The sequence below is a fragment of the Geothrix paludis genome, assembly GCF_022808815.1.
GTDB lineage: Bacteria > Acidobacteriota > Holophagae > Holophagales > Holophagaceae > Geothrix > Geothrix paludis.
On record NZ_JAKZLC010000004.1, the window covers coordinates 280807 to 337831 of the forward strand.

At 69.8% G+C, this 57025-nt stretch carries 46 protein-coding genes (2 of these 46 running past the window's edge); 19 read left to right on the forward strand and 27 right to left on the reverse strand.

Annotated features, from left to right (window positions below; all coding sequences use genetic code 11):
• A protein-coding gene (locus tag MLE64_RS11760) for a type 1 periplasmic-binding domain-containing protein (RefSeq protein ID WP_243317907.1) crosses the window boundary here: on the forward strand, positions 1-488 show its 3' portion. It extends 34 nt beyond the left edge of the window; only the last 488 of its 522 coding nucleotides appear in the window; its start codon lies off the left edge, out of view; it ends in the stop codon at positions 486-488.
• Between the two features lie 62 nt (positions 489-550).
• Here MLE64_RS11760 and MLE64_RS11765 read toward each other — a convergent pair whose 3' ends face one another.
• Both MLE64_RS11765 and MLE64_RS11770 read right to left on the reverse strand, forming a co-directional pair.
• Entirely contained in the window at positions 551-1834 is a 1284-nt protein-coding gene (locus MLE64_RS11765) for a 4Fe-4S dicluster domain-containing protein (RefSeq protein WP_243317908.1), read from the reverse strand.
• A gap of 57 nt (positions 1835-1891) precedes the next feature.
• On the reverse strand, positions 1892-2527 hold the full coding sequence (locus MLE64_RS11770) for a cysteine hydrolase family protein (RefSeq protein ID WP_243317909.1): 636 nt from the start codon (positions 2525-2527) through the stop codon (positions 1892-1894).
• Positions 2528-2632: 105 nt separating this feature from the next.
• Here MLE64_RS11770 and MLE64_RS11775 point away from each other — a divergent pair, with 105 nt between their 5' ends.
• The 4 genes from MLE64_RS11775 to MLE64_RS11790 all read left to right on the forward strand — a co-directional run bounded on the left by MLE64_RS11775 (position 2633) and on the right by MLE64_RS11790 (position 10386).
• Entirely contained in the window at positions 2633-3613 is a 981-nt protein-coding gene (locus MLE64_RS11775) for a helix-turn-helix domain-containing protein (protein WP_243317910.1), read from the forward strand.
• A 48-nt stretch (positions 3614-3661) separates the two neighbouring features.
• Entirely contained in the window at positions 3662-5680 is a 2019-nt protein-coding gene (locus tag MLE64_RS11780; protein ID WP_243317911.1) for a molybdopterin oxidoreductase family protein, read from the forward strand.
• 242 nt (positions 5681-5922) lie between these two features.
• Complete coding sequence (gene gdhA / locus MLE64_RS11785; protein WP_243317912.1) at positions 5923-7272, forward strand: NADP-specific glutamate dehydrogenase; 1350 nt, start codon at positions 5923-5925, stop codon at positions 7270-7272.
• A 99-nt stretch (positions 7273-7371) separates the two neighbouring features.
• Positions 7372-10386: a PEP/pyruvate-binding domain-containing protein gene (locus MLE64_RS11790; RefSeq protein WP_243317913.1), complete on the forward strand. Its 3015-nt coding sequence runs from the start codon at positions 7372-7374 to the stop codon at positions 10384-10386.
• A gap of 21 nt (positions 10387-10407) precedes the next feature.
• Here MLE64_RS11790 and MLE64_RS11795 read toward each other — a convergent pair whose 3' ends face one another.
• Positions 10408-10941: a DUF1579 domain-containing protein gene (locus MLE64_RS11795; RefSeq protein ID WP_243317914.1), complete on the reverse strand. Its 534-nt coding sequence runs from the start codon at positions 10939-10941 to the stop codon at positions 10408-10410.
• 81 nt (positions 10942-11022) lie between these two features.
• Between MLE64_RS11795 and gmk the strand changes: the two genes are divergently transcribed.
• From gmk to MLE64_RS15830, 4 genes are all read left to right on the forward strand, one after another.
• Positions 11023-11637: a guanylate kinase gene (gmk, locus tag MLE64_RS11800; RefSeq protein ID WP_243317915.1), complete on the forward strand. Its 615-nt coding sequence runs from the start codon at positions 11023-11025 to the stop codon at positions 11635-11637.
• Between the two features lie 65 nt (positions 11638-11702).
• Positions 11703-13283, forward strand: a complete 1581-nt coding sequence (locus MLE64_RS11805; protein ID WP_243317916.1) for a S41 family peptidase — start codon at positions 11703-11705, stop codon at positions 13281-13283.
• Between the two features lie 12 nt (positions 13284-13295).
• Positions 13296-14453: an acyl-CoA dehydrogenase family protein gene (locus MLE64_RS11810; RefSeq protein WP_243317917.1), complete on the forward strand. Its 1158-nt coding sequence runs from the start codon at positions 13296-13298 to the stop codon at positions 14451-14453.
• Between the two features lie 111 nt (positions 14454-14564).
• Complete coding sequence (locus MLE64_RS15830; RefSeq protein WP_279343068.1) at positions 14565-16592, forward strand: dipeptidyl-peptidase 5; 2028 nt, start codon at positions 14565-14567, stop codon at positions 16590-16592.
• A 45-nt stretch (positions 16593-16637) separates the two neighbouring features.
• On the opposite strand, the gene folK is transcribed toward MLE64_RS15830, so the two are convergent.
• The 9 genes from folK to MLE64_RS11865 all read right to left on the reverse strand — a co-directional run bounded on the left by folK (position 16638) and on the right by MLE64_RS11865 (position 27073).
• Entirely contained in the window at positions 16638-17114 is a 477-nt protein-coding gene (gene folK, locus MLE64_RS11825) for a 2-amino-4-hydroxy-6-hydroxymethyldihydropteridine diphosphokinase (protein ID WP_243317918.1), read from the reverse strand.
• A 76-nt stretch (positions 17115-17190) separates the two neighbouring features.
• A complete protein-coding gene (gene queF / locus MLE64_RS11830) occupies positions 17191-17604 on the reverse strand; it encodes a preQ(1) synthase (protein WP_243317919.1) in 414 nt (137 codons plus the stop codon).
• Positions 17605-17679: 75 nt separating this feature from the next.
• Positions 17680-19197 (reverse strand): B12-binding domain-containing radical SAM protein, encoded by a 1518-nt coding sequence (locus MLE64_RS11835; protein ID WP_243317920.1) that lies wholly within the window; start codon positions 19195-19197, stop codon positions 17680-17682.
• A gap of 55 nt (positions 19198-19252) precedes the next feature.
• A complete protein-coding gene (queC, locus tag MLE64_RS11840; RefSeq protein ID WP_243317921.1) occupies positions 19253-19963 on the reverse strand; it encodes a 7-cyano-7-deazaguanine synthase QueC in 711 nt (236 codons plus the stop codon).
• Positions 19956-20675 carry a lysophospholipid acyltransferase family protein gene (locus MLE64_RS11845; protein ID WP_243317922.1) on the reverse strand — a complete coding sequence of 240 codons (720 nt, stop codon included), beginning with the start codon at positions 20673-20675 and terminating at the stop codon, positions 19956-19958. Before MLE64_RS11845 ends, queC begins: the two co-directional genes overlap by 8 nt.
• Positions 20672-21496: an Hsp33 family molecular chaperone HslO gene (locus MLE64_RS11850; RefSeq protein WP_243317923.1), complete on the reverse strand. Its 825-nt coding sequence runs from the start codon at positions 21494-21496 to the stop codon at positions 20672-20674. Before MLE64_RS11850 ends, MLE64_RS11845 begins: the two co-directional genes overlap by 4 nt.
• Before the next feature lie 2 nt (positions 21497-21498).
• A complete protein-coding gene (locus MLE64_RS11855; protein ID WP_243317924.1) occupies positions 21499-23286 on the reverse strand; it encodes a M2 family metallopeptidase in 1788 nt (595 codons plus the stop codon).
• A gap of 47 nt (positions 23287-23333) precedes the next feature.
• Positions 23334-24464 carry a hybrid sensor histidine kinase/response regulator gene (locus MLE64_RS11860; protein ID WP_243317925.1) on the reverse strand — a complete coding sequence of 377 codons (1131 nt, stop codon included), beginning with the start codon at positions 24462-24464 and terminating at the stop codon, positions 23334-23336.
• Positions 24465-24478: 14 nt separating this feature from the next.
• Entirely contained in the window at positions 24479-27073 is a 2595-nt protein-coding gene (locus MLE64_RS11865) for an ATP-binding protein (RefSeq protein ID WP_243317926.1), read from the reverse strand.
• Positions 27074-27259: 186 nt separating this feature from the next.
• Between MLE64_RS11865 and modA the strand changes: the two genes are divergently transcribed.
• Genes modA through MLE64_RS11880 form a run of 3 tightly spaced genes read left to right on the forward strand, consistent with a single transcriptional unit; the run spans position 27260 to position 29819 of the window.
• The gene (gene modA / locus MLE64_RS11870; protein ID WP_243317927.1) at positions 27260-28054 is read left to right on the forward strand and encodes a molybdate ABC transporter substrate-binding protein; all 795 of its coding nucleotides are present in this window, start codon (positions 27260-27262) and stop codon (positions 28052-28054) included.
• Positions 28054-28728 (forward strand): molybdate ABC transporter permease subunit, encoded by a 675-nt coding sequence (gene modB, locus MLE64_RS11875; protein WP_243317928.1) that lies wholly within the window; start codon positions 28054-28056, stop codon positions 28726-28728. Before modA ends, modB begins: the two co-directional genes overlap by 1 nt.
• Positions 28713-29819, forward strand: a complete 1107-nt coding sequence (locus tag MLE64_RS11880) for an ABC transporter ATP-binding protein (protein ID WP_243317929.1) — start codon at positions 28713-28715, stop codon at positions 29817-29819. The genes modB and MLE64_RS11880 overlap by 16 nt, the downstream gene beginning before the upstream one ends.
• Here the strand turns inward: MLE64_RS11880 and MLE64_RS11885 are convergent, their stop codons facing one another.
• Positions 29820-30875, reverse strand: coding sequence for a S41 family peptidase (locus MLE64_RS11885; protein ID WP_243317930.1), 1056 nt, complete (start codon positions 30873-30875; stop codon positions 29820-29822).
• Positions 30876-30967: 92 nt separating this feature from the next.
• On the opposite strand from MLE64_RS11885, the gene MLE64_RS11890 reads away from it, so the two are divergent.
• Positions 30968-31408 carry an Lrp/AsnC family transcriptional regulator gene (locus MLE64_RS11890; RefSeq protein WP_243317931.1) on the forward strand — a complete coding sequence of 147 codons (441 nt, stop codon included), beginning with the start codon at positions 30968-30970 and terminating at the stop codon, positions 31406-31408.
• Between the two features lie 46 nt (positions 31409-31454).
• Here the strand turns inward: MLE64_RS11890 and gcvPB are convergent, their stop codons facing one another.
• The 5 genes from gcvPB to rpiB all read right to left on the reverse strand — a co-directional run bounded on the left by gcvPB (position 31455) and on the right by rpiB (position 38408).
• Positions 31455-32984: an aminomethyl-transferring glycine dehydrogenase subunit GcvPB gene (gcvPB, locus tag MLE64_RS11895; RefSeq protein WP_243317932.1), complete on the reverse strand. Its 1530-nt coding sequence runs from the start codon at positions 32982-32984 to the stop codon at positions 31455-31457.
• Positions 32985-32995: 11 nt separating this feature from the next.
• The gene (gcvPA, locus tag MLE64_RS11900; RefSeq protein WP_243317933.1) at positions 32996-34348 is read right to left on the reverse strand and encodes an aminomethyl-transferring glycine dehydrogenase subunit GcvPA; all 1353 of its coding nucleotides are present in this window, start codon (positions 34346-34348) and stop codon (positions 32996-32998) included.
• 111 nt (positions 34349-34459) lie between these two features.
• Complete coding sequence (locus MLE64_RS11905) at positions 34460-37261, reverse strand: patatin-like phospholipase family protein (protein WP_243317934.1); 2802 nt, start codon at positions 37259-37261, stop codon at positions 34460-34462.
• Positions 37258-37977, reverse strand: coding sequence for a ribonuclease PH (gene rph / locus MLE64_RS11910; protein WP_243317935.1), 720 nt, complete (start codon positions 37975-37977; stop codon positions 37258-37260). The genes MLE64_RS11905 and rph overlap by 4 nt, the downstream gene beginning before the upstream one ends.
• Positions 37977-38408 (reverse strand): ribose 5-phosphate isomerase B, encoded by a 432-nt coding sequence (gene rpiB, locus MLE64_RS11915; RefSeq protein WP_243317936.1) that lies wholly within the window; start codon positions 38406-38408, stop codon positions 37977-37979. Before rpiB ends, rph begins: the two co-directional genes overlap by 1 nt.
• A gap of 86 nt (positions 38409-38494) precedes the next feature.
• On the opposite strand from rpiB, the gene MLE64_RS11920 reads away from it, so the two are divergent.
• Genes MLE64_RS11920 through MLE64_RS11930 form a run of 3 tightly spaced genes read left to right on the forward strand, consistent with a single transcriptional unit; the run spans position 38495 to position 42984 of the window.
• Complete coding sequence (locus tag MLE64_RS11920) at positions 38495-41620, forward strand: DEAD/DEAH box helicase (protein WP_243317937.1); 3126 nt, start codon at positions 38495-38497, stop codon at positions 41618-41620.
• Positions 41617-42591, forward strand: coding sequence for an SWIM zinc finger family protein (locus tag MLE64_RS11925; RefSeq protein WP_243317938.1), 975 nt, complete (start codon positions 41617-41619; stop codon positions 42589-42591). Before MLE64_RS11920 ends, MLE64_RS11925 begins: the two co-directional genes overlap by 4 nt.
• An 18-nt stretch (positions 42592-42609) precedes the next feature.
• Positions 42610-42984 (forward strand): RidA family protein, encoded by a 375-nt coding sequence (locus tag MLE64_RS11930; protein ID WP_243317939.1) that lies wholly within the window; start codon positions 42610-42612, stop codon positions 42982-42984.
• Here the strand turns inward: MLE64_RS11930 and MLE64_RS11935 are convergent.
• The 5 genes from MLE64_RS11935 to MLE64_RS11955 form a co-directional block, all read right to left on the reverse strand.
• Positions 42981-43691, reverse strand: coding sequence for a LytR/AlgR family response regulator transcription factor (locus MLE64_RS11935; protein ID WP_243317940.1), 711 nt, complete (start codon positions 43689-43691; stop codon positions 42981-42983). The genes MLE64_RS11930 and MLE64_RS11935 overlap by 4 nt on opposite strands.
• The gene (locus MLE64_RS11940) at positions 43688-44833 is read right to left on the reverse strand and encodes a sensor histidine kinase (protein WP_243317941.1); all 1146 of its coding nucleotides are present in this window, start codon (positions 44831-44833) and stop codon (positions 43688-43690) included. The genes MLE64_RS11935 and MLE64_RS11940 overlap by 4 nt, the downstream gene beginning before the upstream one ends.
• Positions 44834-44857: 24 nt before the next feature.
• A complete protein-coding gene (locus tag MLE64_RS11945) occupies positions 44858-45373 on the reverse strand; it encodes a Spy/CpxP family protein refolding chaperone (protein WP_243317942.1) in 516 nt (171 codons plus the stop codon).
• A gap of 135 nt (positions 45374-45508) precedes the next feature.
• Positions 45509-46489 (reverse strand): PstS family phosphate ABC transporter substrate-binding protein, encoded by a 981-nt coding sequence (locus tag MLE64_RS11950; RefSeq protein ID WP_243317943.1) that lies wholly within the window; start codon positions 46487-46489, stop codon positions 45509-45511.
• A 148-nt stretch (positions 46490-46637) separates the two neighbouring features.
• Positions 46638-47111 carry a hypothetical protein gene (locus MLE64_RS11955; RefSeq protein WP_243317944.1) on the reverse strand — a complete coding sequence of 158 codons (474 nt, stop codon included), beginning with the start codon at positions 47109-47111 and terminating at the stop codon, positions 46638-46640.
• Here MLE64_RS11955 and MLE64_RS11960 point away from each other — a divergent pair.
• On the forward strand, positions 47110-47565 hold the full coding sequence (locus tag MLE64_RS11960; RefSeq protein ID WP_243317945.1) for an Hpt domain-containing protein: 456 nt from the start codon (positions 47110-47112) through the stop codon (positions 47563-47565). The genes MLE64_RS11955 and MLE64_RS11960 overlap by 2 nt on opposite strands.
• A 3-nt stretch (positions 47566-47568) precedes the next feature.
• Here MLE64_RS11960 and MLE64_RS15835 read toward each other — a convergent pair whose 3' ends face one another.
• The 3 genes from MLE64_RS15835 to MLE64_RS11980 form a co-directional block, all read right to left on the reverse strand.
• On the reverse strand, positions 47569-48426 hold the full coding sequence (locus MLE64_RS15835; RefSeq protein ID WP_279343070.1) for a transglycosylase SLT domain-containing protein: 858 nt from the start codon (positions 48424-48426) through the stop codon (positions 47569-47571).
• A 274-nt stretch (positions 48427-48700) separates the two neighbouring features.
• Positions 48701-52114 (reverse strand): methylmalonyl-CoA mutase family protein, encoded by a 3414-nt coding sequence (locus MLE64_RS11975; protein WP_243317946.1) that lies wholly within the window; start codon positions 52112-52114, stop codon positions 48701-48703.
• A gap of 73 nt (positions 52115-52187) precedes the next feature.
• The gene (locus MLE64_RS11980; RefSeq protein ID WP_243317947.1) at positions 52188-53729 is read right to left on the reverse strand and encodes a tetratricopeptide repeat protein; all 1542 of its coding nucleotides are present in this window, start codon (positions 53727-53729) and stop codon (positions 52188-52190) included.
• 121 nt (positions 53730-53850) lie between these two features.
• Here MLE64_RS11980 and MLE64_RS11985 point away from each other — a divergent pair, with 121 nt between their 5' ends.
• Positions 53851-55056 carry a S1C family serine protease gene (locus MLE64_RS11985; RefSeq protein ID WP_243317948.1) on the forward strand — a complete coding sequence of 402 codons (1206 nt, stop codon included), beginning with the start codon at positions 53851-53853 and terminating at the stop codon, positions 55054-55056.
• On the opposite strand, the gene MLE64_RS11990 is transcribed toward MLE64_RS11985, so the two are convergent.
• Positions 55053-56102 (reverse strand): hypothetical protein, encoded by a 1050-nt coding sequence (locus MLE64_RS11990; RefSeq protein ID WP_243317949.1) that lies wholly within the window; start codon positions 56100-56102, stop codon positions 55053-55055. The genes MLE64_RS11985 and MLE64_RS11990 overlap by 4 nt on opposite strands.
• Before the next feature lie 145 nt (positions 56103-56247).
• Between MLE64_RS11990 and MLE64_RS15840 the strand changes: the two genes are divergently transcribed.
• On the forward strand, positions 56248-57025 hold the 5' portion of the coding sequence (locus MLE64_RS15840) for a PKD domain-containing protein (RefSeq protein WP_279343071.1). 1076 nt of this gene lie beyond the right edge of the window; only the first 778 of its 1854 coding nucleotides appear in the window; it begins with the start codon at positions 56248-56250; its stop codon lies beyond the right edge, outside the window.

Sequence of the window (57025 nt, forward strand, 5' to 3'; positions counted from 1 at the left end):
CCCTCGGCTTCGTCTGCCTCGGGCTGGCCGCCTCCGAGTTCTCCCCCCTCGCCACGGTGGCCAAGAGCACCTGGGCGGACAAACATCATGTGGGCGTCATCTGCGACGCCGCATCGGACAAGAAGGAGATCCTCGCGCTGAGCGAGGCCATGGGGACCGGCACCACGATCACCGTGGTGGACACCCGGGACGTGGCCGAGGTCAGCGAGGCGGTCGCCACCCTCCGCGCGAAGCATGTGGACTACGTCGTCCTCATGCCGGCGGATCCCGTCTTCCATGACGGCGGGTTCGGCAGCACCTTCCTGATCCGGGACCTTTCCGGACTGGGGATCCCGAGCGTGGGGACCACGGCCAGGGCCGTGCGCCAGGGCGCGGCGTTCGCCATCGGGGAAGCCACGGGCGGGCAACTGCTGGTGTCCGACAAGCTCATCGGCCACATCTCCGTCCTCCTCCCGGACCGCGGTACCTACCTCGGTGGCTCGAAATGACGGAGGCTGCCGACGCCTCGAGGGAGCTGGGGGCCAGGCGCGCACCCTGCGCCTGACCCCCCTTAGCGTTCCGCCATCAGGCGGTCCAGGTAGCGGGACTTCACCTGCTTGGAGGCGAGGACCCGCTGGAGGGGCGGGAGCTTGAGCACGGCGCCGAGGATGGCGGCCACGGCACGGTGCCCGTGGCTGGACTGCCCGTCCACCAGGAGCTCCGCCAGCTGGCCGCGCTCGAGGGCCATCACCACGGTGCGATGGGCCGTGTTGGCGGGGGTCAGCACCCTCGCCGGGCGGGACTTGAGCCGGATGGCCCTCGGAGCGCAGGTCCGCACGCACACGCCGCAGCCCAGGCAGCGGTCCTCGTCCAGCCTCGCCCGCCGCGCGGCGGGACGGCGGGGATCGTGGGCCGAGACGAGGGCGAGCGCCTCCACGGGGCAGGCCCCGACGCACTTCCCGCAGCCGGTGCACCGCCCGTCATCCAGCTCCGGGAGGAAGTTCGTGGTGTGGACGGGCTTCATGAACGCGAAGCGGCGTGCCGCGACCATGGCCTCGCAGCAGCAGCCGCAGCAGTTGCAGATGAAGCTCACCTGGTCGCGCACGTTCTCCCCGAACTGCACCAGGCCCCGCTCGCGGGCCTGATCGAGCAGGTCGAGGCACTCCGCGGCCTCCACGCGCCGCGCCACCTGATGGCGTGTCAGGGAATCCGCGCAGGTGCCGAAGGTCATGCAGATCTCCATGGGCGCGTCGCAGGCCTTCCCCAGATGGGCCATCTTGTGGCGGCAGTAGCAGGTGCCGACCCCGATGGCCCCCGCGGTTCGGACCACCTCGCTGGCCCGCTCGTGGTCGAGCACCACGAGGCTGTCCTCCCGGGGCAGCGCCGTCTCGTCCACGAAGACCCGGCCCAGCTGCGTCTCCCCGCCCGTGAACAGGGCGCGGAGAAAGTCCTCCTCCACGTTGAGGTACTGGTGGAAGAGTTCCGCCAGGGCCTTCTGATCCACATCGCCCCGCACCCGCATCATCGAGAACTCGAAAAAGCCCGCCATGGGCGGCGGCATCACGTAGCGCGTCTCGCCGTCCCGGACCATGTCCAGCAGCATGGCGCGCCCGGCAAGGGCCTCCAGGATCCGGCGCGCCCTCGCCTCCGGGACCTTCCAGATCGCCGCGGCGCGACGGGCCGTGAAGGGGCGGATGGGAACCTGCGCCAGCAGACCGGCCTCCTCCTCGCTCACCAGGAGCCGGAGGATCTGGAACAGGCGCTCCGAAGGCGGCGCGCCCTGGGGGAACCGGTTCAGGCGAGCCACCAGGCGCTCGTAGGTGCCGTGGCCGGAAGGAAGGAGGGCGTGGGCCATGGGGATATCCCGGCGCCAGGATACCTCCTTCCCCCCAGCCGCACCTTCGGTTCGGGGTCACTTCGGGCGGTGGCCCCGGGCCCGCTGATTGGACTCGTAGATGGTGCCGCGGGCCGGTGCCGGGGCCTCGCCTTGGACGGTCGCCACCCAGGTGCGGGTGTCCGTGACGGCGGCGAAGCGGGACTGGAGGACGACGCAGAAGGTCCGGTGGATCGTCTCGGCGCTGGCCCGTCCCGCGGCGTTCTCGTAGGGCACCGAGCCCGAGGCGTCGGCCAGGAACTCCACCGCCAGCCCGGCGTGCATGGCGTGCTTGATGGTGGAGTCCACGCAGTTGTGCGTCATGTAGCCCACGACGGCGAGGGTGTCGATGCCCCGGGCCCCCAGCCACTCGGCGAGATCCGTCTCGGGGAAGGCGCTGGGAAGGGATTTCTCCAGGTAGTGGTCGTGCGGGCGCGAGCGCACCACCTCGTGGAGCTCCCAGGCGGGACCGCCCTTGACGAAGAGGGGCGCCCCGGCGGGCCCGTGGTTCTGGACGACGATCACCGGGATGCCCGCCTCCCGGGCGGCGTCCATGGCCGCGCCGATGTTGGCCAGGGACTCGGCGATGGGCGGGAACTCGATGGGGAGGTCGCCGGTGACGTACTCCTCCTGGACATCGATGACGATGAGGGCGCGGCGGGGGGAGGCGGGCATGGGCATCTCCTTGAAGGGGCCGGTGGAACCGGGCTGCGCTCATGCTGGGCCCCGCGACGGGAATGGGAAAGTGGCCTGAATGACAATGTTCGATAAGATCAGGCCATGGCGTCTCTCCCGCTGGACCCCTTCACCCTGGCCGTGGTGGTCTTCGACCGGATCAGTCCGTTCCACCTCTCGGTGCCCTGCTTGGTCTTCGAGGACCGGCCGGACCTCGGCGTCCCGTCCTACCGCATCCGGATCTGCGGGGTGGAGGCGGGCCCCCTCCGCACCTCGGCCGGCTTCACCCTCCAGGCCCCCCATGGCCTGCGGGGGCTGGGCGGCGCGGGCACGATCATCGTCCCCAGCTGGCGGGATCCCCAGGAGCGCCCGCCCGAAGCCCTCCTCGCCGCCCTCCGGAAGGCCCATGCCCGGGGCGCGCGGGTAGTGGGCCTCTGTCTGGGCGCCTTCGTCCTGGCCGAGGCGGGCCTCCTGGATGGGCGCCAGGCCACCACCCACTGGAACTGGGCCGAAAGGTTCGCCCGGCAATTCCCGGAGGTCCGGCTGAACCCAGGCGTGCTCTACGTCGACGAGGGGGATGTGGTGACCTCGGCGGGCACGGCCGCGGGTCTCGATTGCTGCCTCCACCTCCTCCGATCCCAGTGCGGGGCCGAGGTCGCCAATGCGGTAGCCCGGCGCATGGTCGTGCAGCCCCACCGCCACGGAGGCCAGTCGCAGTTCATCGAGCAGCCTGTCGCGCTCGGGTCGGGACGGGACTCCTTCACGGAGGCCCTGGCCTGGGCGGAGGGGCACCTGGACCACCCGCTCACCGTGGACACCCTCGCGACACGCGCGCGGATGAGCCGGCGCACCTTCACCCGGCACTTCCGGCGGAAGACCGGCACCACCGTCTGGGCCTGGCTGCTCCAGCGCCGCCTCACCTTCGCGCAGCGGCTCCTCGAGACCACCGGGCACCCGGTGGAGCATGTGGCCGCCCTGGCCGGCTTCGGCTCGGCGGTCTCCCTCCGCCTGCACTTCCGCCAGCTCCTGAAGACCTCGCCCACGGCCTACCGCCGGGCCTTCCAGGGCGACTTCCAGAGCGACTAGGAAGGAGCCGCGCCTGCGGCCATGATGGAACCCCCCGGGAGGTGTCCCATGCCCCGCACCAGCCACCGCTCCGTCTGCCCCTATGATTGCCCCGACGCCTGCGGCCTCGTGGTCGAGGTGGAGGACGGCCGCGCCGTGGCGGTGGCGGGCGATCCGGAACATCCGTTCACCCGGGGCGCCCTCTGCCCCAAGATGAACCGCTACCAGGACACGGTGCACCACCCGGAGCGCCTGACGACGCCCCTGCGCCGCACCGGCGCGAAGGGGGACGGCGCCTTCGCGCCCGTCTCCTGGGACGAGGCCATCGGGGAGATCACCGACCGCTGGCGGCGGATCATCACCGCCCACGGCGCCGAAGCCATCCTGCCCTACTCGTACGCGGGCACCATGGGCCTGGTCCAGCGCAATGCCGGGCATGCCTTCTTCCACCGGATGGGGGCCTCGAAGCTGGACCGCACCATCTGCTCGCCGGCCAAGAACGAGGGCTGGGCCCTGGTGATGGGCGGCACGCCCGCGCCGCACCCGGACGCCTGCGCCGCCAGCGACCTCATCCTGCTCTGGGGCATCAACGCCGCGGCCACCAACGTCCACGGCCTCCATGCCGTGCGCGAGGCCAAGCGGAAGGGCGCGCAGGTCTGGCTCATCGACACCTACGCCCACGCCACCGCGCCCCTCTGCGACCGCGTGGTGCTGGTGCGCCCGGGCACGGACGGCGCCTTGGCCCTGGGGATCCTCCACCTCCTGGACCGGATGAAGCTCTGCGACGAGGCCTTCCTCGCCGCCCACGTGCAGGGCGCGACCGAGCTGCGGGCGCGCATCCTGCCGGACTATCCGCCGGAGCGCGTGGAGGCGATCACCGGCGTGCCCGCGGCCACGGTCCGCGAGCTGGCGGAGGCCTACGGCCGCGCCCGCGATCCGCACTTGCGCCCGGGCAACGGGATCTCCCGCTACGGCAACGGCGCCCTGACCCTGCGCACGCTGGCCTGCCTGCCCGCCTTCGTGGGGGCCTATGCCAAGCCCGGCGGCGGCGCCTTCGCCTCAACCAGCACCGGGGGCATATTCCCCATGCGCCTCATCGAGCGCGAAGACCTGCTGCCCCGCCCCGTCCGCACCCTCAACATGAACCAGCTGGGCCGCGCCCTGAACGAGCTGCAGGACCCGCCGGTGGCCTCGCTCTATGTCTACCACTCGAACCCCGCCGTGGTGGCGCCGGACCAGAACGCCGTGCTGAAGGGCCTCGGCCGCGAGGACCTCTTCACCGTGGTGCACGAGCGATTCATGACGGACACGGCCCTGTTCGCCGACCTCGTCCTGCCCGCCACCACCTCCCTGGAACACAGCGACCTCTACCGCGCCTTCGGACACTACGCCATCCAGCGGGCGCGGCCCGTGGTGCCGCCCGTGGGGGAGAGCCGCTCGAACCTCGAGGTGTTCCAGGCCCTGGCGCACGCCATGGGCTTCACGGAGGAAGTGTTCTCGCAATCTGCGGACGACCTCATCGACGCCCTCCTGGCCGAGCCCCATCCCTGGAAGGCGGGCGTGGACGAAGGCCGGCTCGCTGAGGGCTTCGCCGTGGAGCTGGACCCTCACCAGCAGACGCTCCAGTTCGGCACGCCCAGCGGCAAGGTGGAAGTCCTCAACCCCCGCGACCCGGAACCCCTGCCCCGCTTCCTGCCGGCGCACAGCGCCGAGGACCCGCACCCGCTCCAGCTCGTCACGGCTCCGGCCGTGCAGGGGCTCAACTCCACCTTCCACGAGCGGGAGGACCTGCGGCGGCGCATGGGCCGGATGGCCCTGCGCCTGAACCCCGCCGAGGCCGCGGCCCGTGGCCTGGCGGACGGTGATTCGGTGACTGCGTTCAACGGCCTGGGCGAGGTGGCCTTCACCCTGGAGGTGACGGACAAGGTGCCCGTGGGCGTGGCGGTGGCGGAAGGGGTGTGGTGGCGCCGCCACGCTCCCGGCGACCGCACCGTGAACGCCCTGACCTCCCAGCGCCTCACGGACCGCGGCGGCGGCAGCACCTTCTACGACAACCGGGTGGACCTGCGGGCGGGTTGGCCCTTTTGACGGATCGTCAACAAAATGCCCGATGCCCCCCGCACATAGCCCTCTTTTAGTGCTTCGCATCACCTCTTGATACTCCGCCCTCCCTCGAGGCAGCCCGTGCGGCTAGAGTCATGTCGTCCTGTTTTTGCCACCGCATCGCGCCGCGGACGCCTCGGGACGGCCCCGCGGGATCTCAGCACGAATGCTTTTCCCGGCCGGAGCCCCGCTTCCGCCTCCACACCCCCTTCCTTCCCGGAGGAACCATGAGCCAGTACGTCAATGAAGTCCTTGAGGGCCTCAAGAAGAAGGCCCCCTGGGAAAGCCTGTTCATCCAGGCCGCCACCGAAATCCTCCACTCCCTGGCCCCGGTCCTCGAGAAGGAGCCCAAGTACAAGAAGAACGCCATCCTGGAGCGTCTGATCGAGCCCGAGCGCGCCATCGGCTTCCGCGTGCCCTGGGTGGACGACAAGGGCCAGATCCGCGTCAATCCAGGCTGGCGCGTGCAGTTCAGCAGCGCCATCGGGCCCTACAAGGGCGGCATCCGCTTCCATCCCAACGTCACCCTCGACACCCTGAAGTTCCTGGGCTTCGAGCAGATCTTCAAGAACAGCCTCACCGGCCTGCCCATGGGCGGTGGCAAGGGCGGCTCCAACTTCGATCCCAACGGCAAGTCCGACGCCGAGGTGATGCGCTTCTGCCAGTCCTTCATGATGGAGCTCTTCCGCCACATCGGCGCCGACACGGACGTGCCGGCCGGTGACATCGGCGTGGGCGGCCGCGAGGTGGGCTACATGTTCGGCATGTACAAGAAGCTGCGGAACGAGTTCACCGGCGTGCTCACGGGCAAGGGCCAGTACTGGGGCGGCAGCCTCATCCGTCCCGAAGCCACGGGCTACGGCGTGGTCTACTTCGCCGAAGAGGCGCTGAAGACCAAGGGCGAGTCCATCGGCGGGAAGAAGGTGGCCGTGTCCGGCTTCGGCAACGTGGCCTGGGGCGCCGTCACCAAGGCCACCCAGCTGGGCGCCAAGGTCGTCACCATCTCCGGCCCCGACGGCTACATCTTCGATCCCGACGGCATCTCCGGCGAGAAGATCGAGTACATGACCGAGATGCTGCGCATCGACCGCATGTCCGTGGCCCCCTACGCCCAGAAGTTCAAGAGCGCCCAGTTCCACGCCGGCAAGCGCCCCTGGGAGCAGAAGGTGGACGTGGCCCTGCCCTGCGCCATCCAGAACGAGCTGAATCTCGACGAGGCCAAGAACCTGATGGCCAACGGCTGCATGGCCGTCATCGAGGGCGCCAACATGCCCAGCACGCTGGACGCCGTGGAGTTCTTCCAGGCCAACACCGGCAAGATCCTCTTCTCCCCCGGCAAGGCCTCCAACGCCGGCGGCGTGGCCACTTCGGGCCTGGAGATGAGCCAGAACTCCATGCGCCTGGGCTGGACCGCTGAAGAGGTGGACGCCCGCCTGCACCAGATCATGATCAACATCCACAAGTCCTGCGCCGACGCGGCCGCCCGCTTCGGCACCCCCGGCAACTACGTGAACGGCGCCAACATCGCCGGCTTCATCAAGGTGGCCGACTCCATGCTCGACCAGGGCCTGGTGTAGCCGCTTTCTGCTTTGCAACAAGGCACAAAAAGGGGGGCCGCCCGCGGCCCCCCTTTTTGTGCCCAGGCCAGTAAACTGCGGTGGAACCGAGGCCCCCGCATGATCAGCCGCGACTTCAACGAGATCTTCCACAAGTACGCGACGGACAAGGAGATCTTCCACGAGCTCATGCCCCTGCGCACCCGGGAGATCCTCCTGGTGGCCCCGGCCTTCGACGCCTTCACGCTGGAGCAGGACGGCCTGCTGACCGAGATCCTCTTCGACGGCTACTACCAGCTCAACATGAGCAACCCGCCCCGGGTGACCAACGTGTCCACGGTGGACGAGGCCCTGGATCGCTGCGCCAGCCGCCACTTCGACATCATCATCGTCATGAGCCGCCTGGGCCAGGGCGGGCACGTGGAGCTGTCGCGGGCCCTGCGGAAGGCCGCGCCGCGGATCCCCATCTACCTGCTGCTCAACGACAACGTGGAAGTGGGCGTCATGGACCGCCGGCGCCAGGAGCTGCTGCGGCACTACGACCAGATCTTCGTGTGGAACGGGAACCCCGAGATCTTCATGGCCATGGTGAAGTTCATGGAGGACCGGGCCAACGTCCTCAACGACACCAAGGTGGGCCTCACCCGCGTGATCCTCCTGGTGGAGGACAGCATCCGCTACTACTCGCGGTACCTGCCCATCCTCTACAGCGAGATCCTCAAGCAGACCACGCGCCTGGCCAAGGAACAGAACATGGACCGCATGACGCGCACGCTGTCCATGCGCGTCCGCCCCAAGGTGATCCTGGCCACCTCGTACGAGGAGGCCATGGCCTTCTGCGACCAGTTCCAGGACTGCCTGCTCTGCGTCATCTCGGACCGCAAGTTCCCCAAGGACGGCACCCTCGACCGCGAGGCCGGCATCAAGCTCATCCGCGCCCTGAAGGAGCGAATCCCGGACCTGCCGACCCTGCTCCAGTCCTCGGATCCGCTGAAGGAATCCTGGGCCACGGCCCTGGGCAGCGGCTTCCTCAACAAGAACTCGTTCACCCTGGGCGCGGAGCTTTCGAGCTTCTTCTACGAACGCCTGGGTTTCGGCGACTTCATCTTCCGGAACCAGGCCGGCGAGGAGATCGCCCGGGCCACGGACATGGAGGACCTGCGGGAGAAGCTGCGCACCGTGCCCGCCGAGTCCCTGGTCTACCACGCCCTGCGCAACCACTTCTCCTCCTGGATCATGGCCCGCGGCGAGGTCCAGGTCGCCAAGGTCCTGGCCCGCTTCCGCATCTCGGACTACCGCGACCCCGAGGATATGCGCACCTTCCTCATCGACGTGGGCGACTACGTGCAGCGCATGCGGACCCTGGGCAAGGTGATCCCCCTCACGGAATCGACGCCCAGAGACGAGCCCAACATCCTCCGCCTGGGCTCCGGCTCCATGGGAGGCAAGGCGCGGGGCGTGGCCTTCACCCACTCCCTGCTCTCCCGGCTGGACCTGGAGAGCCTGATCCCCGGCGCGAACATCCGGATTCCGCGCTCCGCCATCATCGGCACGGAGGAGTTCACCGGTTTCATCCACCGGAACGGCCTGAGGCAGATGGTCCAGAGCGACGCCGACGACGACGCCATCAAGCGGCGCTTCCTCATGGGCTCCCTGTCGCCGGAGCTGATCGCCAAGCTGCGGCTCTTCCTCACCAAGCACGCCAAGGTGCCCCTGGCCGTGCGTTCCTCGGGCCTGCTGGAGGACAGCCTCTCCCATCCCTTCGCGGGCCTCTACAGCACCTTCTTCCTACCCAACAACGACGCCGATCCCGCCGTGCGCGAAGTCCAGCTCATGGAGGCCATCAAGCTGGTCTACGCCTCGGTCTACTCGAAGGCCTCCCGCGCCTACTTCCAGGCCATCGACTACAAGATCGAAGAAGAGCAGATGGCCATCCTCATCCAGGAGGTCTCGGGACGCCGCTTCGGCAGCCGCTTCTACCCCCACATCTCCGGCGTGGCCCAGTCCTTCAACTACTACCCCGTGGCCTACACGCTGCCGCAGGACGGCATCGCCAGCATCGCCGTGGGGCTGGGCAAGTACGTGGTGGAGGGCGAGAAGGCCTACTGCTTCGCGCCGCCCTACCCCGAGATGGACATGCTGCCCCCCAGGGAGCAGCTGCGCACCACCCAGAAGCGCTTCTACGCCCTGGACATGAGCCGAACCTCCGTGGACCTCTACGCCGGGGAGGACGCCACCCTGCTCAGCCTCGACATCCAGGAGGCGGAGGCGGATGGGGCCCTGCAGCACTGCGCCTCCGTCTGGGACTGGAACGACGACCGCATCCAGGACGGCCTCGACCGCCCGGGGCCCCGCATCGTGAACTTCCGCAACATCCTCAAGTACGACCAGTTCCCCCTGGCCCCGATCCTCCAGCGGCTGCTGGAGCTGATCCGCGGGGCCATGGAGACGCCCGTGGAGCTCGAGTTCGCCGTGAACCTCGACCCCGATCCCCACAACGGCAAGCCCACCTTCACCCTCCTCCAGATTAAGCACCAGCTCATGGAGACGGGGGACGTGAACCTGTCCCCGGCGGACCTCGACCCGGCGGACCTCTTCCTCTTCTCCGAGAAGTGTGTGGGGAACGGCATCGTGGAGGGCCTGCGGGACGTCGTGTGGGTGGACCCCGAGGGCTTCGACAAGTTCGAGACGCCCGCCCTGGCGGCGGAGATCGAGAAGCTCAACGACCGCTTCCGCGCCGAGGGCGGGAAGTACGTCCTGCTGGGGCCCGGGCGCTGGGGCAGCAACGACCGCCACCTGGGCATCCCCATCGTGTGGTCCATGATCTCCTGCGCCCAAGTGATCGTGGAGTACGCCATGGAGAACTTCCAGGCGGACGCCTCGTTGGGCTCGCACTTCTTCCACAACGTGACGTCCCTGAACATCGGCTACTTCACGGTGCCCTACCCCCGGGGCACGAGCCTCCTGGACTGGGACTGGCTGCGCCGGCAGCCGGAGGTCTGGCGCTCGGGCTGCCTGGTGCACACGCGGCTGGACGAGCCCGTCCACATCGTCATGGACGGCCGGCGCAGCGCCTCGGCCATCTTCAAGCGCGCGCCGGAGCCCGTGCCCGAGGAGCCGGAGGAGTTCCAGTAGCAACGTCGAGGAGCGTCGCGCCTACTTCGCCCGGGTGTATTCCATCTCCATGAGCTTCACGAAGGCGCCGTCCTTGCCCTTCACGAACATCGACGCGAAGCGGTGGTCGTGGTCCGGCTGGGTGTGGACCTCCTTGAAGGAGAGGGGCTTCCCCGCCTCGTCGTGGCCCTCGAAGAAGAGGGTCATCTCCCGGCAGTCGTTCGTGCAGGTCCCCTTGGACACCGCCATCCAGGTGCCGCCGTTGTCCACCCAGGCGCCCACGTGGGCCTTCTGGAGGGTGTCGTAGCCGAAGAGGCCATGCCCCTCGAAGGCCTGGCCCATCATCTCGGCGCGCATCTCGGACCTCAGCCACAGCCCACCCGACACAAGCGTGTTGGTCTCCGTCCCCTTGGACACCACGGGCGGCTTGGACGGGTCCATGTACATCTTCGCCACGGCGATCCAGGTGCCGGCCTGCTCCTTCATGGCCAGGTGATGGGCCGTGGGCTTGGGAAGGGGGCTCTCCTGGGCGGACAGGGCCAGGACACAGCCGAGGGAGAGGATCAGGGCGCGCATGGGACCTCCAGACGCCCATGCTACCCCCGCCGGAACCCGGCGCCAGCCCGGCTTCCGCTAAAGTGGGGGGAGGAGGGGCCCTTGACCCAGCATCCCGGCAACGTGTTCGTGGTCTCCGCGCCGTCGGGCGCGGGCAAGTCCACGCTGACCCAGCGGCTGGTGCAGAGCGTCCCGGACCTGATCTTCTCCATCTCCTTCACCACCCGGAAGCCCCGCCCCGGCGAGGTGGACGGGCGGGACTACTTCTTCATCGACGACGCCCGGTTCGACGCCATGGTGGCGGAAGGTGGCTTCGTGGAGTGGGTGCAGGTCTACGGCCACCGGTACGGCACGGGCCGCGCCTGGCTGGAGGACGTCCTGGGCACGGGGCGCGACGTGCTGCTCGACATCGAGACCACCGGCGCCCTGAACGTGCGCCAGGCCATGCCCGAGGCCCGGATGATCTTCATCCTGCCCCCCTCCGCCGCCTCCCTGGAGCAGCGGCTGCGCAGCCGGGGCAAGGACTCGGACGAGCAGATCCGCATCCGCCTGGAGCACGCCCGCCATGAGCTGGAACTGTACCCAGCCTACGACTACCTGATCCTCAATGACGACCTTGAACTCGCCTACCGGCAGTTCGAGGGCATCGTCCACGCCACCCGGGCCAGCCGGGAGCGAATGGCCCCCACGGCCCGGCGGATCCTCGAGGGGTTCTGATAAAACCGCGCTTCGCCCACCCTGCGGGCGGGGCGTATCCTGGAGGGACACTCCCCGGGAGCCTCATGGCCCGTTTCATCACGCGCAATTGGATGTGGATGGTGGTGGCCGCCACGGTCGCCGTGGCGGGACCCCTGCTGGCCCGGTCCGGCGCCGAAGGCGCCCGCCAGCGGGGCCTGGACACCCTCACCGAGGTCATGGACCTGGTGCAGAAGCAGAGCCCCGAGCCGCCCACCCCCCGCCAGATCACCCACGCCACCATCCAGGGCATGCTCCACACCCTGGACCCCCACTCGAACTACATGGACGAGAGCGAGTTCCGCCTGCTCCGCGAGGAACAGAAGGGCTCCTTCTTCGGCATCGGCGCCATCATCCAGCAGCACGACCAGGGCATCGCCATCATCAGCCCCATGAAGGGCGGCCCGGCCGAGCGCCTGGGCGTCCGGTCCGGCGACATCATCAAGGAGATCGACGGCACGAGCACCGAGGGCATGACCTCCAACGCCGCCCTCCAGAAGCTGCGCGGCGAGAAGGGCACCCTGGTGGAGATCGCCGTGCAGCGCTCGGGCATCGCCGACCTGCTGCGCTTCTCCATCCCCCGCGCCGAGGTCCCCACCAACAGCGTCTACTACAGCTTCATGCTGAATCCCACGACGGGCTTCATCCTCATCAAGGACTTCGGCGAAACCACCTCGGACGAGTTCGAGAAGGCCGTGGCCACCCTCAAGAAGCAGGGCATGAAGCAGCTCATCCTCGACCTCCGCGGCAATGGCGGCGGCGTCCTGGATTCGGCCATCGGGATCTGCCGCCAGCTCCTGGGCCCCGACCAGCTCATCGTGAGCCAGAAGGGCCGGGACGGCCGGGACGAGAACCAGACCCGCACCAGCAAGGGCGCCCAGCTCGACCCCTTCCCCCTGGTGGTCCTCATCAACCGCGGCTCGGCCAGCGCCAGCGAGATCGTCACCGGGGCCGTCCAGGACCACGACCGCGGGGTCGTCGTCGGCCAGACCAGCTGGGGCAAGGGCCTCGTCCAGAGCGTGCTGCCCATCAACCGCTCCCGGGGCCTGGCCCTGACCACCGCCCGCTACTACACCCCCTCGGGCCGCAGCATCCAGCGGGACTACACCCACGGCCTGGACGACTACTACAACCCCGAGGACGAGAAGGACCCCAAGCCCCAGGGTCCGGCCTTCAAGACCGACCTGGGCCGCACGGTCTACGGCGGGGGCGGTATCAATCCGGACTATCCCATGCCCCTCGTCCGCCTCGATGAGTTCATGATCAACCTCCGCTTCCGCTACTCCGCCTTCTTCCGGTATGCGGTGCAGGAGAAGGAGCGCTTCGGCATCCGGCCCGGCGAGCGCGCCGATGATGCCGTGATGGCGCGGTTCCGCGCCTGGGCCCAGGAGCAGAAGCTCACCATCAGCGACAAGGACTGGGAGACCCACCTGGAAGCCATGCGGGAGCAGCTCTCCATCGAGATGCAGAACGTCGCCTTCGGCGTGGAGGCCGGCTTCAAGCTCCAGTGCGAGAAGGATCCGGTGATCCTCAAGGGCCTGGAGGTGATGCCAGAGGCCGAGACCCTGCTCCGAAAGAAGCAGCTCCTGAGCCGCGCCCCCGCTCCCAGCACAGCCACCCTCCGCTGAATCGAGGCCCCCATGGATGTCACGCTCCCCGAGCACGTCGAAGCCCTGCGCCAGGAAGTACGCCGGTTCGCCGAAAAGGAGATCCGCCCGCACGTCATGGCCTGGGACGAGACCAAGACCTTCCCCATGGGCGTGGTGAAGCAGCTGGGCGAGATGGGCATGATGGGTGTCATCTTCCCCGAGGAGTACGGCGGCGCCGGCATGGGCTACCAGGAATACGCGGTGGTGGTGGAGGAGCTCTCCCGGGTGGACGGCTCCGTGGGCATCACCGTGGCCGCCCACAACAGCCTCTGCAGCAACCACATCTACGCCATGGGCGACGAGCGCCAGAAGCAGGCCTACCTGAAGCCCCTGGCCAGCGGCAAGGCCATCGGCGCCTGGGGCCTCACGGAGCCGGGGTCGGGCAGCGACGCGGGCTCCCTGCGCACCTCCGCGAAGAAGGAGGGCTCGCACTACGTCCTGAACGGCACCAAGACCTTCATCACCCACGGCACCGTGGGCGACATCTTCGTGGTCATGGCCCGCACCCGGCCCTCCCTTCCGGGCCGCAGCAGCGCCGACGGCATCAGCGCCTTCGTGCTCGAGAAGGGCATGAACGGCTTCCGGGCCGGCAAGCAGGAGAACAAGCTGGGCCTCCGGGCCAGCGACACCTCCGAGCTCATCCTGGAGGACGTGAAGGTGCCCGAGGCCAACCTCCTGGGCGAGGAGGGCGTGGGCTTCAAGCAGGCCATGAAGACCCTCGACGGCGGCCGCATCAGCATCGGGGCCCTGGGCCTCGGCATGGCCCAGGGCGCCTTCGAGGAGGCTCTCCGCTACAGCAAGATCCGCCACACCTTCGGCCGGCCCCTGGCGGACCACCAGGGCATCCAGTTCAAGCTGGCGGACATGGGCACGGAGATCGAGGCCTCCCGCCTGCTCATCTACCGCGCCGCGGGCCTGAAGGACCAGGGCCTTCCCTACGCCAAGGCCGCCAGCATGGCCAAGCTCTACAGCTCGGAGGTGGCCTGCCGCGTGGCGGACCAGGCTGTGCAGATCCTCGGCGGCTACGGCTACATCAAGGACTACCCGGTGGAGAAGTACTACCGGGACGTGAAGCTCTGCACCATCGGCGAAGGTACCAGCGAGATCCAGCGCACCGTCATCGCCCGCCACCTGCTCTCTGAGTACTGACATGAACAAGGGGAGACCGCCCGGCCGCTTCGCGCCCTCTGCGTCCCCCTCGTGCACCCCCACGCGGTGTCCTGACGAAGCCCGGCCACCACGTCTAATCCCGGAGTCCCCATGAAGGCTCAGATCATCCTCCTCGCCGCAGGCCTGCCCCTGCTGGCCGCCCGCCCCCTCCAGGTGGACGACCTCTTCAAGGTCAAGCGCGTCACCGATCCCCAGCTCTCCGCCACGGGCGCCCTGGCCTACCAGGTGGGCACGGCGGATGTCGCCGCCAACAAGACCACCACCCACGTCTGGTACAAGCCCGCCGGCGGCGAGGCGAAGGCCCTGGACCTGGGCGCCGGCAGCCAGACCCGCCCCCGCTTCAGCCCCGACGGCAAGAAGCTGGCCTACCAGTCCAGCGGCCAGATCTGGATCGTGGACCTCGGCACCCACGAGAAGCGCCAGCTCACGAAGTTGAGCGGCGGCGCCGAAGGCCAGGTGTGGAGCCCGGACGGCAAGTGGCTGGCCTTCCTCTCCACCACCGTGCCTTCGGGGAGCGAGGCCGAGAACGTGGCCTTCCTGAAGCGCCAGGAGGAGAGCAAGGTCAAGGCCCGCGTCATCACCCACCTCATGTACCGCCACTGGAACGAGTGGAAGGACGACCAGCAGGTGAGCCACCTCTTCGTGGTGCCCGCCGACGGCAGCGCCGCGCCCCGGGACCTCACGGCCGGCCTCGCCACGGACGTGCCCAACTTCGCCGACGTGGCGGCCGGGGACGGCTTCGACTGGGCCCCCGACAGCAAGGCCCTGGCCTTCGAGACCCACCCCGAGCAGACCAAGGCCACCAGCACCAACGGCGAGATCTACGAGGTGGCCCTCTCCGGCGGCCCCGCCAAGAAGCTCTCCGACAACCCGGCCATGGACACCACGCCCCGCTACTCGCCGGACGGCAAGGCCCTCGCCTGGCGCGCCCAGCGCCGGCCGGGCTTCGAATCCGACAAGTTCGAGCTGTGGGTGTTCGATCGCACGGCCGGAAAGGTCGTGCGCACCACCCAGGCCTTCGACCAGAGCTTCGGCGACTTCCAGTGGCAGGGCCAGGACCTGGTGGCCGTCAGCGACCAGCAGGGCCACGCGGACCTCTTCCGCTGGAACGACCAGGGCCTCCAGCGCCTCAGCAAGGGCCTGCACGTCGAGGGCTTCGCGCTGCCCCCGAGCGGCTCCGCCGTGGCGAAAGATCACGCCGTGCTGGTCTCCACCAGCCTCAGCACACCCCAGGACCTCTACACCCTGGACCTGAAGACCGGCAAGGTGGCTCGCGCCACGCACCACAATGAGGCCCTGGCCAAAGAGCTGGGCCTCAACCCCGGCGAGGACCTCTGGGTGGACACTGTGCCCGTGCAGGGTAAACCCACCAAGGCCCACGCCTTCGTCGTGAAGCCCGTGGGCTACGACCCGGCCAAGACCTACCCCGTCGCCTTCGTCATCCACGGCGGCCCCCAGGGTGCCTGGGCCGACAGCTGGCACCCCCGCTGGAACGCCCAGGCCTGGGCCGGCCGCGGCTTCATCACCGTGCTGCCCAACCCCCGCGGGTCGACGGGCTTTGGCCAGGCCTACACGGACGCCATCAGCGGCGACTGGAACGGCGCCGTCATGACCGACCTCATGAATACCCTGGACGCCGTGCTCAAGCAGTTCCCCAACGCCGATCCCAAGCGCGTGGTGGCCTGCGGCGGCAGCTACGGCGGCTACGCCACCAACTGGCTGGCCGGGCACCAGGCGGACCGCTTCGCCGCCTTCGTGACCCACGCCGGCATCTTCAACACCGAGAGCATGCAGGTGGGAAGCGAGGAACTGTGGTTCCCCCGCTGGGAGTTCAAGGGCTGGCCCTGGGAGAGCCCCGAGACCAAGGCCCGTTGGCAGTCCCAGAGCCCCAGCAGCGCCGCCGCCGCCTTCAAGAAGCCCATGCTCGTCGTCCACGGCGAGCTGGACTACCGTGTGCCCGTGGGCGAGGCCTTCCAGCTCTTCAACACCCTCCAGCTGCGCGGCGTCCCCAGCGAGCTGCTCTACTTCCCCGACGAGTTCCACTTCGTCCTCAAGCCCCAGAACAGCAAGCTCTGGTACGACACCGTCCTCGGCTGGTGCGAGCGCTGGACGAAGTAGGCTGCCTCGATCCTCTGAAAAAGCCCCCGCACTCCGGGGGTTTTTTCAGGCGCGGCCCTGAGGAATCACGCCGCCGCACGCCCCCGGGTCGGACAGCGCCCGCCAGGGCTCGAGGACGAAGGGGCGGCTGAAGGCGCGGGGGTGGGGCAGCTCCAGGGTCAGCTCGGGCCCGAGGAGGCGCAGGTCCTCCGGCGCCTCCCAGGCCCAGCGTCCCGGCGGGCCGTCCGTGGTGATGAGGTCTAGGTCCAAGGTGCGGGGCGCGTTCTTCCCTGCGCTGCGGTCGCGCCCGTTCGCCAGCTCCAGGCGCAGCAGCGACTCCAGCAGGCGCCGGGGGTCGGCCTCGTCCGTCACCAGGATCGCCACGGTGTTGAGGTAGGCGGGCCCCCGGCCCGACTCGTCCGGCGTCTCCATCACCAGGGGTGACGGAACCACGGTTCCCAGCGTCTTCAGCGCCGCCAGCCCGGCCGCCAGGTGCGCCCGGCGGTCGCCAAGGTTCGAGCCGAGGGCGATGACGGCCTTCATGGGAATCGCGAAATCACGCGAAAAGGCGCGAAAGCAAGACACACCCTTTTCGCACCATTTCGCGTCTTTCGCGGTTTCATTGCTTCTTCCCGTGCTCCGCCACCACCAGGGTGCGGATGCCGCCGCGGATGAGGAAGTCGCCCTCCACACGCATCCACTGGGGCTTCGTGGCCTTCACCAGGTCGTCCAGGATCTGGTTGGTGACGGCCTCGTGGAAGGCGCCCCGGTCGCGGAAGCTCCAGAGGTAGAGCTTGAGCGACTTCGACTCCACGCAGAGCTGGTCTGGCTGGTAGAGGATCCGCAGCTTGGCGAAGTCTGGCTGGCCCGTCAGCGGACAGAGGCAGGTGAACTCCTCCGTCTCGAAGGTGATGGTGAACGGCCGCCCCGGCCGCGGGCTGGCGAAGGTGTCCAGCTCCCCCGTGGGGCGCGTGACGACGAATTGGGGCAGCGGATCGGGGAGTGACGCCTGGGGGGTTTTACGAGTGGCCATGGTCCATCCAGCAGAAGAAGGGTGAGGCAGATGCCGAAGCCACCCATTGTCCCAAAAAACCCTGCCAACCCTCTCTCAAGAAGACATGCCATGGCCAAGGGGCACGGGCACCAGCCCCACCGGCTGGCGGGGGTGCCGGTCATAGGTCTTCGCGCCGCCGGACGCCTTGGACGTGAAGTAGCGCTTGGCGGCCCACACCCTTGGCAGGTGGCGGAGCAGATGCCAGAGACTCCACCGGTGTTCCCAGATCCGGCGGCCGAACCGGCGCTGGTAGGCCTTGCTCTTGTAGAACCGCTCGATGTGGGCGTTGTACAGGGTGTCCATCTGCTCCCGGGAATCGAAGCCTTTCGGCAGGAACACCGGATTGACGCAGTTCAGCAGCCGCCAGTCCTCGATGAACTCGCCCTCGGTGCCCGCCACGCATTCGGCCCAGAGGGGCGCGCCGTGGAGGGGGCTGAACTTGGTGAGGTTCATGTCGTCCAGGTCCAGCGACAGGATGAAATTGCTGGTGCGCTGGAAGGTCTCCGGCGTCTCCCCGGGGAGGCCGAAGATGAACAGCCCCTTGGCCCTGAGGCCCGCGCCGTGGACCTTCTCCACCGTGGCGCGCACGGCCTCCAGCGTCACGCCCGCCTTGTGCCGCGCCATCAGGCCGGGATCCGCGCTCTCCACGCCGAAGCTCACCATGACACAGCCGGCCCGCTTCAGCAGGCGGAGCAGGTCGTCCGAGGTATGCCCGGTCCGGATGATGCAGTTGAACTCCATCCCGAGGGGTTCATCGATGAGGCGCCGGCACAGCTCGGCGATGCGGCCCTGGTGGGCGGTGAAGAGGTCATCGTAGAAATTGACGTGATGGACGCCGAAATGGTCCCGCAGGTGCTTCATGTGGGCATAGATGTAGGCCGGGCTGTTGTATCGGTACTGGTGCTCGAAGACCGTCCGGTCGCAGAAGGAGCAGGTGTAGGGGCAGCCCCGCGAGGTGATCATCGAGGCGCCATGCCGCTGCCGGTAGCTGAAGAGGGGCAGGTGGTAGCCCTTGGGGAATCCGGCCAGCTTCTCGTAGGCGGGGAACGGAAGGTCATCCAGATCCATGAGCCGCGGGCGGCGCGGATTGGAGACGATGCGGGTTCCGTCGCGCCACACCAGATTGGGGATGGCGGCAGGGACCTTACCCTCCGCCAGGTCCAGGAGCGGGCCTTCGCCCTCGCCCACGCACAGGAAATCCAGCTCGGGAAAGCATTCCAGCAGCGGCGCCCCCAGGCTCGAGGCGAGCACATTGCCCACCACGATGCGGAGCTCGGGCCGGGCCGCCTTCAGCCGGGCTGCCAGGTCCACCGCATCCATGAATCCTGAGGTGGTGGCGGAGAACCCCACGAGGTCCGGCTCCGTGCCCAGGATCTCAGCCACCCGGGCCTCCAGGGAGGCTGGGGCCAGGGGGCCGAGACAATCGTAGACCGCCGTGGCGTGCCCATGTCGTTCCAGCCAGGCGGCCAGCGACAGGATGCCGAGCGGCGCCATCCGGTTGGCCAGCACCGAGAAGTCCGGCTGTCCGGGAATGAAGTTGAACCCCGAAGGGTGGACCAGGGTAACTCGCATGGACCGCCTGGAAGGAGGGGCGCTCCCGTGTCCTATATCACGGCTGGGCGTCGTTCTAGACGATACCACCGGGCCTCAGCCCTTCCGGGATGAAGGCGTACGGAATGGGATCCGCCAGCCCCGCCTCCTTGAACCCTCGCAGCCGCAGGTGGCAGGAGTCGCAGTGGCCGCAGGCCTCCGCCTCGCCCTGGTAGCAGGACCAGCTGAGGTGCAGCGGCGCGCCCAGCTCGCGGCCCTTCCGCACGATCTCCGATTTCCGGAGGTGGATGAGGGGGGCGTGGAAGGTGAGCTGGGTCTCGGGCTTGGTGCCCAGGTTGGCGGTCTGCTCGAAGCTCTTCAGGAAGGCCTCGCGGCAATCGGGGTAGCCACTGCTGTCCTCCTCCACGAAGCCCACGAAGATGGCGCTGGCGCGAAGCACCTCCGCCCAGCTCACGCAGGTGGCCAGCAGGTGGGCGTTGCGGAAGGGCACGTAGCTGACGGGCACGCCGGGCCGGTCCAGGTCGCCCTCGGGCAGGGCGATGGAGGCATCTGTGAGCGCCGAGCCGCCGATGGCCTTGAGGGTATCGAATCCGATGATGAGGCGCCGTGATTCGGGCACGCCGTAGAAATCAGCGATGTCTCGGAAGGCCCGCTTCTCGCGCGCCTGGGTGCGCTGGCCGTAGTCCGCGTGGAGCAGGGCCAGCTCGAAGCCTTGGGCCTTCGCGATGGCGGCGGTGACACAGGAATCCATGCCACCGGAGAGGGAGACGACGGCGAGCTCAGCCACGGGAGAAGTCCTCTGCCCACGTCTCCAGCTCATCCATTTCGCGCTGGAGCCGCACGGCTTCAGCGCCATCGTCCGCCTTCGGCGGAACCTGGTAGGGAGCCCCGTACTTGACCACGCAAGTGGCGAACGGAAAGGGGATCACCATGCGGTCCCAGGTCTTCAGCTGGAAGCTGTGGTCGTAGCTGAGGCTCACGGGGATGATCCAGGCGCCCGTCTTGCGGGCCAGGGCGACCGTGCCGGGCTTCAACTGCATGAGGGGTCCGCGGGGGCCGTCGGGGGTGATGCCAAAGTCCCAGCCCTGCTTCACGGCCTGGATCATGCGCACCAGGGCCTTGGCGCCGTCTTCGCTGGCGGTGCCACGCACGGCGTGGATGCCGAACCAGCGCCAGGTGGCCGCGCTGCGCTCGCCGTCCTTGCTGTCGCTGGAGAGGATGGCCACGCCCCGCGTCTCGCCCTGGGCGTTCCGCCGATGAAAGGGGTACGAGAGGGGCATCATGAAGAGGCGACGATGCCAGAAGGCCAGGATGATGCGCTGGTCCCGGTCCACGAGATCCTCGACGGCACCGAAGCCCTCCCGGCGCACCCGCAGGGTGTAGGACCAGAGCTTGGTGAGGCCGGCCACCAGGAAGGGCACCACGCGGAAATTCAGCCATACGGACAGGGGCGAGCCCAGGGGGCGCCCCCGCTCGGCGATGGCCACGCGGGTCTTCATGGCAGCAGGTCCTCGCGGGTGATGGGGTACGTGGTCCCGCAGTAGTCGCAGCGGACCTCCAGGGCCCCCGGCTCCTTGAAGAGGTCCTCCTTCTGGTCCTCGGGGAAGCGGCGCAGGGTCTCCAGCAGGGCCTCGCGGGTGCAGCGGCAGCGGTAGAAGAGGTCCGTGGCGGCCAGCTCGTCGGCGCCTTCGCCCTGGGACACCCAGGCGGCCAGGAAGTCCGGCGTGCGCTCCCAGAAGGGCACCACCTCCAGGCCTTCGATGGCCTGGACGAGCCGCGCGAGGCGCTCCGGCGGGCAGTCCGGCAGGGGTTCCACCAGCAGGCCCCCGGCCTCGCCCGTGCCCGCGTCGCACCAGAGGGTGAGGCTGGCCTGGATCTGTTCCGACTGCTGGAGGTAGTGCTCCACCTGCACCTGGATGCCGCCCTCCACCACGGGGAGGTGGCCCACGTAGGGCTGGCCCGTGGCGTTGGAGCGCATCACCTGGAAGACGCCGGGGCCCTGGATCCACGCCGCGACGTCCTCGGGCCCGGGGTCGAGCACGCCCCGGATGGTGCCGTCGGGCCAACTGTCCGAGACCACGGCCTTGGCCCGACCGGATCCCTTCACGAGCAGTTGCAGTCGCTCGGCGAAGAACGTGCGGCTCTGGAGCAGGGCGGTGGAGGTGAGCAGCTCCGTGAGGCAGCCGCAGGCCGCGGGCTCCAGGTGCGGGTGCCCCCGCCGGACGCCGTCCCACAGGGGGCTGGCGTCCACCGAGGACAGGCGGATGTGGCGGTCCCGGGTGAGGGACTTGACCACGCGGGCCTTGGGGACGTCGGCCATCGCTACTCCCAGCCGATCTGCCGGCCCTTGTTCTGCTGCTCCAGCCAGGCCATCAGGGGCTTGAAGTAGTCCATCATGGCGCGGGTGGAGAGGTCCTCGCCCGTGGCCTCCTTCAGCACCTTCCGCCAATCCTCGGTGGCGCCCTTCTCGAGGATCTTCTTCAGGAAGGCGCCCACCTCCTTGTTCCCGGCGTAGTTGCAGCTGCGGGGATCCTGGTGGAGGATCTTCCGCGCGATGTGGTCGTGCATCTGGAACTTGAAGACGGTGGCCCAGCCGTAGCTGTAGTAGTAGGCGGGGTTGTCGTTGATGTGGGTCTTGGTGGCGGCGTCGCAGAACTGCTCGCCGCGGGGGCTGGGCGGCTCCACGCCCTGCTCGTCGCGCACGAGCTTCCACCAGCGGGCGTTCATCTGGTCGGCGGGCATCTTCTTGCCGTAGAACTCCGCCTCCCACTCGGGCATGGTGCCGCAGGCCCAGTACATGAAGGGGATGGCCACCTCCAGGGCGTCGTTCAGCAGCACCTGCATCTGGTCGGCCTTGTAGTCCGCCGGAAGCACGCCCGCGGTCTTGAGGTAGGGGATCTGCCGGGTGGCCATGGCGATGAGCTCGCCCACGCCCTCGTGGAAGCTGGGGTTGGCGCCATCCCGCAGGAGGGGCGGCACGTCGGGCCGGGTGTAGCTCATGAAGTAGTAGCCGTGGCCCAGCTCGTGATGCACCGTCTCGAACCACTCGGCGTTCGGCTCCACGCTCATCAGCGACCGGATGTCGTGGTCCAGGTCCAGGTGCCAGCAGGAGGCGTGGGCGTTCTTCTTGCGGGGGTCGCCGGCCTTCACGGGGTAGAGGTCGGACTTGGCCCAGAAGCTGGCGGGCAGCGGATCGAAGCCCAGGCCCACGTAGAAGGCCTCGGCGGTCTTCACGATGCGCTCGGGCTGCCAGCCCTTGAAGTAGGGATCGAAGTCCACGGCGCTGACGAAGCCCGTCCAGTTCTGGCTCCAGCGGTTGTTGATCCAGTGGGCGGGGATCGCCTTGGGCACGGGCTGGCCGTACTTCTTCGCCATCTCGTACTTCACCCAGGTGTGCAGCTGGAGGTAGAGGGGCTTCAGCTCGGCCAGGAACTTCCGGTTGAAGGCCATCATCTCGTCCGTGGTGAGGCCGTAGCGGGCCACCTGGAGGGCGAAGTAGTCGGGGTAGCCCAGCTCCTGCGCCACGCCGTTGCGGAGGTCCCGCAGGCGCACCAGGCCGTCCTTCAGGGGAACGCCGATCTCCTTGCTGGCCTCCCACCACTGCCGGCGCTCGGCCAGGTCGCGGCTCGAGGCCAGCTTGTTGTCGATGTCGTTGGCGCTGACGGGCCGGCCGCCCACCTTGAACTGGTAGCCGTTCATGATGGAGACCTGCTTCGTCTCCGCCTCGATGCGGGCGGCCACGAGCTCCGGCTTGGTCATGGGCCCCTCGGCGCCGTAGGGCATGAGCAGCACCCGCTCCAGCTGGCGCACGGTCTTCTCGTCGAGCTGGGCCCGGGATTTGAGCAGCTCCTTGGCCTCGGTGATGACCAGCGGATTCCCGTTGAAGGCGGCGAAGGCCTTGCCCGCCCACTCGGCGGCGGCGTCGTGCTCGGGCTTCACGTCCGTGGAGGCGGCCCAGGTGGCCTGCTGGCTCACGTAGTAGAGGGACTGGTAGCCGGCGTTCACCAGCTTGAGGAAGCGGTCGGCCCGTTCCTGGACGGGCGAGAGGGCCTGGGCCATGAGGGGGGCACCAAGAACAAGGGCGGGGAGAAGGGACGGGAGGAGGCGCATGCGGGGCTCCGGGGAACCCTCTATTGTGCCTTCGGGACGGGTGGCCGTCAGCAGGGGAGGAGGATGCTGAAGCTGGAGCCGAAGCCCACCTGGCTCTGGGCCCGGATCTGGCCTTTGTGGGCCGCCACCAGGCGCTGGACGATGGCCAGGCCCAGCCCCACCCCCTTGCTGGCGTCGCTGCGCTCGGACTGGCGGAAGGGGTCGAAGATGTAGGGGAGGTCTCCCGCCGGGATGCCGCGCCCGGTGTCGATGACCGACAGGCGGAGGAAACGCAGGCCGGACTCCACGCCGGAGCCGAACTCGACCCCCGCCTCCATCCGCACGGCCCCGCCCCGGGGGGTGAACTTGAAGGCGTTGTCCACCAGGTTCACGAGGACGCGATCCAGCTTGGACACGTCCCCGCGGATCGTCGGCAGGCCTTCGGGGACCGCCACCTGGAATTCGAGGCCGGCCGAGGCGGCCCGCAGCGGGTACGGGGACATCAGGGCCCGCAGCCAGGGCCCCGGGTCGATCTCTCCGAACTCCATGGGGAGCTGCCCGCTTTCGCTGCGGTAGATCTCCAGCATCTCGTCGAGCAGGGTCTTGATCCGCCCGACGGAGGCCTCGGCCTTGTCCAGCGCCCCGTCTCCCGCCGAGCCCTCCCGCAGCCGCTCCAGGACGAGCCCCAGCACGGTCAGGGGCGAACGGAGGTCGTGGACCAGCATGGTGGTGAAGTTGGTCTTGAGGGTGTTCACCTCCTTGAGCTTGAAGTTGGCATCCAGCAGGTTCTGGTTCTGGATCTCCAGCTCGCGCTGGAGCCGGCCCAGGCTGACCTGGTGCTCCACCCGCACCAGCACCTCCTCCGCACTGAAGGGCTTGGTCACGTAGTCACGTCCGCCCACCCGGAAGGCCCGCACCTTGTCCAGCGGGTCGTCCAGGGCGCTGATGAAGATGATGGGGATGCGGGCCAGCACCGGATCCTGCTTGAAGGCCTCGCAGGTCTCGTAGCCGTCCATGCCGGGCATGTTCACGTCGAGCATCACCAGCTCGGGCGGGTGGCGGCGGGCGGCCGCCAGGGCCATGGCGCCGGAGGGCACGGCCCGAACCCGGTACTGGCGCTCCCGCAGCACCGCGCCCAGCAGGTCGAGGTTGGCCGCGTTGTCGTCCACGATGAGGATGTCGCCCTGGGGCACCAACATGTCGGTCTCCTGATTCATCGGTTCAGCGCGTCAAGCAGTGCCTCGAGCTTGTAAGCCTTGAGCAGCCGCCGCAAGTCCTCCGCCAGCGCGCCGTGGCCCAATCCGTCCACCAGGCCCAGGGCCGCCTCGGTGTCGCCCGTGACGACCGCCTCCTTCAGCGAGGCCCGCCAGGACTCCGGCTGGAGCTGGAGGCCGGACAGGTCGCCCGGCGCTGACGGGGCCTCGGGTTCCCGGGTGAGGAAGCGCAGGCCGAGCAGGCGGCCGGCCACCTCGAAGAGCTGCGCCTCGCGGAAGGGCTTGCCCAGGAAGTCGTCGAAGCCCGCCTTGCGGAGGGTCTCCCGGTCCAGGTCGATGACGCTGGCGGAGATGGCCACGACGAAGGTGTGCGGAAGCCCCTGCTCCAGCTCCTTCCCGCGGAGGACCTGAAGGGCCTCGAAACCGCTCATGCGCGGCATCCGGAGGTCCATCCAGATGAGATCCGGATGGTGGCGCTCCCAGAGCTCCAAGGCCTCGACGCCATCGGCCGCCGTGCGCACCTGGAAGCCGACGGAGGCCAGGAGCTGGGCCAGCAGGTCGCGGTTCTCCGGCCGGTCGTCCACCACGAGTACCGCGGGACGCCGCTGACCGGGCGCCAGGCCCACCACCTGGCCGCCTCCCGCCAGTTCCAGGGGCGGTTCCGCCTCCTCCATGGACAGCTCGAAGCTGAAGCGGCTGCCTTCGCCCAGCCGGCTCTGGAGCCGCAGCTCGCCGCCCATGAGGTGGACCAGGGAGCGGCTGATGTGGAGGCCCAGGCCCGTGCCCTCGGCCGCCAGCGGCTGGGTGGAGGCCTGGAAGAAGGCCTGGAAGAGCTGCCGCTGGTCCTCCTCGGAGATCCCCGGGCCCGTGTCCTCCACGGCGAAGGTCGCCCGCCCCGCGACGTAGCCCGCCCGGAGGGTCACCGACCCCTGCCGGGTGAACTTCACGGCGTTCCCCAGCAGGTTCACCAGCACCTGCCGGAGCTTGGGCGCGTCCCCCTCCAGGTGGGGCGGCAGGGTGGGATCCACCTCCAGCCGCAGCGCCAGCCCCTTCGCTTCGGCCCGGATCCGCTGCATGTCCACCACGCCCTCCAGGAGGGCGGCGGTGCCGAAGGGCTCCGGACGCAGCTCGAGGCCGCCGGATTCGATCTTGCTGAGGGACAGCACGTCGTTGATGAGGGACAGCAGGTGCTCGCCGGCGGCCAGGATGCGGCCCAGCTGCTCGTGATCCTCCGGGCTGCGGCCGGATCGCCGCGCCATCAGCTGGGCGTAGCCGAGGATGGCGTTCAGCGGCGTGCGGAGCTCGTGGCTCATGTTGGAGAGGAAGGCGCTCTTCGCGCGGTTGGCGGCCTGGGCCTTCGCCTCGCTGGCCCGCAGACCGGCCTCCAGGGCCTTCCGCTCCGACAGATCCGAGGCGACGCTCAGGTAGCCCATCGGCTCCCCCTCGGCGCCCGTCACCTGGGAGAGGGCCACCAGCATGGGGATGCGCCGCCCGTCCCTGGCCCGGAAGGTCCATTCCCGCTGGTCGGGCCCCGCCTCCGTGAGCAGGCGGATGAGCTCAAGGTCGGTGGCCACCGGCCGGCCCGCCCGCCGGGCCAGCTCCCCGGCCCGGGCCGCCACTTCCTCCGGATCGAGCCAGATCGCGGACGGCTGGCCCAGGACCTCGCCAGCCCGGTAGCCCAGCAGGGTCTCCGCATAGGGATTGAACCGGCGCACCAGGCCGTCCCGGTCGCGGACGATGACGGCCACCTGGGCGTTCTGCAGCACCGCGCGCTCGCCGGCCTCCTGTTCGGCCAGGGCCTGGATGGTCTCCCGCAGCCGGGCGACCATGCGGTTCAGCTCGTGCCCCAGGTCCGCGAGCTCGTCCCGCCCCTGGACCTCCACCCGGGCCGTCAGGTCGCCCTCGGCGGCGCGGCGCACCTGCGTCAGCATTCCCCGGATGCTGCCGGAGAGGTCGCGGGCGATCAGGTAGCCCAGCCCCAGGGCCGTGACCAGCCCGGCGAAGATCATGGCGTAGGACAGCACCCGGGTCCGGCGGGCCCGCGCCGCCATGGCGTCCAGACTCTGCTGGGCCCCGTCCTCCTGGGCCTGCACCAGTCCGGCCAGCAGGTTGGTCAGGGGCAGGATCTCCGGCAGCAGGTCGTCGTCCACGAAGCGCCCGAGCTCCGGCAGGCGGCCCTCGGCCAGGAGCCCCTCCAGCCGGTCGAGGTCCGTGGCCAGGTAGAGCGAGAGGTGGTCCACGCGGACCAGCGCGTCCGCATCCGTCTGGGCCGGCGCGGACGCCTTGAACTCCGCCCAGTGGCGGCCCGCCTCCCGCCGGGCGGAGCGCACCTGCGCGAGCCCTTCGGCGGGTTCCAGGGTGCCCCCCCGCACCTGGCGGGCGGCGAACAGGATGCGGATGCCGTAGGCGTCCGACACCACCTTCAGGTGCCGCACGGGCACCATGCGGTTCTCGAAGACCCGGATGGCCTGCTGTTCCTCCTGGTGGAGCAGCCCGAGCTGGATCAGCGCCAGCCCCGCCAGGATCGCCGCCACGGCGCTGTATCCCAGCCAGAGCTTGGTGGCGATGCGAAACCGGCTGAGGAACACGGTCATGCGGCCTTCCCTCGGGGTCCGATGGCTGGATCGGCCCAGGATGGGAACCCCTGGGGTCCGGCCAGTGGTGTGGCGGTGGTTCCGTGGAATGATGACGGGACGCCCCGCTGGCGGCAATGCTTCCAGCCCCGCCGGCTTAGAATCGAACCAGCGCCCTGGCCTCCGCCGCCCAGCCCGGAACCCACCATGCCCACCCTCCGCTTCCGCCTGCGCTCCGTCTTCGTGGCCCTCGGCGTCCTGGGCTTCGGCGGCGCGGCACCCGCCGCAGCTCCGCCCTCGCCTCTTGCCATCGCCGCGGCGGCGGACCTGCAGTTCGCCCTGGCCGAGGTGAGGACGGCTTTCATGGCCGCCCATCCGGGCCAGGAGGTGGCCATCACCTACGGCTCCTCCGGCAACTTCTACACCCAGCTCACCAACAAGGCGCCCTTCGACCTCTTCCTGTCCGCGGACCTGGCCTACCCGAAGAAGCTGGTGGAGGCGGGCCTGGCGGACGGGAGCACGGAATTCCGCTACAGCCGGGGCCGCCTGGTGCTGTGGGTGCCGAAGGGCTCACCCATCCCGGTGGAGCAGGGGATGCAGGCGCTCCTGCATCCCGCCGCCCGCAAGGTGGCCATCGCCAACCCGCGCCACGCGCCCTATGGCCGCGCCGCCGAGGCCGCCCTGGCGAAGCTCGGCCTACTGGAGGCCGTGAAGCCCCGCCTGGTCTTCGGGGAGAACATCGCCCAGACCGCCCAGTTCGTGCAGACCGGCGCCGCGGATATCGGCATCCTCGCCCTGTCCCTGGCCAAGGCCCCGGCCATGACGGCCACGGGCCGCCTGTGGGAGCTGCCCCTGGAGGCCTACCCCGCCCTGGACCAGGGTGGCGTGATCCCCAACCACGCCCGGAACCGCCCCGCCGCCCTGGCCTTCCGGGAGTTCATGCGGTCCACGGAGGGAAAGACCATCCTGCGGAAGTACGGCTTCACCACGGACGCCCCCTGATGGACTGGCAGGCCATCCGCCTGAGCCTCTGGCTCGCCTCGCTCACCACGGCGGCGCTGCTGGTCCTGGGCCTGCCCCTGGCCTACTGGCTGGCCTTCTCGCGGCGGCGCTGGAAGTTCCTGGTGGAGGCGGTGGTGGCCATGCCCCTGGTGCTGCCGCCCACGGTGCTGGGCTTCTACCTGCTCCTGGCCATGGGCCCCCGCAGCCCCCTGGGCCGCGCCTGGGAGAGCCTCTTCGGCAGCACTCTGCCCTTCTCCTTCGAAGGCCTGCTCATCGCCTCCGTGCTTTACAGCCTGCCCTTCATGATCCAGCCGCTGGCGGCGGCCTTTGCCTCCGTGGACCGGGGGCTGATCGAGGCCTCCTGGTGCCTGGGCGAATCGCGGGGACGCACCTTCCTCCGGGTGATCGCGCCCCTCTCCTGGGCCGGCATCCTCACGGGCCTGGTGCTCACATTCGCCCACACCCTGGGCGAGTTCGGCGTGGTGCTCATGGTGGGCGGCAACCTGCCGGGCCGCACCCGCACCGTGAGCATCGCCATCTACGACCAGGTGCAGGCCATGGACTACGCGCCGGCGGGACGCACGGCCGCCCTGCTGCTGGGCGTGTCCTTCCTCGTCCTGGCCTTCACCTACGCCCTGCAGCGCCGCCAGAGGAAGCCGTGGACACTCACCTGAACTCCGGCGGCCCCTACCTCCAGGCGGAGGCCGAGCGCCACTTCCCGGGCGGGCCCACCGTCGAGGCGCGCTTCGAGATCCCGGGCCCCGGCTTCTCCATCACCGTGCTCTTCGGCCCGTCGGGATCGGGCAAGACCACCGCCCTGCGCCTGCTCGCGGGCCTGGAGCCCGCGGACCGCGGCGCCATCCGCGTGGGAGGCGAGACGTGGTCCGACGCCGCGGCCCGGATCCACCGCGCACCCCAGGCCCGCCACCTGGGCTTCCTCTCCCAGGCCTACGACCTGTTCCCCCACCTCACGGTGGCCGCGAACCTCGGCTACGGCCTGGCGGCGCCGGAGCGGGCCGCCCGCGTGGCGGAACTTCTCCCCCTGCTCGGTCTGGAGGGACTTGGCGATCGCCTCCCCGGAGAGCTCTCTGGAGGCCAGCAGCAACGCGTCGCCCTGGGCCGTGCCCTGGCCCGGAAGCCCCGCCTGCTGCTGCTGGACGAGCCGCTGTCGGCGCTGGACCAGCCCTCGCAGCAGCGTCTCCGCAAGGAGCTGCGTGAGCTGCTGCGGACGCTCGACATTCCCACGGTCCTCGTCACCCACGATCGTGCCGAGGCGCTCCAGCTGGGCGACCGCCTGGTGGTGATGGACCAGGGCCGCGTCTGCCAGAGCGGAGGCATCCAGCAGGTCTTCGACCGGCCCACGGATCCTGCCGTGGCACGCATCCTGGGCGTGGAGACCGTGGTGCTGGGCCGCATCGAATCCATCGCCGACGGCATGGCCACCATCGCCGTGGGCACGGCGCAGATCCACGCGGCCGATCCAGGCAGCCTCGGCTGGCAGGTCTTCGTCTGCATCCGCGGGGAGGACGTGGCCGTGGAGCGCGGCTGCGGCCCCGGACCCGGGTCCACCGTCCGCAACCGCCTGCCCGCCCGCATCACGGCCCTGCAGCGGGAAGGCTCCCTGGTGCGGGTCGCCCTCGATGCCGGCTTCCCGCTGGAGGGCCTCGTCACGCGCCAGGCCTGCGCGGACCTCCGCCTGGCCGAAGGCGACCAGGTCTGCGCCGTCCTCAAGGCCGCCGCCGTGCACCTCATTCCGCACGATTGATCAAGGCCTGGCCGCGCCCCGCTCGAGGTCTGCAAGGGTCCGCTCCAGGTCGCGCCGCCCGGCGGGATCCGACGCCTGGGCCAGCAGCGACCGGAGGATGGCCGTGTGGGCCGTCCGAAGCGCCTCGGCCGCCGGGACGGCCACGTCCGGCTTCACACCCACTCGCTCCCAGTTGGTGTTCGTCACGGGGTTGATGGCTCGACCGGTAGGGATGAATGCGTGGAAACCGTGGCCCAGGAGCACGGCACCGCCGGGGTTGGCGCCACCACCCGTCGTCTCGCCCACCAGCGTGGCCCGCTTCTGGGCCTGGAGATCGTAGGCGCACTCTTCGCCACCAGAGAAGGTCCGCTTCGAGGTGAGGACGTAGATGGGCTTCAGGTAGCGGGGGGAGGCGGTGGCCGTGGTCCAGTACTGGCGCGTGGCGTTCCGGGGCCGGTTGTAGATGGAGTTGAGGTGGCGCGCATCGCCCTCCTCGAAGAAGTGGCTCACCAGGTAGGCCACGCTCTCGGGATCGCCGCCCCCGTTCTGGCGCAGGTCGAGGATGAGGGCCTCGGTGCCCGACAGGAGGGAGAGGGCCGCGGAGAACGCCGGACCCACGGCCTCCGTGAGCCCGAAGCCCCGGATATCCAGGTAGCCCACGTTCCCCGGCAGCTGCTCCACCCGGGCGACACCGAAAGCGACGCGCTGGGCGAACCGCTTCATTTCGGCCAGCTCCTCCCGCGTCGGCGGCTTGTCCTCGTCATCGCTCATGGGCTTGAAGGCCGGGTCGTAGCGCACGCGGAAGTGGCCGTCCTGGCCCAGATCCCGGAGGTCCCGGGTGAGCGCCTCGGCGAAGATCCCGGCCGTGGCTGCGCCGTCATAAGCACCTCCGGCCGCCCTGGCCTTCAGGGCGGTCCCGACCTTCTCGGCCACCTCGGGGAAGACATAGCGGGCCTTCAGCTCTCGGGCGAGGGTCTCCACCACGGCCTTGCGCTGGTCGGGCCGGACGGGGGCAGGCTCCTGCGCGGGAAGGGCGAGGATCAGGCCGGGCAGCAGGATGGGAAGGAACGGATGCATGGGGCCTCCTGGATGACTCAGGTTTCGCGCGGACCCGCATCCCGGTCTAGCCGGCAGGATGCCGAAAGACCGGCAGGGTGCCATCATGCCGCATGCCCAAGCCCGACCTGGACGACCTGGACCGCCGCCTCCTCGCGGAACTGGGCGCCGACGCGCGGCTGACCCAGGTGGCCCTGGCGGCGCGGGTGGGCCTGTCCCGCTCCGCCGTGCAGGAGCGCCTCAAGCGCCTGGAACGGGATGGCGTCATCCTCGGCTACACCCTGCGCCTGGGCCAAGACTCCCGGCCCGGGGTTCGGGCCTACCTGCTGGTGCGCGGCAGCGGCCCCAGCCACGAGCGGGCTCTGAAGAGGCTGGAGGCCTTTCCCGAGGTGCGGGTGGCCGATAGCGTGAGCGGCGACATCGACTTGGTGCTGCAGCTGGAGGCCGATCGTCTGGAGGACCTCAACCGCATCCGCGACGAGGTGGCCCGCCTGCCTGGCATCGCCTCCACCCAGACCCTGCTGGTGATGGCGGCGCGCTTCGACCGGCGCTGACACGGAACGGGCCCCGATCGGGGCCCGTTCTTCGTGGAAACTCGGGTCAGGCCTTGGTCCAGCGCAGCACGGGCTTGCGCGCGGCCGTGGTCTCGTCCATGCGACGCATGGGGGCGAGGGTGGGGGCGTGGTGCAAGGGCTCGGGGTTCTCCTCCACTTCCTTCGCGATGGCGAGCATGGTGTCGCAGAAGGCGTCCAGCTCGCCCTTGTCCTCGCTCTCCGTGGGCTCGATCATCAGCGCGCCGGGCACGATCAGCGGGAAGTAGATCGTGGGCGGGTGATAGCCGTGGTCGATGAGGCGCTTGGCGATGTCCAGGGTGTGGACGTCGTGCTTGGCCTGGAGCGTGTCGCTGAAGACCACCTCGTGCAGGCTGGGCGAATCGATGTGCAGGGCGTAGGCGCCCTTGAGGCGGGCGCGGATGTAGTTGGCGTTCACGATGGCGCGGAGCGTGGCCTCGCGCAGGCCGTCGGAGCCGTGGCTCAGGCAGTAGGTGAGGGCGCGCACCAGGATGCCGAAGTTGCCGAAGAAGGTGTGCACCTTGCCGATGCTCTGGGGCCGGTTCCAGTCCCAGCGGTAGGTGTGCTTCGGCACCTCGCCCTCGCCCACCTTCACCGTGTCGCGCACGACGGCGGGCACGGGCAGGAAGGGCAGCAGCTTCTCGCCCACGCAGACGGGGCCGGCGCCGGGGCCGCCACCACCGTGGGGGGTGGAGAAGGTCTTGTGCAGGTTCAGGTGCATGACATCCACGCCGAAGTCGCCGGGACGGGCCACGCCCACGAGGGCATTCATGTTGGCGCCGTCCATGTAGACCAGGGCGCCCACGCTGTGCAGCAGGTCGCTGATCTCCTTGAAGCGGTACTCGAAGACACCCACGGTGTTGGGGTTGGTGATCATGGCGCCGGCGATCTCGGGGCCCAGTTCGCCCACCAGGGTCTTCAGGCCCTTGCGGACCTTGCCGTTCACGGGGTCGGTCACGTCCTCGAAGCTGATGGTGCCGTCGGGACGGGAGGGCAGCTCCACCACGTCGTAACCGGCCATGGCGGCGGTGGCGGGGTTGGTGCCGTGGCCGCTGTCGGGGATGAGGATCACGCGGCGCTTGGCGCCCTGGGCCACGTGGTAGGCCCGGATCAGCATGACGCCCGTGAGCTCGCCGGCGGCGCCGGCGCTGGGCTGGAGGGTGACGCCGGGCAGGCCGGTGATCTCCTTCAGCCACTCCTGCAGGGTGTAGAGCAGCTCCAGGTTGCCCTGCACGAGGGCGTCAGGTGCCATGGGGTGGCTGTCCGTGAAGCCAGGCAGCCCGGCGACCTTCTCGTTCAGCCGCGGGTTGTGCTTCATGGTGCAGGAGCCCAGCGGGTAGATGCCGTCGTCCACGCCGTAGTTCCACTTGGAGAGGCGCGTGAAGTGGCGGATGACCTCCACCTCGCTCAGCTCGGGCAGGGCGTCGAAGCCCTGGCGCTTGAGGTGGGCGGGGCGGGTGTCTTTGGCCGCCGGCACGTCGAGTTTCGGCAGGTCCATGCCCCGCTTGCCGGGGACGGAGCGTTCGAAGGAGAGGGGTTCGCGCTGACGAAGGAACATGTGACCTCTCCTTAAACCGTGGCGGGGACGCGGGCCAGGATCTCGACGAGGCTCTCGATCATCCGGCGGGTGTGGAGTTCGGTGGCGCACCAGAGGATGCAGCCCTGGTACTCGGGGTAGAAGCGGCCCAGGTCCAGGCCCGGCAGCAGGCTCTCCGCGAGGCAGGCCTCCTGCAGCGCGGCCAGGTCGCCCTTGTAGCGCAGCACGAACTCGTTGAAGAAGGGGGCGTCGAAGACCGGCTCCATGTCCGGCAGGTCCAGCAGGCGCTGGCGCAGGTGCTGGGCCTTGGCCACGTTCTGCGCCGCCAGGCCCTTCAGCCCCTCGGGGCCGGCGAGCTGCAGGAAGATGTTGGCCCGCAGGGTCACGAGGCCCTGGTTCGAGCAGATGTTGCTGGTGGCCTTGTCGCGGCGGATGTGCTGCTCGCGGGCGGTGAGCGTCAGCACGTAGCCCGTCTTGCCGTCCAGATCCTTGGTCTGGCCCACCACGCGGCCGGGAATCTCGCGCTTGTGCGTGTCCTTCACCGCCAGGAAGCCGAGGTACGGTCCGCCGAAGGTGGGCCGGTTGCCGAAGCTCATGGCCTCGCCGCAGGCCATGTCCGCGCCCACCTTGCCGGGCGCCTCCAGCCACCCGAAGGCCAGGGCCTCCTGGGTGACGCTCACCAGCAGGGCGCCGGCGGCATGAACCGGGCCGGCCAGGGCCGTGAGGTCCTCCACGGCGCCCAGGAAGTTGGGGTAACCCACCATCACGGCGGCCACGTCCTCGTTCAGCTTGGCCTGCAGGTCGGCCAGGTCCGTCACGCCGTCCTTGAGGCCCACTTCGACGAGGTGCAGATCCTGGTGGGGCGCGAAGGCGGTCTGGAGCACGTCGCGGTAGAGGGGGTGGAGACCCCGGCTCACCAGCACGGTGTGGCGCTTCTTCTGGACGCGCACGGCCATGAGGGCGGTTTCCACGCAGGCGGTGCCGCCGTCGTAGAGGCTGGCGTTGGTCACGTCCAGGCCCGTCAGGTCGCAGATGAGCGTCTGGTACTCGAAGATGTGCTGCAGCGTGCCCTGGCTGATCTCGGGCTGATAGGGCGTGTACGCTGTGAACCACTCCTGGCGGCTCACCATGGCATCAATGGCCGCGGGCACGAAGTGGTCGTAGGCGCCGGCCCCGAGGAACTGGGCGCAGAAGCGGGTGTTCTTGTTGGCCAGGTCCAGCATCTGCCAGGCCACTTCCTGCTCGGAGCCCTGGGTGGGCAGGTCCAGCCCCCGGTTCAGGCGCAGCCCCTCCGGAATGCCCGAGAGGAGATCCTCGGCGCGGGCGACGCCGATCGTGTCCAGGAGGGCTCGATCTTCGACAGGAGAAGAGGGCAGGTAGCGCATGACGGCCTCGGGTGAGAGCGGATGAAATCCCGGCTCTTCAGGGTATCAGCCCGGGGCGGGAGCCCCTCCTGTGCAGGCGATCACAGACCACCCTGGTGCAGACCACCGCCCTTACCTTCGCTTCCAGAAGTCGAAGGGCTGGGTTCCGATGACCACATCGAAGCTCCCCGTGGCCGGACGGGTTTCCTGGGGGGTCCTCAGCTTGAGGAACCCATAGGACAGCTCCACATAGAACTTGGACAGGAGCGTGGTGCGCACCAGGAGCCCCTTGCCCTCGGCCCGGTAGTCGGTGTCCGCGTGGAAGAGGGTATCCGCCTCACGGGAGAACCAGGCCAGGTCGAAGCGCGGCACCACCTCCAGGGTGAGACCCAGGCCGCTGTAAATGCGGAAGGGCACGCCGAACCTCGCCACCCCGAAATTGGGCGCCACGAGGCCCGAGGCCCGGGAGCCGAGGACGAAGGAGGGCCCCCCCAGCACCCACCAGCGATCCAGGGGCAGCCGGCGGCCCTGGCCCCACTCCAGGTCCAGGTCGGCCCCCACGAACTCGGTGAAGGCGTGCAGGCCCCGGGCCCGGAAGTAGGCCTGCTGGAAGTCGCCGCCGGGAAGGGTTCCGGCCTTCGTCCGGCCCGCGCCGCCCCGGAGCCTCAGGAGCAGCCCCTCCCGGGGCAGGGTGTGCCGGTCGAAGTTGTCCCATTCGGCGGAAAGGAAGGCCGCGTCCTGGGCCTGGGTCTGGCGCAGCCCCCCCTCCAGGAAGGCCACGTTCCGCCGCTCCAGGTCGAAGCTCACTTTCCCCGTCCCCAGGTTGCTGAACCGGAAGTAGGTCCGCAGCACCAGATCCGAGGCGCTGATGCGCCCCTCCGCGCCGCCGACGGGCAGCTGGGGGGCGGGCCACAGCGGGGGCACCTCCAGGCGTTGCTGCCAGTAGTTCCCGCTGAGTTCCATCCCGGCCCCCGGCGAGAAGCTGAAGGGGGCCCGCAGGGCCAGGGTGGCCTGCTGCTGCAGCCGGTTGCGGGCCGCGCTCAGCTCCAGTTCCGAGCCCGTGAAGCCCAGGTTGAGGGCCTGGTAGGTCAGGCCCAGCTGCCCGCCCAGCGTGCTTTCGTAGCCGAGGGACAGGTCGAGCCGGTCCTGCCGCTGGGGCACGGGGATCAGGGTCAGGACGGTTCCCCCTCGGCCGTCGGGGCGGGTGAGGTAGTGCAGCTCAGCCAGGTGGAGCCGGTGCTCGGCCAGGGCGATGCGCTGCTGGAGCGTGACCGGCCGGAAGGGTCCGCCCTCCAGGCGGCCCAGGATCCGCAGCAGGTGGGCCTCGTCCACCGCCGGGCCGGACGCGGGCCACACATTGACCTGGGTGATCAGGGGTTCCCGGAGGACCACGCTGAGGCGGCCGGACTCGGGGTCGAAGCCGGATCCGCGCGCATCCACGAGGGGACTGCCGTCCATCAGGAGGCCGTAGACCACCTGGGACACCACGTCCCCGAAGGTCTTGGGATTGAAGGGGGCGCCGACCGTGATCCGGCTGGCCAGGGCCCGCTCGACGCGGGGGATCCAGGCCGGCGGCGCGTTCACGGCCAGCTCGGTCACCGGCGGATAGGGCCGCAGGTGGACGGTCAGGGTTCGGTCGGGCTCCACGGTGGCCCAGGCCTCCCGCGCGAGGCCGTGGACCAGGACCTGCTGGAGGAGGATCCGCACATCCAGCAGGGAGAACCCGCCCGCACCGGGGGCAGCACTGGGGCCGGTTTTCAGGGTCGCGGACAGGATCCCCTCCAGGGTCTCCCCGACTGGAAGGGGGCTCTCGAAGACCACCCGATCCGCCGGCAGGACCTCCTGCCCCGCGGTCTTCCCGCGCAGGAAGGTCGCGAGCTCCTCCAGGCGGGCATCGAAGGCCTCGCGGCCCTGAAGCACCAGCTTCGGCGCCAGGCTCCCGTATTCCAGGAAGGGAGCGTCGCGGATATCGGGCCGGATGAGGAAGTCCGCCGCCGCGCGGCTCTCCCACTGGCGGCGCTCCACCACCAGGTCCAGGCTGCGGGAGGCCACGGAGAAGATGCTGGTGGCCTGGCGGTGTTCCAGGGGGTTGCTGATGTCCACGGCGATGACCACGTCGGGATGGAAGGCCTCCTTCGCCGTGGACACGGGCAGGTTCTCCACTAGGGCGCCGTCGACGTACTGCTGCCCTTCGATCATCACGGGCCGGAAGCCCCCAGGCACCGCCATGGAGGCGCGCACGGCCTCCACCAGGTCCCCGTTGCCGAAGACCCGCCCCTGGCCCGTCTCCAGGTTCGTGGCCAGGATCCGGAGGGGCCGCCGCATCCGGTCGAAGTCCCCTTCGGAGAAGTAGGCGCCCCGGGCCAGCAGGCCCTGGAGGGTGCGCTGCACCTCCAGGCCGCTGCGCAGCCCCTGCGCAAAGGTCGTCTGTCCGTTCTTGCGTTCGATGGACATGAAGGTGGACTCGCGGTCCTCCTGCTCGTCCAGGGTCTCGCCGGGGTTGCGGAGCAGCGGCTCCAGGAAGGCGCGGGTCAGGTCCAGGCGTCGGAAGAGATTCTCGATCTCGCCGCCCGTGAAGCCGCTGGCGTAGAGGGCCCCCACCAGGGCCCCGGCGCTGGTGCCTGTGACGCTGTCCAGGGGGAAGCCCACCTCCTCGAAGCGCTGCAGCACCCCGATATGCGCCAGGCCGCGGGCTCCCCCCCCGCTGAGGGCCAGGGCCACCCGCGGCATGCCGGGGATCTCCACCCGGGGCACGAAGCGGAACACCATGTCCGGCGGCTGGACCGTGACTTCGATGCGCCGGGGAAGGACGGGCGGCTGGGCAGGTGATTGGGCAGGCGGCTGGGCGGGGGGGACGGCCTGGGCCGCCAGCTCCGCCGACACGGCCAGAGCCAGCAGGGCTGGCATGGCCCGGGCCAGCAGCCTCCGCCTCATGCGAGCGCGGCCCGCTGCGCCTCCATCAGCGCCGCGCATCCCGCGAGACCCAGGTCCACCAGCCCGTCGGCCTCGGCGCGGCTGAAGGGACGGCCTTCGCCCGTGCCCTGGAGCTCCACCAGCATCAGCTCGCCCCCTCCGGTTGCCGCACGGGCCGCCACCAGGTTGCAGTCCACCGCGGCCAGGTGGTCCTCTTCGTATTCGAGGTCCAGCACCAGGCCCCGGCGCCCGTCGCCGGCTTCCACGATGCCCGCGCTCACCGCGGCCACCTGGCGGACCAGGGCCGCCTCCAGCCCCCGGGACCGCAGCGCCAGCGCCGCGGCCACCCAGGCCCCGGTGATCGAGGCGCAGCGGGTGCCCCCGTCGGCGTTCAGCACGTCGCAGTCCACCGTGAGGGTGCGCTCACCCAGGGCGGACAGGTCCACGGCCTGGCGGAGGCTGCGGCCGATGAGCCGCTGGATCTCCACCGTGCGACCCTGCTGCTTGCCTCGGGCAGCCTCGCGGTCAGACCGGGTGTTCGTGGCCGCGGGCAGCATGCCGTATTCCGCCGTGAGCCAGCCCGTGCCCCGGCCCTTCATCCAGCCCGGCACTTTCTCCTCCAGGCTGGCGGCGCAGAGCACGTGGGTGCGGCCCATGCGGATCAGGCAGGATCCGGCCGCGTGGAGCTGGACGCCGGTTTCAAATTCCAGGCTTCGAAGGTCGTCGCCGCGACGCATCAGCACCCCTTCCACTCGATCTTTTCGACGCGGCCCTGATGCCGCCCCCCTTCGAAAGGTGTTTCCAGGAACAATTTCAGGTAGTATTCCGCCTTGAGCGGATCCGTCAGCCGCTGGCCGAAAGCGATGGCGTTCGCGTCATTGTGCTGCCGTGCCAGTGCCGCGTGCTCAGGGGAGGTCACCAGCGCGCAGCGGATGCCGGCATGGCGGTTGGCCGAGATGCTGATGCCGATGCCGGAGCCGCAGACCAGCACCAGGCGCTCCCATTGATCCATGCCCTGCGCCGCCCGGTGCGCGAAATCCGGGTAGTCCACCGAGGCCGTCCCATCCGTGCCGAAATCCACCACCTCATGTCCCTGACCCAGGGCCCACGCCTTCAGCCGTTCCTTCAGGTCGAACCCCGCATGATCGCTTGCAAAGCCGAGTCTCATCGTCCTGCTCCCTGGGCCGCGCCCCATAGCCCCAAGCCTACATCGGCCAGCGCGCGCGCCGTCCGATATCTAGAGTCCGCCGCTTCATGCTGAACCCCTTCCTCCAGTACCGACCCCAGGACCGGGGCTTCCTGCTCTGCATGCCCGAGGCGGTGGAACCCGCCGAGTGGGCCCGCGCCCTCCGGACCCTCCCGGGCGAGCTGCAGGGCCGCGAGCGCCTCACGCCCGCCAAGGCCCAGATCTTCCTGCCGGACGCCACCCTGGTGGAGATGCACGCGGTGCCCCTCCGCTGGCAGCGGGCCTACCCCTGGCTCTCCTCCCTGGCCCTGCGCCCGGCCCACGCCGGCCCCACCCTGCGCTACTGGGCCACGGCCCTGCGCCTGCTCCAGTCCCTGGTGGTCCGCGGCGCCCTGCTGCCCCAGCTGGACACCCGCGGAAACCCGTGGAAGGCCCGCTGGGGCGTGAGCCTCACCAGCCCCTCGGACCGCACCGCCCTGCGCCAGCTAGCGGAGGCCATGCCCCCCGCGGCCCTGGCCTTCCCCGAGAACGACACCTGGGCCTTCACCAAGACCGTGGCCCTCGGCGAGCTGGACGCCTTCGACATCGAGGACGACCTGGCCATGCCGCCTTCCGTGGATGCCGTGCTGTCGGCCTTCCTGGAGGACGGGGCGGACTTCATCATGCGCTTCGTGGCCGGCGGCCTGCGGGCCGGCGATGATCCCCGCCTGGGCCTCATCCACCGGCTGCGGGGGCACAAGCGGGACCGCCTTCCCTGGGACGAGCGGCTCATGGTGGCCCTGTCCCACCAGCTGCCGGAGTTCCCCACCATCGGCATCACCGAGCGCACCCTGGGCGAACAGCTGGCCCAGTGGAGCGAGGGCGCCCGTCCCCAGTGGCTGCGGCCCCGCCTGGCCCTGGAGGCCCCGCCCGTGCCCACCCACAGCCAGGCCGTGCAGGAGGCCGACCGGCTCGTGGAGGAGGGGTGGATCCTGAAGGTGGGCCTGGAGACCGAGGCGGGCGTGGACATCGGCGTCGCCAAGCTCTGGGAGCCCAGCACCGAGCCCGAGGTGCTCCAGGCGCGCCAGGTCCTGCTGCGGGGCCTGGCCCGCGCCGTGCCCTTCTTCCCCGCGCTGGAGCGGGCCCTGGCGGGACAGCGCCCCGAGGACCTGCTGCTGCGCCCCACCGAGGCCTGGAGCTTCCTGACCCGGGGCGCGGCCCAGCTGAAGGAGGCCGGCTTCCTCGTCCACATTCCCGAGGCCCTGGCGGACTTCGGCGGCGCCAAGCGGCTGCGCGCCAAGGTGCGCCTGGGCGCCCGCAGCGTCATCGAGTCGGCCCCCGCCACCCAGGTGGGTCTGGAAGGCAGCGTCAGCGCCGACTGGTCGCTCATGCTGGGCGACGACGCCCTGAGCGTGGAGGACTTCGCCCAGATGGCGAGCCTCAAGCACCCGCTGGTGGCCTGGAAGGGCAAATGGGTGGCCCTGGATCCCGAGACCCTCAAGCAGATCTCCACGGTCCTCCAGGCCAGCCGGGGCGCCGGCTTCGAGAGCATGACCAAGGGCGAGGCCCTGGCCGCGGCCCTCACGGGCACCGCCCGGATCCCCGGCGTGAGCGAGGCCATCGAGGTGGAGGTGGCCGGCGACTTCGGCGCCGCCCTGGAGGACCTCAAGATCCTCCCGGACAAACCCATCACCCAACCCGCCAGCTTCCACGGCCAGCTACGCCCCTACCAGCTGCGCGGCCTGGCCTGGCTGGAGGGCCTGTCGCGCCTGGGCCTGGGCGGCATCCTGGCCGACGACATGGGCCTGGGCAAGACCATCCAGGTGCTGGCCCTGCTGCTGCACCGCCAGGAGCAGAGCCCCCAGCACGGCCCGGCCACGCTCCTCGTCTGCCCCACCTCCCTGCTGGGCAACTGGGAGCGCGAGCTGGCCAAGTTCGCGCCCAGCCTGCCGGTCTTCGTGCACCACGGCAACAACCGCGACCCCCTGCCCGGCACCTTCAAGCCGCACACCCTCGTGCTCACCACGTACGGCGTGGTGCGCCGCGAGGAGGACACGTTCTCCGCCCGCGCCTGGGGCATGGTGGTGGTGGACGAGGCCCAGGCCATCAAGAACGCGGGCTCGGCCCAGGCCAAGGCCGTCCGGCGCCTGCGGGGCAGCTTCCGCCTGGCCCTCACGGGCACGCCCATCGAGAACCGGCTCACGGAGCTCTGGTCCATCCTCAGCGCCGCCCTGCCCGGCTACCTGGGGAGCGAGTCCCACTTCAAGGAGGGCTTCGCCACGCCCATCGAGAAGTACCGGGATCCCGACGCCGCCCAGGAGCTCCGCCAGCGCATCGGCCCCTTCATCCTGCGCCGCCTCAAGAGCGACCGGGCCATCATCCAGGACCTGCCGGACAAGCAGGAGATGAAGGTCTTCACGACGCTCAGCCGCGAGCAGGCGGAGCTCTACCAGTACCGCGTCGAGAAGATGGACGAGGAGCTGACCGCCGCCAGCGGCATCGAGCGCCGGGGCCGCATCCTGGCCCTGCTCACCCACCTCAAGCAGATCTGCAACCACCCCAGCCAGTTCCTGAAGGCCCAGGGGCCGTACCGCGGCCGCAGCGGCAAGCTGGACCGCCTCACGGAGATGCTCGAGGAGGTCGTCGAGGCCGGCGAGCGGGCCCTGGTCTTCACCCAGTTCAAGGAGATGGGCGACCGGCTCCAGGTCCACCTCCAGGACGCCCTGGGCTTCGAGCCGCCCTTCCTCCACGGCGGCACCACGCGGGAAGGCCGCGACGAGCTGGTGCGCAGCTTCCAGGAGGATCCCGACTCCTCGCCGGTGCTGCTGCTGAGCCTCAAGGCGGGCGGCGTGGGCCTCAACCTCACGGCGGCCACCCATGTCTTCCACTTCGACCGCTGGTGGAACCCGGCCGTGGAGGACCAGGCCACGGACCGCACCTACCGCATCGGCCAGACGAAGAACGTGCAGGTCCACAAGCTGGTCACCATCGGCACCCTGGAGGAGAAGATCGACGCCCTGCTGGAATCCAAGCGCGACCTCGCGGACCGCGTGGTGGGCACGGGCGAAGGCTGGCTCACGGAGCTGGACGACGACGCCCTGCGCCGCCTGGTGGCGCTGGATCCAGACGCCGAGCTGATGGATGCCGATGAAGGCGGCGGAGAGGACCAGGCCCCCAGGCCGGTCCGCCGCAAGGCGAAGGAGGTGGCGCCATGATCAGCCACGCCGACCGCTTCGGCACCACCTGGTGGGGCCGCCTCTGGATCCAGGGCCTCGAGAAGCTCGGGGACGACTACGAGAACCGCCTGCCCCGCGGGAAGAAGTACGCGGAGGACGGCCATGTGTCGCACTTCGGCGTCCAGCCCGGCGAGATCCAGGCCCGCGTCCATGGCCGCAAGACCTACAACGTGACCCTGGGCCTGCCCGCCCTCACCGCCGCCCAGTGGGAGAAGGCCCTGGCCCGCATCGCGCAGGAGAGCCGCTTCGTGGCCTCGCTGCTGGCGGGCGAGATGCCGCAGGGCCTGGACGAAACCTTCCGCGAGGCGGGCGCCAGCCTCTACCCCCGCGTGCCCAAGGAACTGCAGACCCACTGCGACTGCCCGGACTGGGCCAACCCTTGCAAGCACGTGGCCGCCGTCTGCTACGTGATGGCCGAGGCCCTGGACCGCGATCCCTGGCTGCTCTTCGACCTGCGCGGCAAGAGCCGCGACGAGGTGATGCAGGCCCTCCAGGCCGCCCTGGAGGCCGCCGCCGTGGCCGCCCCCAAGAAGCGGGGCCGTCCTCCCAAGAAGCAGACGACGGTGGCGGATCTCCTCAAGCGGGAGCAGGCGCAGCCCGAGCCGTGGCGGCACCTCCCCGAGGAGGCCTACGATGCCCTGCCCATGCCCCTTCCCGAGGTCGCCATCCCCCGCGTGATCCCGCCCGACCCGTCCGTGTTCACCCAGTTGGGCCCCCTGCCCCACGCCCGCATCGAGACCAGCCTCTGCCTGGCGGCCCTCATGCATCGCACGGCCCAGTGGGTGCTGCAGCAGATCGAAGAAGGCCCCCGCCGCCTCGACGACGGGGAAGGCGAGGGCGAGCCCGAGCAGCCAGCCTCGCCCTTCGACACGCCCCTGCCGCCCCCGGCCAAGGCCGGCCGCAACTGGCGCCACAAGAAGCGGCGCTGGGGTAAAAAACAAGGACAATAGTCTGTTCCAGGAGTTCCCATGCGCGCCATCGCCACGCCGAACGCCCCCGCCGCCATCGGCCCCTACAGCCAGGCCCAGATCTCCGGCGGCCACCTGTTCACCTCCGGCCAGATCCCCCTCGTCCCCGAAACCATGGAGATGGTCACCGGCCCCATCGAGGCCCAGGCCGAGCAGGTGCTGAAGAACCTCAGCGCCGTGCTCGCCGCCGCCAATACCGGCTGGGACCGGGTGGTGAAGACCACGGTCTTCCTCGCGGACATGGGCGATTTCGCGGTCTTCAACGCCGCCTACGAGAAGGCCTTGGGCGCCGCCAAGCCCGCCCGCAGCACCGTCGCCGTGGCCGCGCTGCCCCGCGGGGCGAAAGTGGAAATCGAACTGATCGCCGAGGTCTAGCCCAGGCCCAGCCTCGCCTTGAGGGCGGGCGCGGCACCTCGGCTGACCTCCACTTCGGCGCCTCCGGCAAGGCGCACGAGGAGGCGGCCGAAGTCACCGGTGCGGACACCCACCACGGCCTCGGGCCGGATCAGCAGGTGCCGGTGGCCGCGCACCACCCGGGGGCCCAGGGCCGTCTCCGCCTCGGCGAGGGTCTTCCAGGTGGTGCGCAGGCGGTCTCCGGCGTAGGCCCACACGGCCTCTTCCTCGAAGGCGAAGTGCGTGGTCTTGGCCAGGTCCACGAACACCAGCCCGTCCCCCGCGCGCACGGGGAAGCGGAAGGGACCACCCGGACGGGGGTCCTCCCGGTCCAGGCGCGTCCGCAGGCGCTGGAGGGTGGCGCCGAGCCGCTCGGCGGTGACGGGCTTGAGCAGGTAGTCCGCCGCGGCCTGCTCGAAGGCCTTCACGGCGTGCTCCGCGTAGGCAGTCACGAACACCACGGGGAGGTCCCGGGGCAGGTCGGCGGACACGTCCAGACCCGTGAGGCCCGGCATCTGGATGTCCATGAAGAGGGCGTCCACGGCCTCGCCGCGGTCCAGCCAGGTCAGCACGGAGGGGCCGTCCTCGAGCTCGGCGACCACCTCGCAGCCGGCCTCGCGGAGGAGGCGGCTTAGGCGCTTCAGGTTGAAGGGCTCGTCCTCGGCCACGAGCACGCGCAGCGGCTTCACGGCGCCACCTCCAGGTCCAGCTCGGCGATGGTCCAGTCGCCCTCCCGGCGCAGCCGCAGGGCATCCGGACCGGCGCCCAGCAGATCCAGGCGCTCCCGCAGATTCGACAGCCCCACGCCCTTCCCCTCGCCGTCCGGCGCCGGGCCGGTGTTGGCCACGCGGATGTGGAGGCGGGTCCCCTCGCCGCGCACCACGACCTCCAGCTCGCCGCCCCCGACGGCCTTCGACACCCCGTGCTTCAGGGCGTTCTCGACGAGGGGCTGGATCATGAGCGGCGGAACCTCCACGGCATCCAGCCCGGCGGGCCAGTCCCAGCGCTCGCGAAGGCGCCGGCCCAGGCGGATGCGCTCCAGGGCCAAGTGGTGCGCCACGAGGCGCCGCTCGTCGCCCAGGGGCACCCGCAGGCGGGAGCCCTGGTCCAGCAGGGCCCGCAGCAGGTCCGACAGGTTCACGAGGGCGGCCTCGGCGGCCTGCGGATCCTCGCGCACCAGCTCCGTGAGCCCGCTGATGGCGTTGAAGAGCACATGCGGATTCATCTGGCCCTGGAGGGCGCGGGTCTGGGCCTCCTTGGCGGCGCGGCGCGCGGCCGCCTCCTGGAGCTCGGCGCGCTCGCGGTCCGCCAGCACCCAGCCCAGGAGGAGGCCGAAGCATAGGTGGGCCACACCGAGGGCCCAGAAGCGCGGATGGATGGGGAACCCATGTCCTTCGGCGCCCGGCCCCATCATCGAACCGGACATCAGACCGGGGCCCCGTCGGGGGCCGCCGTGTTCCATCATGCCCACGCCCCGGCCAGGCCCAGGCCCAGGCCCCCGGCCCATGGGCATGGGCGAGGCGCCCGTGGCCGCCAGGGCCAGCAGCACGGCGAAGGTGAGGGCCGCCATCCAGGGCAGGGCCTGGACCGCGCCCCGCAGGGGTGAGGCCATGGGCGCCCCGTCGCTGCTCCACTGCCAGGGCAGCGGCGCGAGCACCAGGAAGACCACCACCCACAGGGAGGGCGCCAGCAGATCCAGGAGGTCCGGTCCGGGCCCCCCCAGGAGCAGCCTCGCCCCGTTCCAGGCGAGGCCGAACAGCAGCGCGGCGCCCCAGGTCCGGGGGCGCCGCGTCCGCTGCCAGGTGGCCTGGAAGACCGCAGAAGCGCGCATGGAGCTTCAGGATAATCGGTGGCGCTACTGGGCCATCGGGCAATCGGGATTCATGCCCGGGCCGGCGCCGGGGCCGCGGCCGTGGCGAGGCCCCATGCCCGCGCCGCGCCCCATACCGGAGCCCATGCCGGGACCCATGGGCATCTTCTCGAACTGGGCCTTCTGTTCAGGCGTCAACAGCGGAACGATCTCCTGCCGGACGGCGCGGTGCTCCAGCATCACGGCGAACTGGGCGGCGGAGACCTTCTCGTGCAGGGCCTGGAGGGTCTTGGCATCGGTGGACGCACTGGCCATGGCCTCCCGCAGGGCCTGGTGGGCCGCCTGGGCGGCTTCCACCTTGGCCTGGATGGCCGCCTGGTGGCGCTCATGGATGGCCTTCACCTGAGTCTGCTGGGCCTCGGTGAGGTGGAGGGCCCGGAGGGCCCGACCAGACGCGAAGCCGGGTCCAAATCCAGGGCCCCGGCCCTGCGCGGCGAGGGATGTGCCGAGCACCAGCATGGCGGCGGCGAGCGCGGTGAATCGGAAGGGATGGGAGATCATGGGAAGCTCCTGGAGGCTCGGGGACGGGTCATCCGTCCACACCAGGAGATGCCCCCCGAAGGGGAAAGGTGGAGCCCAGGTTGCGAGCGGCAGAAGAAGGGGGCCGAATCGCAGCTTCGGGGGGTCGAACGGCGCTCAGTTGCTCCGCAGCCGCTTCCGGTAGAGCTGGGCGATCTCGGCGGGCAGCGGGTAGAGGGAGGCCTGCGTCACGGCCGTCTGGCCCTGGCGGGACAGGATGAACTGCAGGAACTCCGAGAGGGCCGGGGCAAGAGCCTTGCCCGGAGCCCGGTTCAGGTAGAAGTAGTAGGTCCGGGACAGGGGGTACTTGCCCGACACCACGTTCTCCTGGGTGGGCGGCACGGGGTCCTTGGCCTGCAGCGGCGTCACCGCCAGCGTCTTGTTCCGCGACAGCCAGTTGGAGAGCGTGGCGATCCCGAGGCCGTTGCCGTCGGTCATCACGGCTTCCGCGATGCTCGGCCAGTCCACCTCGTCATGGACGGTGGTCTTGTACTTGCCCTTCAGGAGCACCAGGTCGCGGATGGCCGAGCGTGAGGCCGTGCCCTCCGCCCGCATGTAGGGGTGGATGGGGCGCTTGGCGTAGTCGCCCCGGATGCCCAGGTCGCCCCAGGTGTCCACGGCCGAGTCCTTGTGGTAGCCAGCGTTTCGGGTGGTGGAGAAGGCGGCGTCGAGCTGGTCCATCCCGATGTCCTTGATGGGGTTGCCGGCGTTCACGAAGACGATGAAGGCGTCGTAGCAGACCACCAGCTTGGTGGGCGCGTAGCCGAACTTCTTCTCGAAGGCCTGGTGTTCGTCGAGGGTGAGCTCCCGGGCCATGTGGATCATGGGGACCGTGCCATCCATCAGCGCCTTCACGGCGGTGGTGGACAAGCCGTTGACGACCCGGAACTGCGCCATGGGCTGCACCGCCCGGAACCCGGTCTTCCACTCCTCCCAGACGTCGGTCAGGGAGTCGGCCCCGATGCTTTCGATGGTCGCGTTCACGTTCTGGGTCGCGGCGTAGGAGGGCAGGCCGGGATCCAGCTTGGAGGCGTGCTGGACCACGCCCTGGCCGAGGAGCAGGGTGCTGGTGGCGATGGCGAGCAAGAATGGGCGCACGGAAACTCCTGCCTAATGCAAGCGCGGAAATCATGAGGAAGCGGACTTGTAGGATCCTTACAAGATCCCGGAAAGTTCCAGCTTACTGTATTTCATGATTATTCTTTTTGGCTTTTTACCAGGCCGGGCCGGGACCACAGACCGGGAATCACCCTTCCTCGGTTTCCCCGATGTCCTCCTCGATGCCCTCCCACCGCCGGTGGGCCTGGAAGGCGGGATCCTCCAGGCGGGTCATGAACTCCGCCATTCGGGGGCCCCAGGTCGAACCGGACACGTAGCCCTCGGGCGCGTGGGGCAGCAGGTCCGCCGGGGCCTCCTCCAGGCAGAGCTGGGTGAGGATCAGGCTCTGGCGATAGCTCTCCCCCACCGGGGTGAGGTTGGCAGCCAGGGTCTCCAGCACCTCCGCCAGGGGGGCGTCCTCGGCCAGTCCTTCGAGCTCCGCCTCCAGGAGCGCCACAGTCTTCAGCCGCGCCGCGAGAAGCTTGAGGTGCAGGCGCTCCAGGTCGCGCCGGGCCGCCCCCCGGGCCAGGGCGTGGGCCGCGTCCTCCAGGTGGGGATGCAGCTTGCGGAACAGCAGGGACAGGGCGGTTTCCGCCGCGGACATGGGGACGGCTTCGGTCATGACCCCAGCCTACTACCGCCGCTTCCGGACGCATCCCATTGGACGGATGGGCCTCCCCTGGTTCAGCATGAGGGCAGGAGTTCCCGTGGCCCTATCGGACCTGCTCGATCTGACGACGCTCCAGAACCTGGTGGAGCTGGACGATGGCCAGCACGGGCTGGTGGTCGAGATGATTGGCATCTTCCGGGACGACACCCAGGGGCGCATCGAAGACATCCTCGCGGCCGCGGGCCAGGACGATGCCGAGGCCTTCTCCCGGGCCTCCCACGCCCTCAAGGGCGGCGCCGGCGCCCTGGGCGCCAAGGCGCTCCGGGCCCTGGCGGCGGACCTGGAAGCTCTGGGCCGCAAGGGCTCCGTGGAGGCCGGCCCCGATCTGCGCCCCCGCCTGGAAGCCCTGTTCCAGGAGAGCCTCGCGGCCCTGGAGGCCTATGTGCGCGAGGGCCAGGCCAAGTAGGGTTCAGGGCTCGCCGAAGGACTTCACGCCGACCGTGCCCTTGGGCGGCGGCTGATCGCTGATCTGCACCCGGCCCGTGGCGTCGGTCCACTGGTAGATGCGCGTGGCGGCCCGCTGCTGGACCGTGGGTTCAGGCACGGTCTTCTCCTCATCCACCTTGAACCCGCCGCGCCCCTTCTTGAGCAGGGCCATGCTGCCCGCCAGCTTCGGATCGGGCTGGACGGCCTTGCGCTGGTAGAGGTCCAGCACCTTGGGCACGTAGGCCCGGGTCTCGCGGAAGGGGGGGATGCCCTTGTAGCGGTTCACGGCGCCCTCGCCGGCGTTGTAGGCCGCCACCACCTTGTTCAGGTCGCCCTCGTAGTAGCCGTGGAGCCACTTCAGGTACTTCACGCCGCCACTGATGTTCTGGCGGGGATCGAAGGGGTCGAGCACGCCGAAGCGCTCGGCCGTGGAGGGCATGAGCTGCATGAGCCCCAGGGCCCCGGCCTTCGACCGGGCCTTGTAGTTGAAGGCGCTCTCCGCCTGGATGATGGCCCGGGCCAGGTGGATGTCCACGCCCTCGGCCTGGGCGATCTCGTCCACCAGCGCGATGAGCTCAGGGCTCCGGAGCGCCTTCGCCATCTCCGCGGAGGTCACCGCGAGGCGCACCTTGCCCACGCCCACATGCTTGAGCACCAGCCCCTGGCTCTTGACGTAGCTGGGCGGCAGGTTGTTGATCACCAGCCGGCCCTGCTTGTCGTAGTAGGTGTAGAGGTAGGTGACGCCCGGCTTCGCTGCCCTGGAAGCCTTCGGCATCCCGGCGCCGAGCATCAGGGCAGGCACCAGGGCGGCGAAGGGGAGGATGAGGACCGGGCGGACCATCGAACTCCATGATACGTGCACGGAGTTTTCCAGGCCCGCTTGGCCGTCCGTGGCATAGCCTCCTCGTGGGATCCCGACTTCGCAGGCTGCCCCGCGTGGTGGCCAACCCGGTTGCTATGCTCAGCCCGATGGGTGCCCGGCTCGGAACGCGGCACTGCCACGCCCCTCGCCACCCGTCTGGGCTTCGCCCCCACGGTCGCGTGGCATAAGCTCCGCGCCGGGTCCCGGCTTCGCGGAGGACATCAAGTCCTCCGCTTCGCCACCCGGCGGTCGCTTACATATTCCTCCGGTACTGCCCGCCCACCTCGTAGAGGGCGCTGCTGATCTGGCCGAGGCTGCAGACCTTGGCGGCGTCGAGCAGGGCCAGGAAGAGGTTGCCGCGGGCCTGGGCGACCTCCTTCAGGCGGGCCAGGGCCGCGGGCGCGCGGTCGGCGTTGCGGGCGTGGAAGGCCTCCAGGTTCCGGATCTGCTGCTGCTTCTCCGCCTCGGTGCTGCGGATCAGCTCGGGCGCGCCCAGCTCGGCGGGCTTGGGGTTCAGGAAGGTGTTCACGCCCACGATGGGCAGCTCCCCGCTGTGCTTGAGGTGCTCGTAGTGCATGGATTCTTCCTGGATCTTGCCGCGCTGGTACATGGTCTCCATGGCGCCCAGCACGCCGCCGCGGTCCGCGATGCGGCGGAACTCCGCCAGCACGGCCTCCTCCACCAGCTCCGTGAGCTGCTCGATGAGGAAGGAGCCCTGGAGCGGGTTCTCGTTCTTCGCCTCGCCCAGCTCCCGGTTGATGATGAGCTGGATGGCGATGGCCCGGCGAACGCTCTCCTCCGTGGGCGTGGTGATGGCCTCGTCGTAGGCGTTGGTGTGCAGGCTGTTGCAGTTGTCGTAGATGGCGTAGAGAGCCTGCAGCGTGGTGCGGATGTCGTTGAAGTCGATCTCCTGCGCGTGGAGGGACCGGCCCGAGGTCTGGATGTGGTACTTCAGCTTCTGGCTGCGGTCGTTGGCGCCGTACTTCTCCTTCATGGCCACGGCCCAGATGCGGCGCGCCACGCGGCCGATGACGCTGTACTCGGGATCCAGGCCGTTGCTGAAGAAGAAGCTGAGGTTCGGCGCGAAGTCGTCGATGTGCATGCCGCGCGAGAGGTAGTACTCGACGAAGGTGAAGCCGTTGGCCAGGGTGAAGGCCAGCTGGCTGATGGGGTTTGCCCCGGCCTCGGCGATGTGATAGCCGCTGATGCTCACGGAGTAGAAGTTGCGGATCTTCTCTTCGATGAAGGTCTGCTGGATGTCGCCCATGACCTTGAGGCTGAATTCCGTGCTGAAGATGCAGGTGTTCTGGGCCTGGTCCTCCTTGAGGATGTCGGCCTGCACCGTGCCGCGCACGGTCTGGAGGGCCTCGGTCCGCAGCTTGGCGTAGACCTCGGGCGGCAGCACCTCGTCGGCGGTGGCGCCCAGGAGCGCCAGGCCCAGTCCGTCGTTGCCCTCGGGCAGCGCCTCGCCATAGCGCGGACGGGTCATGCCCTTGGCCGCGTACATCGCGTCGATCTTCTTCTGGGCCTCGTCGAGCTTCCCGTGCTCCTTCAGCCAGGCCTCGGCCCGCTGGTCGATGGCGGCGTTGAGGAAGAAGGCCAGCATGGTGGGCGCGGGCCCGTTGATGGTCATGCTCACGCTGGTGGTGGGGCAGAGCAGGTCGAAGCCGGAATAGAGCTTCTTGGCGTCGTCCACGGTGCAGACGGAGACGCCGCTGTTGCCGATCTTGCCGTAGATGTCGGGGCGGACGTGGGGGTCCTCGCCGTAGAGAGTGACGCTGTCGAAGGCGGTGCTCAGGCGCACGGCGGGCTGGCCTTTGCTCACGTAGTGGAAGCGCTTGTTGGTGCGCTCGGGTGTGCCTTCGCCGGCGAACATGCGGGTGGGGTCCTCGCCCACGCGCTTGTACTCGAAGACGCCCGCCGTGTACGGGAAGCGGCCCGGCAGGTTCTCCAGCAGCTGCCAGCGCAACAGCTCGCCCCAGCCCGAGAAGGGCGGCAGGGCCACCTTGGGCACCATGGAGCCACTGAGAGAGACGGTGTAGTTCTGGGTCCGGATCTCCTTGCCACGCACCACGTAGACGTTCTCAGGCTCGGTGTAGCTGCGCTTCAGCTCGGCCCAGTCGTGGATGAGGCGGCGGCTCTCGGCGTGCAGCTCGCCCAGGTGCTCCTGGTAGCGCTGGCGCAGCACCAGGATGGCCGTGCCCTGGTCCCCCTCACCGGCCTCCGTGAGGCGGGCCGCGTCGTAGAAGCCGCCCGCGGGCGGCACCTTGTCGCCCAGGGCCAAGAGGCTGGTCCAGAGGGCGTGGGCCAACTCGGCGGTCTCGGCCTGCCGCCGGGCCCAGGCCTTGAAGCCCTGGACGGCATCCGCGATTTCGGCCAGGTAGCGGACCCGCTCGGGCGGGATGATGGCGGCCCGGCGGGGGCTCCCGGGCTCGGCCTCCAGCGTCGGGGCCCAGGCCACACCCGTCTTCGCCGCCAGGGCCTTCACCAGGTTCACGAAGAGCCAGTTGGTGGCGGGGTCGTTGAACTGGCTGGCGCAGGTGGCGTAGACCGGCATGTCGTCGGCGGGCTCGCTGAAGCGCTTGTGCGCCCGCTGGTACTGCTTCCGCACGTCCCGCAGGGCGTCCTCGGCCCCGCGCTTGTCGGCCTTGTTCAGCACGACGAGGTCCGCGAAGTCCAGCATGTCGATCTTCTCGAGCTGGCTGGCGGCGCCGTATTCCGGCGTCATCACGTACATGGACAGATCCACCAGGTCCGCGATCTCACTGTCGCTCTGGCCGATGCCCGCGGTCTCCACGATGACCAGGTCGTAGCCCTCGGCCTTGGCGGCGGCGATGCTGGCCACCAAGGCCTCGCTGGTGGCGCGGTGGGCCGCGCCGCGGGTGGCCAGGCTGCGCATGAAGACCCGGTCCCGGAGCTGGGGATGATAGAGCGAGTTCATGCGGATGCGGTCGCCCAGCAGGGCGCCGCCGGTCTTGCGCTTGGTCGGGTCCACGCTGAGAACCGCGACGCGATTCTCGGGGAAATCCACCAGGAAGCGGCGGAGCAGCTCGTCAATGAGGGAAGATTTGCCGGCACCGCCGGTGCCGGTGATGCCGAGGACGGGCACCTTCTTCGCAGGCGCTTCGAACCTGCCCGCGGCGCCCGCCTCGACCTCGGTGATCTTCCGCGCCAGGGGTAGCGCCGCGGGCTTGGCCTGCGGATCGAAGTCGCAGCGCGCCACCATGTCGTCAATCATGCCTTGGAGACCCATGTGGCGGCCGTCCTCGGGGCTGTAGATGCGGGCCACGCCGTAGGCCTCCAGCTCGCGGATCTCCTCGGGGACGATCACGCCACCGCCGCCGCCGAAGACCTGGATGTGGCCGGCGCCCCGCTCCCGGAGCAGGTCCACCATGTACTTGAAGAACTCGACGTGGCCGCCCTGGTAGCTGGAGAGGGCGATGCCCTGGGCATCCTCCTGGATGGCCGTCTCCACGATGTCCTGCACGGAGCGGTTGTGGCCCAGGTGGATCACCTCGCAGCCCGTGGCCTGGATGATGCGCCGCATGATGTTGATGGCCGCGTCGTGCCCGTCGAAGAGGCTGGCGGCCGTGACGAACCGGATCTTGTGCTTGGGCGTATAGCCCTCCGTCGCATGGGCGGCATCGGGCGTGGCGATTGTGGACATGGATCCCCCCATCGGGCGAACCCCCAGTCTACCCGGGCCCTGCGCCCCTCTCGAAGGGCTGTTCACCTGGAGGTCAGTTGTCCTCGAGCAGGCCGATGGGGAAGCGGTCCTCCATGAGGCTCTGCCGCTCCTTCAGGTGCTGCATGAGGGCCTTCCACTTGGGCAGGCCGCGCAGGGGCTCCAGCATGGGGCTGCGCTCGTACCAGGCCGTGCAGCCGAAGCCCCGCGCGAAGGCCCGTCCCGCCATGTCCATGGCGCTGGCCCGATCGCCGATCAGGGCATAGGCCTCCGCCAGCCGGAGGGTGAACTCCCCATCGGGCTCGCGCATGCCGATGCGCTCCTGGTCGTACTCCCGCAGCCGCTTCCAGGCCTCGTCCTTGTGGCCTTCCAGGATCAGGTCGTAGATCTGGCTCAGGCGGCGGATGTTCGGGTAGCCGTTGGCCAGGGTGCCCGCCGTCTTGAACTCCCGCTGGGCCTTCGCCTGGTCCCCCAGCACCAGGGCCAGGTAGCCCCGGTAGAAGGGCAGCACGCCGGAGGTGCTGCGCAGGTGGCCCGGCTGCTCCTGGAGACTGGCCTCGAAGCGCTGGATCTCCCCGGTGTAGAGGCAGGTGATGTCCACGGCCTGGGGCTGGAGATGCGCGAAGGCCAGCCGGTCCCGGAGGTCCATGGCGCGCCGCGCCAGGGGCAGGAGTCCGGCCCCCCGGGCCGCATAGGCGATGCCGGTGAGCAGCGTGGGGTTGTAGGGTTGCCGGCGTCGCGCCTGCATCAGCAGGTCCAGGGCCTCGCCCTGGTCGCCGCCGTCCGTCTTCAGCAGCGACAGCAGGAAGAGGCCCCGGGGATGGTAGGGGGCCAGGTCCAGCCCGCGCTGGATGAGGTTCTCCGTCTCCGCCTGCTCCTGGCGGAAGGCCGCCGGGTTGTTCAACATGCGCCGGTAGCGGAGGTTGCCGATGAGGATCCAGGTGCTGGCGCAGGACGGCTCCGTCGCGGCGGACCGCTCCGCCAGCGCCAGGGCCTCGTCCAGGTGCTCGTTCCTGAGGCGCCAGGCGCCAGCCTGGATCAGGTCCCAGAAGCTCGCGGGCTGCCGGGGAACCAGCGGGGAGGCCGAAGGCACGCGGATGCGCTTCGGGAAGCCACCCAGGAAGGCTTCGAAGGCCTCCGCAGGCTTCAATGGCGGTGCCTGGACGCGCTTCCAGGACGGGGGCGTCCCCTTCCTCAGGCCATCCCCCCAGACATAGCGATAGGAAAGCGCCAGCGCCTCTCCCTGCCGGGACGGCTGCAGCTCCACCACCAGGGTCTGGGCCTGGGTGCGGAGGTCCTCCAGATCCGCGGGCAGCTCCGTCACGCTGGTGACGGCCGCCTGCCCGAAGGCCTCCAGGTGATCCTGCACCAGGGCCCCGATGGCCCGGCAGGAGGCCGGGTCGAGGCCCGCGCCCAGTCCCTCGCCCGAGCCGGCGCTTGGCCCCGGGGACGGCGTGATCAAGAGCACGCGGAGGGGGCTGCGGAGGCCCCGGGCGGCCAGCCACCAGGCCAAGCCCCCTCCGGCGCCGAGGACGGCAAGGAACAGCAGGCCCAGGACCAGGGCTGGGCGGCGGGGATGGAAGGCGGATTCACGCATCGGGTCATTCAAGGTTACGGGTTTTTCATGATCCCCCAAAGGAGGAAGGTGGCTTGGCAAAGCCCGAGTACCCGGTTGGCCCCACCTCCCCGCAAGGCCGCATAATCTCCGAGGAGCCGCCATGAACCTCAGCCCCCGCCGCCTCCTATCGGTCCTGGCCACCCTTGTGGCCTGCCTCGCGGCCACCCTCGCGGCTTGGCCCCTCATGGCCCAACCGGCGGCCCAGGCACCCAGCGAGGAGGCCACCATCCAGCGCTTCCGCGCCCACGCGGCCCCCCGCGCCGTCGCGAAGCGCCCCCCCCTCAGCGCCGAGGAGCGGAACACCATCCAGCGCTTCAAGGAGACCAAGCCCAGCGTGGTCTATGTCTCCGCCATCGCCCCCGTCCAGGACCTGCGGACTCGTGACATCACCAAGATCCCCACGGGCACGGGCACCGGCTTCGTGTGGGACGAGTGGGGCCACGTGGTCACCAACCACCACGTCATCACCGTGGAAGACCAGGGCAAGCGGATCGGCGACGTGAACGAGGTGGAGGTCACCCTCGCGGACGGCAAGACCTACAAGGGCCGGGTCATCGGCACCAGCTTCGCCTATGACATCTCCGTCCTGCAGGTCTTCGCGCCCCTCAGCGCCATGCGGCCCGTCCCCATCGGGCGCAGCTCCGACCTCCAGGTGGGCCAGTCCGTCTCGGCCATCGGCAACCCCTTCGGCCTGGATCACACCCTCACCCGGGGCGTCATCTCCGCCCTGGGCCGGGAGATCGGCACGGGCTACAACACCCACATTCTGAACGTCATCCAGACGGACGCCGCGGTGAATCCCGGCAACTCCGGCGGCCCCCTCCTGGACAGTGCCGGGCGCCTGGTGGGCATGAACACCGCCATCGCCGCCGCCACGGGCGCCTCCGTGGGCATCGGCTTCGCCATCCCCGTGGACACCCTGAACCGGGTGGTGCCCCTGCTGATCGCGAAGGGCCGGCTGGAGCCTCCCCGCATGGGCTTCGAGACCCTGGGAAGCTACGAGGCCCAGCAGATCTTCGGCATCACGCGCGGACTGGTCGTCAAGGTGGTGGATCCGGATTCGCCGGCCGGCCGGGCCGGCCTCCGCGCCCTCGAAGTGGATGCGTCGGGCCGCGTCAAGACCATGGGCGACATCCTCCTGGGCTACCAGGGGAGGCAGATCGAGAACGAAGGCCAGTTCATGGCCATGCTCGAGCTCGAGTCCCCCGCCGACGAGGTGGTGTTCGACGTCCTGCGCGATGGGCGGGTCATCAAAGTGAAGCTGAACCTCAAGGCTCCAAAGAAGAAGGAGCCCACGAGCATCTAGTGGTGGTGCGGTTCCGGCGTGGCCGGGGGCGGCACTGAACCTTTGGCCGGGCGAGCCTTGGGGTCGAGGTAGTGCAGGGGCACCTGGAGGGGTTCGTCCAGGTTCGAGCAGTGGATCAGCAGCAGGGCTTCCGGCACCGTCCCCGTGCGCCGGATCCGCAGGACCTGGCGTGCGGCCTCGGGCCCGGGCGCATCCAGCACCTGGAAGCCCCGCCCCTGGATCTCCGTCTTCAGGATGCGGAAGGGCTTCCCGTCCCGGGCGCGGAGATCCAGGGCCAGGAGCGTGTTCTTCGGCTCCGTGAACACCACGCGCGAAGGCTCGGGCACCACGGGCAGGGCGATGCGCCAGTCCAGGTAGAGGGTGAAGAGGGGCTGCTTCGGCGCGTTGGTGGCCACCTTCAGCACCTCCAGGCCTGCCGTGACGCCGGGCTTCAGGCGCCGGGGCCGCAGGGTCAGCCGTAGGTCCTCCCCCCCATCCCCGGGCATCAGCTCCGCGTCGAGGTAGGGAGCCACCTCCGAGGCCAGCACCAGCTTCAGCGGATCGCCCCCTTCGCGGCGGAAGCGGAAGTCCAGCTCGGGGCTCTCGTGGGGGGCCACGCCGCCGAAGCTCTTGCGCTCGGCGTCCACCGTCACCTCGGGCCGCACCATCATGTCGTAGCGCAGGATGTAATTGGGCTGGCCCGGATCGTCGGTGCCCAGGCGCAAGGCCCCCTTGATGGGCCCCACCAAACCGGTGGGGTCCACCTTCACCTTCACCAGGCGGACCTCGCCGGGTTGCAGGGGCGCCGCCAGTTGCGCCTCGTCCAGGCTGAGCCCCAGCGACAGGTCCAGCACGCGCAGGTGGAAGGGCCGGTCATGGAGGCTCTTGATGCCGTAGGCCGCCTCGCGGATCTCGCGCGGCCCCACGCTGCCCAGGTGGACCGGGAAGGGGGTGGTGAGCTCGATGCGGGCGGGTGGGACCAGATCCTGTTTGGCTGGCGCAGGGTCCGGCTTGGCCGGCGCCGGAGGCGTCTGCATCAGAAGGAGGAGGGCGGGAAGGAGCAGCATGTGGGGTCCGGGAAAGGTCACTCCAGTGTGCCGCGAGGCCGGCGGAGCGCCTGGATGTTAATTGTTGTTAAGTGCATCAAATACACCTCGCGGTCACAGGCGGTCTGGGTGGAATGGGAGGGAACCCTTTCTTCCCGAGGTGACCATGCGTGTCTTCCACGTCCTCTTGAGCCTGGCCCTGGCCGTGGCGCTCGGGGCCCAGACCCCCAAGAAGATCCTGTTCGACCACACCCGCCACGAAGAGGCCGGCACCTCCGCCGAGTGGGTGATCTGCTCAGTCAGCGAGCCCGATCCGAGCCCGGCGGCCCCCGTCTCCGAAACGGACTGGAACGGCGGCATCAGCGCCTGGGCCTTCGACCTCTACAAGGCCGGCTACAAGGTCCAGTCCCTGCCCCCGGCGGGGCGCGTGACCTACGGGGACGCCACCAACGCCCAGGACCTCTCCAACTACGCCGTCTACGTCATCCCCGAGCCCTACCTGCTGTTCACGGCGGCGGAGAAGCAGGCCATCCTCAGCTTCGTCCAGAACGGGGGCGGGCTCTTCATCGTCTGCAACCACCCGGGCGCCATCCGCTACAGCGGCACCGGTGGCACGGACGCCTACACCGTGTTCAACGACCTGGTGGCCGTGAACGGCGGCAACCCCTACGGCTTCACCTTCGTGCCCGGCCATGGTCCCGGTGACACCCTGGCCAACACCACCAGCACCGCCTTCGCCACCGGCACCAGTCCCGCCGAGCAGGCCATCATCCACGGCGCCTACGGCGGCCTGGGCCTGATGGACTTCCACTCCTACTCGTACCTGAACTTCAACACCGCCCAGAACCCGAACGTGAAGGAGATCCTCCACACCCAGATCAGCGGGGACACGGGCTCCTTCATCGTGACCTGCACCGTGGGATCGGGCCGCGTGGTGGCCATCA

What these genes read in the sequence shown, in the direction of transcription:
- MLE64_RS11765 (WP_243317908.1), bottom strand. Translation starts at nt 1,834, where the DNA reads ATGGCCCACGCCCTCCTTCCTTCCGGCCACGGCACCTACGAGCGCCTG.
- MLE64_RS11770 (WP_243317909.1), bottom strand. Translation starts at nt 2,527, where the DNA reads ATGCCCGCCTCCCCCCGCCGCGCCCTCATCGTCATCGATGTCCAGGAG.
- MLE64_RS11775 (WP_243317910.1), top strand. Translation starts at nt 2,633, where the DNA reads ATGGCGTCTCTCCCGCTGGACCCCTTCACCCTGGCCGTGGTGGTCTTC.
- MLE64_RS11780 (WP_243317911.1), top strand. Translation starts at nt 3,662, where the DNA reads ATGCCCCGCACCAGCCACCGCTCCGTCTGCCCCTATGATTGCCCCGAC.
- gdhA (WP_243317912.1), top strand. Translation starts at nt 5,923, where the DNA reads ATGAGCCAGTACGTCAATGAAGTCCTTGAGGGCCTCAAGAAGAAGGCC.
- MLE64_RS11790 (WP_243317913.1), top strand. Translation starts at nt 7,372, where the DNA reads ATGATCAGCCGCGACTTCAACGAGATCTTCCACAAGTACGCGACGGAC.
- MLE64_RS11795 (WP_243317914.1), bottom strand. Translation starts at nt 10,941, where the DNA reads ATGCGCGCCCTGATCCTCTCCCTCGGCTGTGTCCTGGCCCTGTCCGCC.
- MLE64_RS11805 (WP_243317916.1), top strand. Translation starts at nt 11,703, where the DNA reads ATGGCCCGTTTCATCACGCGCAATTGGATGTGGATGGTGGTGGCCGCC.
- MLE64_RS11810 (WP_243317917.1), top strand. Translation starts at nt 13,296, where the DNA reads ATGGATGTCACGCTCCCCGAGCACGTCGAAGCCCTGCGCCAGGAAGTA.
- MLE64_RS15830 (WP_279343068.1), top strand. Translation starts at nt 14,565, where the DNA reads ATGAAGGCTCAGATCATCCTCCTCGCCGCAGGCCTGCCCCTGCTGGCC.
- folK (WP_243317918.1), bottom strand. Translation starts at nt 17,114, where the DNA reads ATGAAGGCCGTCATCGCCCTCGGCTCGAACCTTGGCGACCGCCGGGCG.
- queF (WP_243317919.1), bottom strand. Translation starts at nt 17,604, where the DNA reads ATGGCCACTCGTAAAACCCCCCAGGCGTCACTCCCCGATCCGCTGCCC.
- MLE64_RS11835 (WP_243317920.1), bottom strand. Translation starts at nt 19,197, where the DNA reads ATGCGAGTTACCCTGGTCCACCCTTCGGGGTTCAACTTCATTCCCGGA.
- MLE64_RS11845 (WP_243317922.1), bottom strand. Translation starts at nt 20,675, where the DNA reads ATGAAGACCCGCGTGGCCATCGCCGAGCGGGGGCGCCCCCTGGGCTCG.
- MLE64_RS11850 (WP_243317923.1), bottom strand. Translation starts at nt 21,496, where the DNA reads ATGGCCGACGTCCCCAAGGCCCGCGTGGTCAAGTCCCTCACCCGGGAC.
- MLE64_RS11855 (WP_243317924.1), bottom strand. Translation starts at nt 23,286, where the DNA reads ATGCGCCTCCTCCCGTCCCTTCTCCCCGCCCTTGTTCTTGGTGCCCCC.
- MLE64_RS11860 (WP_243317925.1), bottom strand. Translation starts at nt 24,464, where the DNA reads ATGTTGGTGCCCCAGGGCGACATCCTCATCGTGGACGACAACGCGGCC.
- MLE64_RS11865 (WP_243317926.1), bottom strand. Translation starts at nt 27,073, where the DNA reads ATGACCGTGTTCCTCAGCCGGTTTCGCATCGCCACCAAGCTCTGGCTG.
- modA (WP_243317927.1), top strand. Translation starts at nt 27,260, where the DNA reads ATGCCCACCCTCCGCTTCCGCCTGCGCTCCGTCTTCGTGGCCCTCGGC.
- modB (WP_243317928.1), top strand. Translation starts at nt 28,054, where the DNA reads ATGGACTGGCAGGCCATCCGCCTGAGCCTCTGGCTCGCCTCGCTCACC.
- MLE64_RS11885 (WP_243317930.1), bottom strand. Translation starts at nt 30,875, where the DNA reads ATGCATCCGTTCCTTCCCATCCTGCTGCCCGGCCTGATCCTCGCCCTT.
- MLE64_RS11890 (WP_243317931.1), top strand. Translation starts at nt 30,968, where the DNA reads ATGCCCAAGCCCGACCTGGACGACCTGGACCGCCGCCTCCTCGCGGAA.
- gcvPB (WP_243317932.1), bottom strand. Translation starts at nt 32,984, where the DNA reads ATGTTCCTTCGTCAGCGCGAACCCCTCTCCTTCGAACGCTCCGTCCCC.
- gcvPA (WP_243317933.1), bottom strand. Translation starts at nt 34,348, where the DNA reads ATGCGCTACCTGCCCTCTTCTCCTGTCGAAGATCGAGCCCTCCTGGAC.
- MLE64_RS11905 (WP_243317934.1), bottom strand. Translation starts at nt 37,261, where the DNA reads ATGAGGCGGAGGCTGCTGGCCCGGGCCATGCCAGCCCTGCTGGCTCTG.
- rph (WP_243317935.1), bottom strand. Translation starts at nt 37,977, where the DNA reads ATGCGTCGCGGCGACGACCTTCGAAGCCTGGAATTTGAAACCGGCGTC.
- rpiB (WP_243317936.1), bottom strand. Translation starts at nt 38,408, where the DNA reads ATGAGACTCGGCTTTGCAAGCGATCATGCGGGGTTCGACCTGAAGGAA.
- MLE64_RS11920 (WP_243317937.1), top strand. Translation starts at nt 38,495, where the DNA reads ATGCTGAACCCCTTCCTCCAGTACCGACCCCAGGACCGGGGCTTCCTG.
- MLE64_RS11925 (WP_243317938.1), top strand. Translation starts at nt 41,617, where the DNA reads ATGATCAGCCACGCCGACCGCTTCGGCACCACCTGGTGGGGCCGCCTC.
- MLE64_RS11930 (WP_243317939.1), top strand. Translation starts at nt 42,610, where the DNA reads ATGCGCGCCATCGCCACGCCGAACGCCCCCGCCGCCATCGGCCCCTAC.
- MLE64_RS11940 (WP_243317941.1), bottom strand. Translation starts at nt 44,833, where the DNA reads ATGCGCGCTTCTGCGGTCTTCCAGGCCACCTGGCAGCGGACGCGGCGC.
- MLE64_RS11945 (WP_243317942.1), bottom strand. Translation starts at nt 45,373, where the DNA reads ATGATCTCCCATCCCTTCCGATTCACCGCGCTCGCCGCCGCCATGCTG.
- MLE64_RS11960 (WP_243317945.1), top strand. Translation starts at nt 47,110, where the DNA reads ATGACCCCAGCCTACTACCGCCGCTTCCGGACGCATCCCATTGGACGG.
- MLE64_RS11955 (WP_243317944.1), bottom strand. Translation starts at nt 47,111, where the DNA reads ATGACCGAAGCCGTCCCCATGTCCGCGGCGGAAACCGCCCTGTCCCTG.
- MLE64_RS15835 (WP_279343070.1), bottom strand. Translation starts at nt 48,426, where the DNA reads ATGGTCCGCCCGGTCCTCATCCTCCCCTTCGCCGCCCTGGTGCCTGCC.
- MLE64_RS11975 (WP_243317946.1), bottom strand. Translation starts at nt 52,114, where the DNA reads ATGTCCACAATCGCCACGCCCGATGCCGCCCATGCGACGGAGGGCTAT.
- MLE64_RS11980 (WP_243317947.1), bottom strand. Translation starts at nt 53,729, where the DNA reads ATGCGTGAATCCGCCTTCCATCCCCGCCGCCCAGCCCTGGTCCTGGGC.
- MLE64_RS11985 (WP_243317948.1), top strand. Translation starts at nt 53,851, where the DNA reads ATGAACCTCAGCCCCCGCCGCCTCCTATCGGTCCTGGCCACCCTTGTG.
- MLE64_RS11990 (WP_243317949.1), bottom strand. Translation starts at nt 56,102, where the DNA reads ATGCTGCTCCTTCCCGCCCTCCTCCTTCTGATGCAGACGCCTCCGGCG.